This is a genomic window from Calidithermus roseus, from assembly GCF_003574095.1.
Taxonomy (GTDB): Bacteria; Deinococcota; Deinococci; order Deinococcales; family Thermaceae; genus Calidithermus; species Calidithermus roseus.
This window is the reverse complement of record NZ_QWLA01000011.1, coordinates 1-54,795: the sequence shown is the minus strand read 5'-3', so window position 1 is coordinate 54,795 and position 54,795 is coordinate 1. Positions and strand designations below refer to the sequence as shown.

Annotated in this window: 54 protein-coding genes, 2 tRNA genes and 1 pseudogene (1 of these 57 only partly in view); 31 read left to right on the top strand and 26 right to left on the bottom strand. The window is 67.2% G+C overall.

Annotation, left to right across the window (positions count from 1 at the left end; genetic code table 11):
- Positions 1–95, top strand: the 3' end of a protein-coding gene (locus tag Mrose_RS04605; RefSeq protein ID WP_119276249.1) for a 5-(carboxyamino)imidazole ribonucleotide synthase. 991 nt of this gene lie to the left of the window's left edge; 95 of the gene's 1,086 nt are visible here — the last part of the coding sequence; its start codon lies beyond the left edge, outside the window; it ends in the stop codon at positions 93–95.
- A gap of 3 nt (positions 96–98) precedes the next feature.
- Complete coding sequence (locus Mrose_RS04600; protein ID WP_119276248.1) at positions 99–1,265, top strand: trans-sulfuration enzyme family protein; 1,167 nt, start codon at positions 99–101, stop codon at positions 1,263–1,265.
- Positions 1,266–1,378: 113 nt separating this feature from the next.
- Here Mrose_RS04600 and hemL read toward each other — a convergent pair whose 3' ends face one another.
- From hemL to hemA, 6 genes are all read right to left on the bottom strand, one after another.
- On the bottom strand, positions 1,379–2,683 hold the full coding sequence (gene hemL / locus Mrose_RS04595; RefSeq protein ID WP_119276247.1) for a glutamate-1-semialdehyde 2,1-aminomutase: 1,305 nt from the start codon (positions 2,681–2,683) through the stop codon (positions 1,379–1,381).
- 95 nt (positions 2,684–2,778) lie between these two features.
- On the bottom strand, positions 2,779–3,837 hold the full coding sequence (hemE, locus tag Mrose_RS04590) for a uroporphyrinogen decarboxylase (protein WP_119276246.1): 1,059 nt from the start codon (positions 3,835–3,837) through the stop codon (positions 2,779–2,781).
- A 3-nt stretch (positions 3,838–3,840) separates the two neighbouring features.
- Entirely contained in the window at positions 3,841–4,818 is a 978-nt protein-coding gene (hemB, locus tag Mrose_RS04585) for a porphobilinogen synthase (protein WP_119276245.1), read from the bottom strand.
- 1 nt (position 4,819) lies between these two features.
- Positions 4,820–5,563 carry a uroporphyrinogen-III synthase gene (locus Mrose_RS04580; RefSeq protein WP_119276244.1) on the bottom strand — a complete coding sequence of 248 codons (744 nt, stop codon included), beginning with the start codon at positions 5,561–5,563 and terminating at the stop codon, positions 4,820–4,822.
- The gene (gene hemC / locus Mrose_RS04575) at positions 5,554–6,471 is read right to left on the bottom strand and encodes a hydroxymethylbilane synthase (protein WP_119276243.1); all 918 of its coding nucleotides are present in this window, start codon (positions 6,469–6,471) and stop codon (positions 5,554–5,556) included. Before hemC ends, Mrose_RS04580 begins: the two co-directional genes overlap by 10 nt.
- Complete coding sequence (gene hemA / locus Mrose_RS04570; protein WP_119276242.1) at positions 6,468–7,727, bottom strand: glutamyl-tRNA reductase; 1,260 nt, start codon at positions 7,725–7,727, stop codon at positions 6,468–6,470. Before hemA ends, hemC begins: the two co-directional genes overlap by 4 nt.
- Before the next feature lie 256 nt (positions 7,728–7,983).
- Between hemA and Mrose_RS04565 the strand changes: the two genes are divergently transcribed.
- From Mrose_RS04565 to Mrose_RS04555, 3 genes are all read left to right on the top strand, one after another.
- Positions 7,984–8,304: a TFIIB-type zinc ribbon-containing protein gene (locus Mrose_RS04565; RefSeq protein ID WP_119276241.1), complete on the top strand. Its 321-nt coding sequence runs from the start codon at positions 7,984–7,986 to the stop codon at positions 8,302–8,304.
- A gap of 176 nt (positions 8,305–8,480) precedes the next feature.
- Complete coding sequence (locus Mrose_RS04560) at positions 8,481–9,062, top strand: TetR/AcrR family transcriptional regulator (protein ID WP_182482669.1); 582 nt, start codon at positions 8,481–8,483, stop codon at positions 9,060–9,062.
- Positions 9,063–9,163: 101 nt separating this feature from the next.
- Entirely contained in the window at positions 9,164–10,309 is a 1,146-nt protein-coding gene (locus Mrose_RS04555) for a phenylacetate--CoA ligase family protein (protein WP_119276239.1), read from the top strand.
- Position 10,310: 1 nt separating this feature from the next.
- On the opposite strand, the gene Mrose_RS04550 is transcribed toward Mrose_RS04555, so the two are convergent.
- Both Mrose_RS04550 and Mrose_RS04545 read right to left on the bottom strand, forming a co-directional pair.
- A complete protein-coding gene (locus tag Mrose_RS04550; protein ID WP_119276238.1) occupies positions 10,311–10,577 on the bottom strand; it encodes a MoaD/ThiS family protein in 267 nt (88 codons plus the stop codon).
- Positions 10,574–11,701, bottom strand: a complete 1,128-nt coding sequence (locus tag Mrose_RS04545; protein WP_119276237.1) for a beta propeller repeat protein — start codon at positions 11,699–11,701, stop codon at positions 10,574–10,576. The genes Mrose_RS04550 and Mrose_RS04545 overlap by 4 nt, the downstream gene beginning before the upstream one ends.
- Positions 11,702–11,996: 295 nt before the next feature.
- Between Mrose_RS04545 and Mrose_RS04540 the strand changes: the two genes are divergently transcribed.
- The 14 genes from Mrose_RS04540 (at position 11,997) to Mrose_RS04475 (ending at position 26,562) form a co-directional block, all read left to right on the top strand.
- Positions 11,997–12,362, top strand: a complete 366-nt coding sequence (locus tag Mrose_RS04540) for an NADH-quinone oxidoreductase subunit A (RefSeq protein WP_119276236.1) — start codon at positions 11,997–11,999, stop codon at positions 12,360–12,362.
- Between the two features lie 71 nt (positions 12,363–12,433).
- Positions 12,434–12,973, top strand: a complete 540-nt coding sequence (locus Mrose_RS04535) for a NuoB/complex I 20 kDa subunit family protein (RefSeq protein ID WP_119276235.1) — start codon at positions 12,434–12,436, stop codon at positions 12,971–12,973.
- A 9-nt stretch (positions 12,974–12,982) separates the two neighbouring features.
- A complete protein-coding gene (locus Mrose_RS04530) occupies positions 12,983–13,609 on the top strand; it encodes an NADH-quinone oxidoreductase subunit C (RefSeq protein ID WP_119276257.1) in 627 nt (208 codons plus the stop codon).
- A gap of 95 nt (positions 13,610–13,704) precedes the next feature.
- Positions 13,705–14,868 carry an NADH dehydrogenase (quinone) subunit D gene (gene nuoD / locus Mrose_RS04525; RefSeq protein WP_245969558.1) on the top strand — a complete coding sequence of 388 codons (1,164 nt, stop codon included), beginning with the start codon at positions 13,705–13,707 and terminating at the stop codon, positions 14,866–14,868.
- A gap of 60 nt (positions 14,869–14,928) precedes the next feature.
- Positions 14,929–15,480, top strand: coding sequence for an NADH-quinone oxidoreductase subunit NuoE family protein (locus Mrose_RS04520; protein ID WP_119276234.1), 552 nt, complete (start codon positions 14,929–14,931; stop codon positions 15,478–15,480).
- Positions 15,477–16,796, top strand: coding sequence for an NADH-quinone oxidoreductase subunit NuoF (nuoF, locus tag Mrose_RS04515; protein ID WP_119276233.1), 1,320 nt, complete (start codon positions 15,477–15,479; stop codon positions 16,794–16,796). The genes Mrose_RS04520 and nuoF overlap by 4 nt, the downstream gene beginning before the upstream one ends.
- 12 nt (positions 16,797–16,808) lie before the next feature.
- Positions 16,809–19,181, top strand: a complete 2,373-nt coding sequence (locus tag Mrose_RS04510) for an NADH-quinone oxidoreductase subunit G (protein WP_119276232.1) — start codon at positions 16,809–16,811, stop codon at positions 19,179–19,181.
- A complete protein-coding gene (nuoH, locus tag Mrose_RS04505; protein WP_119276255.1) occupies positions 19,174–20,172 on the top strand; it encodes an NADH-quinone oxidoreductase subunit NuoH in 999 nt (332 codons plus the stop codon). The genes Mrose_RS04510 and nuoH overlap by 8 nt, the downstream gene beginning before the upstream one ends.
- On the top strand, positions 20,169–20,768 hold the full coding sequence (gene nuoI, locus Mrose_RS04500) for an NADH-quinone oxidoreductase subunit NuoI (RefSeq protein WP_119276231.1): 600 nt from the start codon (positions 20,169–20,171) through the stop codon (positions 20,766–20,768). Before nuoH ends, nuoI begins: the two co-directional genes overlap by 4 nt.
- Positions 20,765–21,313, top strand: a complete 549-nt coding sequence (locus Mrose_RS04495) for an NADH-quinone oxidoreductase subunit J family protein (protein ID WP_119276230.1) — start codon at positions 20,765–20,767, stop codon at positions 21,311–21,313. Before nuoI ends, Mrose_RS04495 begins: the two co-directional genes overlap by 4 nt.
- A complete protein-coding gene (nuoK, locus tag Mrose_RS04490) occupies positions 21,310–21,600 on the top strand; it encodes an NADH-quinone oxidoreductase subunit NuoK (protein ID WP_119276229.1) in 291 nt (96 codons plus the stop codon). The genes Mrose_RS04495 and nuoK overlap by 4 nt, the downstream gene beginning before the upstream one ends.
- A gap of 2 nt (positions 21,601–21,602) precedes the next feature.
- Positions 21,603–23,462: an NADH-quinone oxidoreductase subunit L gene (gene nuoL, locus Mrose_RS04485; RefSeq protein WP_119276228.1), complete on the top strand. Its 1,860-nt coding sequence runs from the start codon at positions 21,603–21,605 to the stop codon at positions 23,460–23,462.
- Positions 23,462–24,883 (top strand): complex I subunit 4 family protein, encoded by a 1,422-nt coding sequence (locus tag Mrose_RS04480; RefSeq protein WP_119276227.1) that lies wholly within the window; start codon positions 23,462–23,464, stop codon positions 24,881–24,883. The genes nuoL and Mrose_RS04480 overlap by 1 nt, the downstream gene beginning before the upstream one ends.
- Positions 24,880–26,562: an NADH-quinone oxidoreductase subunit N gene (locus Mrose_RS04475; protein WP_119276226.1), complete on the top strand. Its 1,683-nt coding sequence runs from the start codon at positions 24,880–24,882 to the stop codon at positions 26,560–26,562. Before Mrose_RS04480 ends, Mrose_RS04475 begins: the two co-directional genes overlap by 4 nt.
- A gap of 36 nt (positions 26,563–26,598) precedes the next feature.
- Here Mrose_RS04475 and Mrose_RS04470 read toward each other — a convergent pair whose 3' ends face one another.
- The 4 genes from Mrose_RS04470 to Mrose_RS04455 form a co-directional block, all read right to left on the bottom strand.
- A complete protein-coding gene (locus Mrose_RS04470; protein ID WP_119276225.1) occupies positions 26,599–27,843 on the bottom strand; it encodes a CaiB/BaiF CoA transferase family protein in 1,245 nt (414 codons plus the stop codon).
- A 3-nt stretch (positions 27,844–27,846) separates the two neighbouring features.
- Complete coding sequence (locus tag Mrose_RS04465) at positions 27,847–28,056, bottom strand: hypothetical protein (RefSeq protein ID WP_027893875.1); 210 nt, start codon at positions 28,054–28,056, stop codon at positions 27,847–27,849.
- Positions 28,053–28,298 carry a type II toxin-antitoxin system HicA family toxin gene (locus Mrose_RS19765; RefSeq protein WP_119276224.1) on the bottom strand — a complete coding sequence of 82 codons (246 nt, stop codon included), beginning with the start codon at positions 28,296–28,298 and terminating at the stop codon, positions 28,053–28,055. Before Mrose_RS19765 ends, Mrose_RS04465 begins: the two co-directional genes overlap by 4 nt.
- A gap of 81 nt (positions 28,299–28,379) precedes the next feature.
- Positions 28,380–29,540 carry an acyl-CoA dehydrogenase family protein gene (locus Mrose_RS04455; RefSeq protein WP_119276254.1) on the bottom strand — a complete coding sequence of 387 codons (1,161 nt, stop codon included), beginning with the start codon at positions 29,538–29,540 and terminating at the stop codon, positions 28,380–28,382.
- Between the two features lie 107 nt (positions 29,541–29,647).
- On the opposite strand from Mrose_RS04455, the gene ade reads away from it, so the two are divergent.
- Both ade and Mrose_RS04445 read left to right on the top strand, forming a co-directional pair.
- Positions 29,648–31,369 carry an adenine deaminase gene (gene ade / locus Mrose_RS04450; RefSeq protein WP_119276223.1) on the top strand — a complete coding sequence of 574 codons (1,722 nt, stop codon included), beginning with the start codon at positions 29,648–29,650 and terminating at the stop codon, positions 31,367–31,369.
- The gene (locus Mrose_RS04445) at positions 31,369–32,172 is read left to right on the top strand and encodes an APH(3') family aminoglycoside O-phosphotransferase (RefSeq protein WP_119276222.1); all 804 of its coding nucleotides are present in this window, start codon (positions 31,369–31,371) and stop codon (positions 32,170–32,172) included. The genes ade and Mrose_RS04445 overlap by 1 nt, the downstream gene beginning before the upstream one ends.
- On the opposite strand, the gene Mrose_RS04440 is transcribed toward Mrose_RS04445, so the two are convergent.
- The 8 genes and pseudogenes from Mrose_RS04440 to Mrose_RS04405 form a co-directional block, all read right to left on the bottom strand.
- Positions 32,169–33,020, bottom strand: coding sequence for a histone deacetylase family protein (locus tag Mrose_RS04440; RefSeq protein WP_119276253.1), 852 nt, complete (start codon positions 33,018–33,020; stop codon positions 32,169–32,171). The two genes, Mrose_RS04445 and Mrose_RS04440, sit on opposite strands and share 4 nt — an antisense overlap.
- Before the next feature lie 38 nt (positions 33,021–33,058).
- Positions 33,059–34,189, bottom strand: coding sequence for an acetoin utilization protein AcuC (locus tag Mrose_RS04435; protein ID WP_119276221.1), 1,131 nt, complete (start codon positions 34,187–34,189; stop codon positions 33,059–33,061).
- 3 nt (positions 34,190–34,192) lie between these two features.
- Positions 34,193–34,822: a CBS and ACT domain-containing protein gene (locus Mrose_RS04430; protein WP_119276220.1), complete on the bottom strand. Its 630-nt coding sequence runs from the start codon at positions 34,820–34,822 to the stop codon at positions 34,193–34,195.
- 222 nt (positions 34,823–35,044) lie between these two features.
- Entirely contained in the window at positions 35,045–35,281 is a 237-nt protein-coding gene (locus Mrose_RS04425) for a hypothetical protein (RefSeq protein WP_119276219.1), read from the bottom strand.
- Positions 35,282–35,373: 92 nt separating this feature from the next.
- Positions 35,374–36,453: an N-acetyl-alpha-D-glucosaminyl L-malate synthase BshA gene (bshA, locus tag Mrose_RS04420; RefSeq protein WP_119276218.1), complete on the bottom strand. Its 1,080-nt coding sequence runs from the start codon at positions 36,451–36,453 to the stop codon at positions 35,374–35,376.
- Positions 36,454–36,545: 92 nt separating this feature from the next.
- A pseudogene (locus Mrose_RS04415) lies at positions 36,546–37,632 on the bottom strand (MFS transporter).
- 36 nt (positions 37,633–37,668) lie between these two features.
- On the bottom strand, positions 37,669–38,835 hold the full coding sequence (locus Mrose_RS04410) for an aminotransferase class I/II-fold pyridoxal phosphate-dependent enzyme (protein ID WP_119276217.1): 1,167 nt from the start codon (positions 38,833–38,835) through the stop codon (positions 37,669–37,671).
- A 153-nt stretch (positions 38,836–38,988) separates the two neighbouring features.
- Positions 38,989–39,486 carry a MogA/MoaB family molybdenum cofactor biosynthesis protein gene (locus tag Mrose_RS04405; RefSeq protein ID WP_119276216.1) on the bottom strand — a complete coding sequence of 166 codons (498 nt, stop codon included), beginning with the start codon at positions 39,484–39,486 and terminating at the stop codon, positions 38,989–38,991.
- A gap of 103 nt (positions 39,487–39,589) precedes the next feature.
- Here Mrose_RS04405 and Mrose_RS04400 point away from each other — a divergent pair, with 103 nt between their 5' ends.
- Positions 39,590–40,177: a GNAT family N-acetyltransferase gene (locus Mrose_RS04400; protein WP_119276215.1), complete on the top strand. Its 588-nt coding sequence runs from the start codon at positions 39,590–39,592 to the stop codon at positions 40,175–40,177.
- A gap of 75 nt (positions 40,178–40,252) precedes the next feature.
- Here Mrose_RS04400 and Mrose_RS04395 read toward each other — a convergent pair whose 3' ends face one another.
- On the bottom strand, positions 40,253–40,687 hold the full coding sequence (locus Mrose_RS04395; protein WP_119276214.1) for a hypothetical protein: 435 nt from the start codon (positions 40,685–40,687) through the stop codon (positions 40,253–40,255).
- A gap of 132 nt (positions 40,688–40,819) precedes the next feature.
- On the opposite strand from Mrose_RS04395, the gene Mrose_RS04390 reads away from it, so the two are divergent.
- From Mrose_RS04390 to Mrose_RS04365, 6 genes are all read left to right on the top strand, one after another.
- Positions 40,820–42,523, top strand: a complete 1,704-nt coding sequence (locus Mrose_RS04390) for an ABC transporter ATP-binding protein (protein ID WP_119276213.1) — start codon at positions 40,820–40,822, stop codon at positions 42,521–42,523.
- An 18-nt stretch (positions 42,524–42,541) separates the two neighbouring features.
- Complete coding sequence (locus tag Mrose_RS04385; RefSeq protein WP_119276212.1) at positions 42,542–43,204, top strand: S4 domain-containing protein; 663 nt, start codon at positions 42,542–42,544, stop codon at positions 43,202–43,204.
- Positions 43,205–43,292: 88 nt separating this feature from the next.
- On the top strand, positions 43,293–43,709 hold the full coding sequence (gene ndk, locus Mrose_RS04380; protein ID WP_119276211.1) for a nucleoside-diphosphate kinase: 417 nt from the start codon (positions 43,293–43,295) through the stop codon (positions 43,707–43,709).
- A 138-nt stretch (positions 43,710–43,847) separates the two neighbouring features.
- The gene (locus Mrose_RS04375) at positions 43,848–44,411 is read left to right on the top strand and encodes a YeeE/YedE family protein (RefSeq protein ID WP_245969555.1); all 564 of its coding nucleotides are present in this window, start codon (positions 43,848–43,850) and stop codon (positions 44,409–44,411) included.
- A 3-nt stretch (positions 44,412–44,414) separates the two neighbouring features.
- The gene (locus Mrose_RS04370; RefSeq protein WP_119276209.1) at positions 44,415–44,879 is read left to right on the top strand and encodes a YeeE/YedE family protein; all 465 of its coding nucleotides are present in this window, start codon (positions 44,415–44,417) and stop codon (positions 44,877–44,879) included.
- A gap of 82 nt (positions 44,880–44,961) precedes the next feature.
- Positions 44,962–45,717 (top strand): exodeoxyribonuclease III, encoded by a 756-nt coding sequence (locus tag Mrose_RS04365; protein ID WP_119276208.1) that lies wholly within the window; start codon positions 44,962–44,964, stop codon positions 45,715–45,717.
- A gap of 15 nt (positions 45,718–45,732) precedes the next feature.
- Here the strand turns inward: Mrose_RS04365 and Mrose_RS04360 are convergent, their stop codons facing one another.
- The 5 genes from Mrose_RS04360 to Mrose_RS04340 all read right to left on the bottom strand — a co-directional run bounded on the left by Mrose_RS04360 (position 45,733) and on the right by Mrose_RS04340 (position 54,062).
- Complete coding sequence (locus Mrose_RS04360) at positions 45,733–46,377, bottom strand: DUF92 domain-containing protein (RefSeq protein WP_119276207.1); 645 nt, start codon at positions 46,375–46,377, stop codon at positions 45,733–45,735.
- A gap of 125 nt (positions 46,378–46,502) precedes the next feature.
- Positions 46,503–48,725 carry a RelA/SpoT family protein gene (locus tag Mrose_RS04355; RefSeq protein ID WP_119276206.1) on the bottom strand — a complete coding sequence of 741 codons (2,223 nt, stop codon included), beginning with the start codon at positions 48,723–48,725 and terminating at the stop codon, positions 46,503–46,505.
- Between the two features lie 119 nt (positions 48,726–48,844).
- Positions 48,845–51,514, bottom strand: a complete 2,670-nt coding sequence (locus Mrose_RS04350) for a coiled-coil domain-containing protein (protein ID WP_245969553.1) — start codon at positions 51,512–51,514, stop codon at positions 48,845–48,847.
- 71 nt (positions 51,515–51,585) lie between these two features.
- A complete protein-coding gene (locus Mrose_RS04345) occupies positions 51,586–53,394 on the bottom strand; it encodes a hypothetical protein (protein ID WP_119276252.1) in 1,809 nt (602 codons plus the stop codon).
- Between the two features lie 17 nt (positions 53,395–53,411).
- Positions 53,412–54,062 carry a hypothetical protein gene (locus tag Mrose_RS04340; protein WP_119276204.1) on the bottom strand — a complete coding sequence of 217 codons (651 nt, stop codon included), beginning with the start codon at positions 54,060–54,062 and terminating at the stop codon, positions 53,412–53,414.
- Between the two features lie 121 nt (positions 54,063–54,183).
- On the opposite strand from Mrose_RS04340, the gene Mrose_RS04335 reads away from it, so the two are divergent.
- From Mrose_RS04335 to Mrose_RS04325, 3 genes are all read left to right on the top strand, one after another.
- A tRNA-Gln gene (locus Mrose_RS04335) sits at positions 54,184–54,257 on the top strand.
- A 34-nt stretch (positions 54,258–54,291) separates the two neighbouring features.
- Positions 54,292–54,366: transfer RNA gene (locus Mrose_RS04330), tRNA-Glu, on the top strand.
- Positions 54,367–54,635: 269 nt separating this feature from the next.
- Positions 54,636–54,795 (top strand): NAD(P)/FAD-dependent oxidoreductase (locus Mrose_RS04325; RefSeq protein WP_119276203.1); only part of this gene is annotated, 160 nt, incomplete at its 3' end.

Here is a 54,795-nt window from a genome sequence, read left to right as displayed (position 1 = left end):
GTCCGGGGCGCAAGGTGGGCCACGTCAACCTGCGGGCCGATACCTGGGAGGAACTCGGGGCGCGGCTGAGGGCACTGGAGGACGCGATAGCATAGGGCATGGACTTGCTCTCCACCCTGGCCCTGCACGCCGCTGAGGCCGAGAAGCCCCTCAACGACCCGATCTCGCTGCCCATCTACCAGTCGGCCTCCTGGACCTTCCGCGACCTCGACGAGGTGGACGCGGTGTACGAGGGCCGCCAGGCCGGGACCATCTACGGGCGCAACGGCACACCCAACCACCGGGCGCTCGAGGCTCTGTTCGCCGCCTTGCACGCCGCCGAGGCCGCCATCGCCTGCGCTAGCGGGATGAGCGCTCTGAGCGCGGCCTTTCTGGGCCTGCTAGAGGCGGGTCATAAGGTGGTGGCCTCGCAGGACCTCTACGGCAGCACCCTGGGTGTGCTGCGCGACCTGGGACGCTTCGGGGTGCGGGTGACCACGGTGGATATCGGGGACTGGGAGGGAATGGAGCGCGAGCTCGAGGGGGCGCGGCTGCTGGTGCTCGAGACCTCCTCCAACCCCCGCTTGCGCGTCCCCGACCTGGCCCGCCTGTCCGAGCTGGCCCACCAGGCCGGGGCGCTGGTGCTGGTGGACAACACCTTCGCCTCGCCCTACCACTGCCGCCCCCTCGAGCACGGCGTGGACGTGGTGATGGAGAGCCTGACCAAGTTCATCGGCGGCCACTCCGACGTAATGCTGGGGGGGCTGGCGGGCCGCAGGGAGGTGCTCGACCCCGTCCGGGCGGTGGCGGTGCGGATGGGCTTCGTCTCCAACCCCCACGAGTGCTGGCTGGGGGTGCGTGGCGCCCACACCCTCGAGCTGCGCATGCAGCGGGCCTCGGCCAATGCGCTCGAGCTCGCCCGCTTCCTCGAGGCCCACCCCAAGGTGCGCCGCGTCCACTACCCCGGCCTGCCTTCCCACCCCGACCACGAGACCGCGAAGAGGGTGCTGCGGAACGGATTCGGGGCGATGCTCTCCTTCGAACTCGAGCCCTCCCGCTCTGCCGTGAACGCCCTGCTGCACCACCTCGAGCACGTCCGCATGGCCTTGAGCCTGGGCGGGGCCCACACCACCCTCTCCCACCCCGCCACCAGCTCCCACCGCTTCCTCACCCCCGCCGAACGCGAAGCCCTCGGCCTGCACGACGGCTTCCTGCGGATGTCGGTGGGGATCGAGAACCTGGAGGACTTGCGGGCGGACCTGGAGCGGGGGCTGGGGGCGGTGTGAGGCGGGAGGCAGGAAGCTATCCTTTCCCAGCCCCCCCTTGCTCAAGGCGTCTTGCGTTTTGCGTTTGGCGTACGGCGTAGGACGTACGACGTACGACCGCGCCCGGCGTCCGGCTATCCGCTATCGGCCACCGACCTGAACGCCCCCTCGAGCCCCTCCAGCGCCTGCGCCACCACCTCGGGCGTGTGGGCCGCCGAGGTGAAGCCGGCCTCGAACTGGGAGGGGGCGAGGTAGACGCCGTGCTCGAGGGCGGCGTGGAAGAACTTGGCGTAGCGCTGCACGTCGCTGGTCTTGGCCGAGGCGTAGTCGCTCACGGGCTCTTCGGTGAAGAAGAAGCCAAACATGGTGCCGGCCTGGTCGGTCTGGAGGGGAATCCCGGCCTGCCGGGCCAGCTTGGCGATGCCCTCGACGAGGGTGCGGGCGGCCTCGGCGGCGGCTTCGAAGACGCCGGGGCGGGACCACTCCTCCAGCGTCGCCAGCCCGGCGGCCATCGCCAGGGGGTTGCCGGAGAGGGTTCCGGCTTGGTACATGGGGCCCGCCGGAGCCACCCACTGCATAATTTCTCGCCGACCGCCATAGGCCCCCACCGGCAGACCGCCGCCGATCACCTTGCCCAGCGTGGTGAGGTCGGGCTCGACGGCGTAGTGGCCCTGGGCCCCGCCCAGCGCCACGCGGAAGCCGGTCATCACCTCGTCGAAGATCAGCAGGGTGCCGTGCTCTCGGGTCAGGCGGCGCAGGCCCTCGAGGTAGCCCGCCTTGGGGCGCACCAGGCCCATGTTGCCCGCCACGGGCTCGAGGATCACCGCCGCGATCTGCTCGGGGAAGCGGGCAAAGAGTTCCTCCAGGGCGCCCAGGTCGTTGAAGGGGAGGGTCAGGGTGTCCTGGGCCGCGCCCCTGGGGACGCCGGGGCTGTCGGGCAGGCCCAGCGTGGCCACGCCGGAGCCGGCCTGCACCAGCAGCATGTCGCCGTGGCCGTGGTAGTGGCCGGAGAACTTCACGATCTTGTCGCGCTTGGTGAAAGCCCGCGCCAGCCGCAGGGCGCTCATGGTGGCCTCGGTGCCGCTATTGACGAAGCGCAGCATCTCGACGCCCGGCATCAGCTCGGTGACTTTGCGGGCCAGGCGGGTCTCGAGCTCGGTGGGCGCGCCGTAGCTGGTGCCGAGCTCGGCTTGGGCCTGCACGGCCCTGACCACGGCCTCGGGGGCATGGCCCAGCACCAGCGGGCCCCAGCTCATCACGAAGTCGGTGTAGCGGTTGCCGTCCACGTCCCACAGGTAGGGACCTTTGGCTTTTGCGATGAACACCGGGGTTCCACCCACCCCGCGAAAGGCCCGCACGGGGGAGTTGACCCCGCCGGGGATAAACTGCTGGGCTTCTTCGAACAGCGCCTTGGAACGTTCGTGGCTGAGTTTGGTCATAGTTGAAAGTCAAGGGTCAAGGGTCAGGGCGTATTGTGTTTCGCGTTCGGCCATCGGCGTTCGGCGTTTGACGTAAGACGTACGACGTACCACCCTCACCGCACGACCCCCTTCGCGCTGAACTCGTGCACGAAGTCGGCCAGGCGGGCCACGTTGTCGGGCGGGGTCTGGGGCAGGATGCCGTGGCCGAGGTTGAAGATGTGGCCACGGCGGCCTCCGGCCTCCTCCAGCACGGCCTTCGCCTGGCGCTCGAGTTCCTCCCAGGGAGCCTGGAGGAGGAGGGGCTCGAGGTTGCCCTGAATGGCCCGGTCGTAGCCGATCTGGGCCCAGGCCTCGTCAAGGCCGATGCGCCAGTCTACGCCCACCACGTCACTGCCCAGGGCGCTGATGGCGCGCAGCAAGGTTCCGGTTCCGGTGCTGAAGTAGATCACCGGCACGCCGCTTTCCCTGGCCGCAGCGATGAGGCGCGCGTTGTAGGGGGCTACGAAGCGGGCGTAGTCGCGGGGAGAGAGCGTCCCGGCCCAGGAATCGAAGATCTGCAGCGCGGCGCACCCGGATTGGACCTGGAAGAGCAAATAGTCGCCCAGCACGTGCACCAGTTTGTCCATCAGGCTGGCCCAGGCTTCGGGCTGGTGGTACATCAGGCGCTTGGTCTTCTCGTAGTTGCGGCTGCCGCCACCCTCCACGGCGTAGCTGGCGAGGGTGAAGGGTGCGCCCACGAAGCCGATCAGCGGCAGGCCGCGCCCGTCGAGCTCGGCGGTGACGAGCCGGATGGCCTGGGCGGTGTAGGGCATGGCCTCGGCGGCGGGGGGAGTCATGAGCCCTTCGATGTCGGCCAGGCTGGTGATGGGGTTGCCGATCACCGGTCCCCTGCCCTCGACGAAGTCGAGCTCGAGCCCCATCCCCATCAGCGGTGTCAGGATGTCGTTGAAGAGGATGGCCGCGTCGAGGTCGAAGGCCTTGATGGGTTGCAGGGTGATCTCGGCGGCCAGCTCGGGGTCCTGGATGGCTCCCAGCATGGTGGTCTTGGAGCGCAGGGCGCGGTACTCGGGCATGTAACGCCCGGCCTGGCGCATGAACCACACCGGCGTGGCGTCGGTGGGCTCGAGGCGCACCGCCTTGAGGAAGCGGGAGTTGCGTACGGACTCGTTCATGGTTCAGCCCTCGCGCAGCCAGCAGGCGGCGTCTTTGGCGTGGTAAGTCAGGATCAGGTCAGCCCCGGCGCGCTTGAAGGCGGTGAGGGTCTCGAGCACCACCCGCCGCTCGTCGAGCCAGCCGTTGAGGGCAGCGGCCTTGACCATGCTGTACTCGCCCGAGACGTTGTAGGCGGCCAGGGGCAGGTCGAAGGCTTCGCGCACCCGGCGCAGCACGTCGAGGTAGGGCAGGCCCGGCTTGACCATCAGCACATCGGCTCCCTCCTCCACGTCGAGGCGGGCCTCACGCAGGGCTTCGCGGGCGTTGGCGGGGTCCATCTGGTAGGAGTGGCGGTCGCCGAAGGCGGGGGCGCTGTCGGCGGCCTCGCGGAAGGGGCCGTAGAAGCCGCTGGCGTACTTCACCGCGTAGGACATCACCCCGGTCATGCTAAAGCCCTCCCGGTCGAGCGCGGAGCGGATGGTGGCGATCATCCCGTCCACCATCCCGCTGGGGGCCACGATATCGGCCCCGGCCTGGGCGTGGGAGACCACCACCTTGCCCAAAATCTCGAGCGTGGCGTCGTTGTCGAAGCGGCCCTCGCGGATGACGAAGCAGTGGCCGTGGTCGGTGTACTCGCACAGGCACACGTCGGTGATCACCACGAGTTCGGGCACCGCCTTCTTGATGGCCCGGATGGCCTGCTGCACAATGCCCTCGGGAGCAAAGTTCTCCAGGCCGATGGGGTCTTTGTGCTGGGGCAGCCCGAAGAGGATCACCGCGGGGATGCCCAGGCCGTAGACCTCCTGGGCCTCGGCCACGGCCTCGTCGACCGAGAGGTTAAACACCCCCGGCATCGAGCCGATCTCGCGGCGCACACCCTGCCCGTGGACCACGAACAGGGGATAGATGAAGTCGTCGGGGGCGAGCTGGGTCTCGCGCACCATCCGGCGCAGGGTCGCACCGGCCCGCAGGCGGCGCATGCGTTGAGCAGGAAAGGGCATCCTAAGCGACCTCCGTGAACACTTTCTCCAGCGCCTCGAGCAATCCCGCAGCGCTTTGGGCATCAGCTACGCAGTCTACCCCCAGCCCGCATTCCCGCGCAGCCTGGGCCGTGGTGGGGCCGATGCAGACCACTTTGGGCGGGACGATGCCGGGAGCCAGGGCCACCCAGCCCCGCACGCTCGAGGGGCTGGCAAAGACGGCGGCGTCGAAGCCTTCGCGCAGCGCGGCCAGGGCCTCGGGGTTGGGATGGCCCAGGACGGTCCGGTAGACCGGGATCCGCTCGACGAAGGCCCGCTCGGCCTTGAGGCCCTCGAAGAGTTCGCCACGGGCCTCCTCGGCCACCAGCAGCAGGAAACGCTGCCCGGCCAGGGGGCCACGCGCCCGCAGGGCCTCGAGCAGGCCCTCGGCGCTGGACTTCTGGGCGATCAGGTCGGCCTTGAGGCCGTAGGGCTCGAGGGCCGCAGCCGTGGCCGCCCCCACCACCCCGATGCGGGTGCTCGGAGCCAGCGCCAGCCCGCTGGCGGCCAGGTACTCCAGGCCATAGCGCACCCCGTTGGCGCTGGTGAACAGCAGCCAGTCATAGGTATGGTGCCGGAAGTGCTGGGAAGTGCTGAGTGGAATGGCCTCGGTGGCGAGGGTGGGAAAGAGGATGGGGATGCCTCCGGCCCCCTCGAGCAGCGCCCGCAATTCCCCGCTTTGCTCGAGGGGACGGGTGATCACCACCCGCTTGCCCTTCAGACCCACGTGCCCTCCAGCAACTCCGCTGCCCCCTGGGCCAGCACGGCCTCGGCTAGGGCGGCTCCCAGGCGCTCGGGGTCGTCGCCCTGCAGGGTGTGGGTGATGGCCTGGCTCCCGTCGGGCCGCAGCACGCGCCCGGTCAGGCGCAGCAGGCCGTTCTCCTCGACCGCCAGCGCCCCCACCGGCAGGCTGCAGCCCGAGCCCAGGGTGCGCAGGAAGGCCCGCTCGGCCTCCACGGCCCGGCGGGTGGGCCGGTGGTCCAGAGGCCGCAAAAGCTCGAGCACCGCTTCGTCCCCGGCACGGGCCTGCACTGCCAGCGCCCCCTGTGCGGGCGCGGGGAGCACCACCTCGGGCGGGAGGATTTCGGTGACCTGCTGCTGCAAACCCAGGCGCTCGAGCCCGGCCAGCGCCAGCAGGATGGCGTCGTAGGGACCGTGGGGGTCGAGGGCCTTCTGGATGCGGGTGGGCACGTTGCCCCGCAAGCTCTCCACGCGCAAGTCCGGGCGGGCCGCCCGCAGCTGGGCGGCCCGGCGGGGGCTGCTGGTGCCCACGGTGGCGTTCGGGGGTAGCTCGCTCAGCCTGGCCCCGCTGCGGCTGATGAGGGCCTCTAGAGGCGAAGCCCGCTCGGGGACGGCTCCCAGGGTGAAGCGGGGGTCGAATTCGGTGGGCAGGTCCTTGAGGCTGTGCACCGCCAGATCGGCCTCGCCGCGCTCGAGGGCGGCCTCGAGTTCGGCGGTGAAGAGCCCCTTCCCCCCGATCTCGGGCAGGGCCTTCTCCAACTCGCGGTCGCCGCGGGTGCTCAGGGTGAGCAGCTCGACCTCGAGGCCGGGGTGCAGCTCGCGCAGCCGCCGGGCGACGTGCTCCGACTGCCACAGGGCCAGCCGGCTGCCGCGGGTGCCGATGACCAGCTTCATTCTTGCTCCAGCCCGAAGAGGGCGTGCAGGGCTTGCCGGTAGGGCTCGGCCTCCCCCTCTTCGGCCAGCTCGCGCAGGCGGGTCAGGGGGGAGTGCAGCAGCTTCTGCACCAGGCGGTGGGTCACGCGCTCGGCCAAGGCCCGCTCGGCGGGGGAGAGGGCCTCGAGCTCGGCCTGCCGCAGGGCCTCGAAGCGCTGCCGCAGGGCCTTGACGGTGGGCACCACCGCGCGGGCCTCGAGCCAGCCCGCAAAAGCGTTCAACTCTTCTCGAACGATCCGTTCAGCCTGGGGGATGGCGGCCTGGCGCTCGCTTCGGTGAACGCTGAGGATGGTCTCGAGGTCGTCGAGGGTGTGCAGCCGCAGGCCCAGTTTGGCCACCGAGGGGTGGATGCTGCGGGGCAGGGATAGGTCGAAGAGGGCCATGGGGTTCTTGGTGCCGCCCAGGTGCTCAGGCCACAGCAGCGGCTTTTGCACGCTCACCGCCGAGATCACGAAGTCGGCGTGGGGCAGGACCTGACCGATGGCCTCGAGCCCGATGGCTTCGGCGTCGGCCTGCTCGGCCAGCAAGCCGGCTCGCTCGGGCGTGCGGTTGGCGACCCAGATCGCGCCGAAGCGGGCGCGGTCCAGGCTCAGCAGGGCCGAACGGGCCATGCTGCCCGCCCCGATGATCAGCACCGTGGGTGAGGTCAGGGTGGCGGCTTCGTGGTTGAGCATGCGAGCCACCAGGCTGCTGTGGGAGAGGATGCCATCGCCCAGCGTGGTTTCGTGCCGCACCCGCTTGCCGGTGTGCAGGGCCTGTTGCAGCAGCTTAGAGAGCACCGGCCCTAAGCTGCCGATCTCCCGGGCGAGTTCGAACATCTGTCGCACCTGCCCTAAGATCTCGCTCTCGCCCAGCACCTGCGAGTCCAGCCCGGCAGCCACGCGCAACAGGTGTTCCTGGGCGTCGCGGTCCTCGAGCGCGTAACCGTGGTGGCTGAAGTCGCGCCGGCTCACCTGGACGTGACCCAGCAGCCCCAGCAGGGTGTTGAGGTCCATCTGCGGCCCGCCCACGCCGTAGAGTTCGGTGCGGTTGCAGGTGGAGAGCACGGCGACTTCTTGCAGGCCAGCGGGGGGTTTTTCCCTGGCCCTGATCAGGATTTGAGCCTGCGCGGGCTTGGAGAGCACGTAGCGTTCACGCACCTCCAGCCGGGCCGAAGCGTGATTGATCCCCACGCACAGCAGGCGCGGGCGGTCGGGTGAGGAGTGGGACAGGCTCATGGGCGAGGAGTTCGGGGCAAGGGCAAAACGCTAACGGATTTAGTAACGCCAGCTACCCCAGCACAGACTATGAAACCATAAATCCGGGGCAAAGGACATTAGTCCCGCCACAAGACCCCAGGAGCATGTTGGGCTTGGCAAGCCCTGCACGGCAAAAATTTATTCACCAGGGTAGCTTAAAACCCCCCTATGAACCAGGGGCGGCTCCCTAGTCGGGCTCGAGCCATTGCTTCAGTATTGAGGGCGGAGGTAAGCGATGCCCCTACTCACCTGTCCCGTTCCAGGATGCGAATCAGGCATGAACGAGGTCGTACGCAACGGAGTCCACATCGACGTGTGCCCCAAGTGCCGGGGTGTCTGGCTCGATCCGGGCGAGATGGAGCGCCTACTGGGTCAGGTGCGCGAGTACGAGCGGGAGTACGAGGCCGAGCTCGAGGCCTACCGCCAGCAGGACCCCCGCTACCGGCAAAGCCCCGAATACCGCCGCACCCACGACACCGACCACGGCTACGACTATGACCACAAGCGGCGGCGTAAGAAGAGCAAGCTCGAGCAACTCTTTGACCTTTTCGACTAAGTACCCCACGAGAAGCTTTGCGTCATCTTCCCGTCAGGGCGCCAAAAAGCGCTTCCCGTGAGGGCCCCCAGGATGGGGGTAAATTGGGTTGGAGGGCACTTCGCCTCGCAGGGACGATGAGCCCCTCGTCCTCGTGGCCTTGCCTCCCTCCTTGCATCCCTACGCTAGAGAACGATGTGACGGATGTTACGCTGGTGGGCATGGGCCGTCAGCCCGAACCCCACAAGCGATCCGAGTTGCTGGAGAAGGCGGTGGACTACGTGCTGGAAAACGGCTTGCAGGGGCTGAGCCTGCGCCCTCTGGCTCGGAGGCTGGGCACCAACGCCCGCATGCTGATCTACCACTTCGAGAGCAAGGAAAAGCTCATCACCGAGGTTCTTCAAGCCGCCCAGGCGCGCCAGCGCGCCCTCTTGCAGGGGCTGAGTGGCGGTGCTGCCGATCCATACGCGGCCCTCGAGGCCTTCTGGCGCTGGTTCACCTCGCCGCGCATGGCTCCTTTTGCCCGGCTGCTCTACGAAGTCGAGGTGGGGGCCATGCAGGGGCAGCACGAGTACCGGAGCTTCGCTCGGCAGGCCATCCACGGCTGGATCGGCTTCGTCCTGCAAGGCTTGCCGGGCTCCACCCCGGCTCAGGCTAGCCTGATCGTCGGGACCATAGCGGGCTTGCTGCTCGACTGGCTGATCACGGGGGAAGAGGAGCGGGTGAACGCGGCTTTTGGCGCGTTCCTCGAGGTGCTGCGAAAAGGGGGGCTCGCATGACTGGGAGAGGGGCTTCCGGAGTGAGGCAACTGTAGCGTTGCCCCCAGACCATAAAGCCACGGCTATTCCTGCGTATAATCGGCCCACAAGAGGAGCCAAGCATGAACCGTCTCGAGCGACTGCGCCAAGTCATCGCCGCTGCCCAGCGGCATCCTGTGTACGCTGAGCGCCTGAAGGGGCTGGACGCTCAGGGTTTCACCCCCCAGCACCTCGCCCAGATTCCCCCGATGACCCGCCAGGAGTGGATCGTCTACATCCAGGCCAACCCCCGCCCACCCCAGGGCGCGGCCCTGATGCACCTCACCCCCAGCCCGGCCCTGGGCTGGATGCCCGAGTACCTCTCCGCCGAGGACGTGGAGTACCAGGCCCAGGCCCTCGCGGGCCAGATGCGACGGTTGGGCGTGGCGGGCAAGAGGGCTTTGGTGACCTTCGGTTACCACATCTTCGCTGGCGGCTGGCTCTTCCACGAGGCCTTGCAGCGCGCTGGGGCCATGGTGTTGCCGCACGGGCCCGGCGACGCCGAGCGCATCGCCCAGCTTCAGCAGCAGTACGGCTTCGAAATCCTGGTCTGCAACCCTTCCTTCGCCATGAAGATCGCCCGGGCCGGGGGGCGCTTCGAGCTGCTGCTGGCCGGGGGTGAGCCCTTCACCAGCGTGCCGGGCTACCGCGAGCAGCTCGAGGCGGCAATCGGTGGCGTGGCCGTGGACGCCTACGGAACCTCCGAACTCGGCGTGGTGGCCGGGGAAGGCTTGGAGAAAAAGGGCCTGGTGGAGATTCCCGAGATGGCGATTATCGAGGTGCTCGACCCCGAGACCCTGGAGCCCACCCCCGACGGCGAGAAGGGCGAACTGGTGGTCACGGCGCTCTCGCGCACCCTCATGCCCATGATTCGCTTCCGCACGGGCGACTTGGCCATAGCCCAGCGGGTCGATGGGCAGACCGTGCTGCCCAGGGGCGTGATTGGCCGCACCGACCTGATGGTCAAGGTCAAGGGGGTCAAGCTCTACCCCACCGAACTCGCCCCGCTGCTGATGGCCTTCGGCCTCGACCCCCGCAGCGGTGGGGCCCAGGTGGTGGTCGACCGGGGCGAGGGTGGCACCGACCGGCTCTACCTGCGGCTCAAGGCGGCAGCGGTTCCACCCGGCCTCGAGGACGCCCTGCGCCGGGCCACCGGCCTGAAGTTCGACGGGCTCGAGGCAGACCCGGCGCTGGAGGGGCCGCCGCTGGTGGATAAGCGCTTTGGTTGAGCTAACCCCCGCTGAGCGCAGCCACCACTCCCACCCGGCTGCTGGCCTCGAGCGCCCGCGACAGGTCCCGCTCGAAGGCGTCGTCTACCACCAGGTTGACGTGGGGCCGCAGGCGGCCCTGCTCATCGACGATGCGGAAGGCGAGGCCGGGGTAGTGCTGGTCGAGGGTGGCGATCAGGTGGGCCAGGGTGGGGGTGGGGGCCTCGAGCGTGACCTCGGCCTGGCCGCCGGTGTACTCGCGGAAGTGCGAGGAAAACCAGACCTTCATTGATAAGCCCCCACCGGGCGGACCGAGAGCACGCGCGGCAGGTGGGCGGCCAGGCTGCTCCAGCGTTCCCCACCGTCCAGGCTGCCCCAGACCTCGCCCGAGGTAGTCCCGAAGAAGAGGCTGGGGGGATCGGAGGGATAGATGCTCAAGGCTTGGCGGAACACCGTCCACCAAGCCCGCTCTGGCAGGCCCTCACGACAGGCTTCCCAACTACAGCCCGCGTCGCGGGTACGGTAGACCGCGGGGCGGCCCTCGGGGCAGGTGCGCGGCCAGACGCTGGTGCCGTCCATGGGGAAGACGTAGGCCGTGTCGGGGTCGGTAGGGTGGACCGCCACGCCAAAGCCGATGTCCCCTACCTCCGGGGGCAGGTTGCGGCCCACGCGGTGCCACAGGCCCTCGCGGCGGTCGAGGCGGTAGACCCCGCAGTGGTTCTGCTGGTAGAGGCGGTCGGGCTCGAGGGGGTGCATCACGATGCGGTGGGGATCCTGACCGTAGAGGTGATAGGGACCGTTGCTGGGGGGCGGCAGGAAGTCGGCCTCGAGGCCCTGGTTGAGCGGGGCCCAGCTATTCCCTCCGTCCTGACTTTCGAAAACCCCCCCCGTGGAGAGCCCCACGTAGAGGTGCTCGGGGTCTCTAGGATCGACCAGGATGGAATGGGTGAGGGCCCCGCCGGGGGTTTCCCCCAAAAAACCCGCGTACCCCTCGCGCTGGTTGAGTTCGGCGATGTACTCGGTGAACGCAGCAACTTCTTCCCAGGTTTCGCCGCCATCCTGCGATTTGAACAGGCCGTGAGGCGCGGTACCGGCCCACCACACGCCGGGCTGGTGGGGATGGCCGGGCGTCAGCCAGAACACCGTGTCCACCGAGCGCGCGCTGCCTGCTCGAAAGGCTGGTGGCTTGCGGCTTTCCTGCCAGGTCGCGCCTTCGTCGTTCGACCACACCACCGTAGGGCCCAGGTGCCCGGTGCGCGTCGCCACCACCATCCGGGATCCGGGGCGCGGGTCCATCACCGCGTCGCTGATGATCTCGCCGAAGCGCAGCGGCTGGCTCAGCGCCCAGCCCTCCCCCTGTTGCCCCAGAACGTATAGCCCCTTCTGTGTCGATACCAGCAGCCTGATCCTCATGAACCACCCTCCCCGCGAAGAATTGATTTCAGTATTAACATAACGTGGTTCATGAAATAAGTCAAAAGTAAAATAGCCGTTCCCGATTCGGTACTGTGCCGTGGGGTGGTGAGGCCGCTCGAGATCGAGGCATTGCCGCAGACCGAGCAGGGCACTGCGCTGTCCGGGTATTGCAACCCTCCACGGCTTGTGAGGTGCATGTGAAGGTGTAAACTAGGCCAGATAAAAACGCGTAGTGTTCTCGGTTTGCGTTTGGTCATGTGAACTGAGGCACGAGCGAGGAGGCAAGAAGCGGATGACAGCGTCACCTGGCAGTGAATACCTGGCGGTCCTGGTCTATATCGCCGTCGCGCTGGCTATCGGCATCCTGGCGGTGGTGGTAGGAGCGGCGCTGGGCCCGAAGAAACCGGGCCGCGCTAAACTGATGCCCTATGAGTCGGGCAACGATCCAGCCGGGGAAGTCAAGCGTTTCCCCGTGCATTTCTATGCCGTGGCCATGCTCTTCATCATCTTCGACGTGGAAGTGGCCTTCCTGTGGCCCTATGCCGTGAGCGCCGGGTCTTTGGGGATCGCGGGCTTCGTGGGCCTGTTGATCTTCACCGTGCTGCTGTTCGTGGGCTTCGTCTACGAGTGGTGGAAGGGTGTGATGAGGTGGCGCTAGGAGGGTCGAGCGTTGAGGGTCGGGGGCCCCTGCCTCGGCCCTCGACTCTGGACGTTCCCGGAGGAAACTGAATGCCGACGATTGCAGATTTGTTCACCAAAGACGTGCAGGAGCTCGAGAACGAGGGCATCCTGTTCACCACGCTGGAGAAGCTGGTGGCCTGGGGGCGCTCCAACAGCCTGTGGCCCGCGACCTTCGGGCTGGCCTGCTGCGCCATCGAGATGATGGCCTCTACCGATGCCCGCAACGACCTCAGCCGCTTCGGCTCCGAGGTCTTCCGGGCCTCGCCCCGCCAGGCCGACGTGATGATCGTGGCCGGGCGGCTGTCGAAGAAGATGGCCCCGGTGATGCGGCGGGTCTACGACCAGATGCCCGACCCCAAGTGGGTCATTAGCATGGGGGCCTGTGCGAGCTCGGGGGGCATGTTCAACAACTACGCCATCGTGCAGAACGTCGATAGCGTGGTTCCGGTGGACGTGTACGTGCCCGGCTGCCCGCCCCGCCCCGAGGCCCTGATTTACGCGGTGATGCAGCTTCAGAAGAAGATCCGGGGCCAAGCCCGCGACGACCTGGGGCGCAGGCTGCCTCCGGTCGAGGCCTGGAAGCGCTAAGGAGGAGTGATGCAACGATTGCAGCAGGTGCTCGAGCAGGCCAAGAACCACGGCTGGCCGGTGGAGCAGGCTCATGGCAACACCTGGGTCACCCTGCCCCGCACCCTCTTCAAGGCCCAGATGGAGGCCTGGAAGACCCAGGGCTTCAACTACCTCGCCGACATCGTCGGCATCGATTACCTGAAGTACCCCGAGAAGAAGGCGGAGCGTTTTTGCGTGGTCTATGAGCTGGTGTCGCTGCCGGGCTACAGGAGCGGCGACGGCAGCCGCTTCTTCGTGAGGGTGTTCGTCCCCGAGAGCAACCCGGTGCTGCCCACGCTCACCGACCTCTGGATGGGGGCCGACTTCCTCGAGCGCGAGGTCTACGACATGTTCGGCATCAAGTTCGAGGGTCACCCGGATCTGCGCAAGATCCTCACCCCCGAAGACCTCGAGGGCTTCCCTCTGCGCAAGGACTTCCCGCTGGGCGAGACCCCCACCCTCTTCAAGGAAGGCCGCTTCATCGACCCCGACGCCTTCCGGGCCGGGCTTTCCGGTGACAAGGCCGGCATGACCGGCTGGCGTGGAGGCAGCCGCAAGGGCTACCGGGACGTCTTCGAGGAGATCCAGAAGGTAGCGAAGGAAGGGGGTAACTGATGCTCAAAGAGCCCATCCGCCCCGACGACGAGCTGCACTCCAAGACCAGCTTCGGCACCGACATCCAGGGCGCGCCCGAGCTAAAGTCGGAGATCATGACCCTCAACGTCGGGCCGCAGCACCCCTCCACCCACGGCGTACTGCGCGTGGTCGTCGATCTGTCGGGTGAGCAGATCCTGCGCCTGACCCCCCACATCGGCTACCTGCACACCGGCTTCGAGAAGAACATGGAGAACCGCACCTATACGCAGTGCATCACCTACACCCCGCGTATGGACTACCTCCATTCCTTCGCCCACGACCTGGCCTATGCCCTGGCCGTGGAGAAGCTGGTAGGGGCCGAGGTGCCCCCCAGGGCACAGGTCATCCGGGTGATGCTCAACGAGCTCTCCCGCATCGCTTCCCACCTGGTGTTCTTGGGCACGGGCCTGCTGGACTTCGGCGCGCTCACCCCCTTCTTCTACGCCTTCCGCGAGCGCGAGGCGCTGCTCGACCTCTTCGAGTGGGTCTCGGGCCAGCGTTTCCACCACAACTACATCCGCGTCGGCGGCCTCAAGGAGGACCTGCCGGAGGAGTTCCTCAGCGAGGTCAAGAAGTTCCTCGCTGTCATGCCCCACCGTATCGACGAGTACGAGAAGCTCTTCCGCGAGAGCCCCATCTTCTACGAGCGGGCCAAGGGGGTGGCGGTGATCCCCGCCGAGGACGCCATCAACCTCTCGCTCACCGGCGGCAGTCTGCGGGCCAGCGGCGTGAACTACGACGTGCGCAAGGCCTACCCCTACGCCGGTTACGAGAGCTACAGCTTCGACGTGCCCGTGCTCCAGGGCGGCGACGTCTACGACCGCATGGTCATCCGCATCCTCGAGATGCGCGAGTCGGTCAAGATCATCCGCCAGGCCGTGGAGCGGCTCGAGGGCCTCGGCCCCGGCCCCATCCGCGACCCCAACCCCCAGGTCTCCCTGCCGCCCAGAGAACTGCTGGAGACCTCGATGGAAGCGGTCATCTATCACTTCAAGCTGGTGACCGAGGGCTTCCACCCCGCTTTGGGCGAGGTCTACGTGCCCACCGAGAGTGCGCGGGGTGAGCTGGGCTACTACATCGTCTCCGACGGCGGCTCGATGCCCTACCGCGTCAAGGTGCGCGCCCCCAGTTTCGTCAACCTGCAGTCGCTCTCCTACGCCTGCAAGGGCGTGCAGGTGGCCGACATGGTGGCGGTGATCGCTTCTCTCGACCCGGTGATGGGGGACGTGGATCGATGACAAACGCCCAGCGCCCGACGCCTTTCGCGGCGTGCGGCGCTGGGCGCAACCGGAGGTTGCATGGGATTCTTCGACGACAAACAGGATTGGCTGGCTGAGGTCTTCAGCCAGTACCCCGAGCGCCGCGCGGCCTTGATGCCCCTGCTGCGCCGGGTTCAGCAGGACGAGGGCTGGATCAGTCCCGAGCGCCAGGAGGAGATCGCGCGGCTGGTGGGCACCACCGCCACCGAGGTGGCCGGGGTGATGAGCTTTTACAGCTACTACCAGGCCCTGCCCACTGGCAAGTACCACATCCAGGTGTGCGCCACGCTCTCCTGCGCCATCGGCGGGGCCGACGAGCTGTGGGACGAGTTGGTCAACGAGCTGCAAATCCTGCGCGGCGACGTGACCGACGACGGGCTCTTCAGCATCCAGAAGGTGGAGTGCCTGGGTTCGTGCCACACCGCGCCGGTGATCCAGATCAACGACGAGCCCTACGTGGAGTGCGTGACCAAGGCTCGCCTGCGCGCCCTGCTCGAGGGGCTGCGCCAGGGCAAGCGCCTGGAGGAGATCCAGCTTCCCGGCAAGATCGGGCACGTGGTGCACAACCGTGGTGACGAGGTGGGCGCATGAGCGACGGACCCATTGTCTCGGGCAAGGACCCCCGCTTCGAAGTGACGCTGTACAAGCACGTGGGTAAGGACAAATCCTGGACGCTGGACTACTACCTCGAGCACGGCGGCTACCAGGCCATCCAGAAGGCCATCGCCATGGGCCAGGACGCGGTGATCGAGGAGGTCAAGCGCTCTGGGCTGCGTGGGCGTGGGGGGGCGGGCTTCCCCACCGGCCTCAAGTGGAGCTTCATGCCCAAGAACACCGGCAAGCAGCACTACATCGTCTGCAATGCCGACGAGAGTGAGCCGGGCAGCTTCAAAGACCGCTACCTCCTCGAGGACGACCCCCACCAGCTCATCGAGGGCATGATGATCGCGGGGCTGGCCATCCAGGCTACCAAGGGCTACATCTACATCCGCGGGGAGTACCGCCGGGCCTACGACCGCGTGACGGCGGCCATCAAGGAGGCCCGCGAGCGCGGCTACCTGGGCAAGAACCTCTTCGGCAGTGACTTCGAGTTCGACCTCTACGTGCACCGGGGGGCCGGGGCCTACATCTGCGGTGAGGAGACGGCGCTGATGAACTCCCTGGAGGGCCTGCGGGCCAACCCGCGCATGAAGCCGCCCTTCCCGGCCCAGGCCGGACTGTGGGGCAAGCCCACGACCATCAACAACGTCGAGTCGCTGTGCAGCGCGGTCCACATCATCCAGCGCGGGGCCGACTGGTTCGCCAGCATGGGCACCGAGAAGTCGAAGGGCCACAAGCTCTTCCAGGTGTCGGGGCCCTTCAAACGCCCCGGCGTGTACGAGCTGCCGCTGGGCACCACCTTCCGCGAGCTGCTCTACGACTGGGCCGGGGGCCCCACTGAGCCTATCCAGGCCATCATCCCCGGCGGCTCCTCCTGCCCGCCGCTGCCCTGGACTGACGAGATCCTCGACACCCCCATGGACTACGAATCCATCGCGGCCAAGGGCTCGCTGCTGGGCACGGGCGGGGTCATTGGCATCCCCGCCAGCATGAGCATGGTGGACGCCATGTGGAACGTGACCCGCTTCTACGGTCACGAGTCGTGTGGCAAGTGTACCCCCTGCCGCGAGGGCGTCTCGGGCTGGATGGTGCGCCTGTTCGAGAAAATGGGCACGGGGCAGGGGGAGAAAGGTGACGTGGAACTGCTCGAAGACCTCTTGAACCAGATCGAAGGCCGCTCCTTCTGCGCCCTGGCCGACGCGGCCTGCTGGCCGGTGCGCGGCAGCTTAAAGCACTTCCGTGACCAGTTCGTGGACGTGGTGGAGAACAAGAAGGTGCTCGAGCGGGTGGGAAGCCGCTGGGCCTGATTGGGGTGACGGATGGCTAAAGTGACTGTAAACGATCGCGTGGTCGAGGTCCCCAACGGAACCTCCGCCATGGACGCGATATTCCACGCGGGCTACGACGTGCCACTGTTCTGCGCCGAGAAGCACCTCTCGCCCATAGGCGCCTGCCGCATGTGCCTGGTGCGCACCGGCAGCCCGCGCAAGGGACCCGATGGCAACTGGATCCTCGACGAAAAGGGCAACCCCAAGATCTTCTGGATGCCCAAGCTGGTCGCTTCGTGCATCACGGCGGTGACCGATGGCATGGTGATCGACACCCTCTCCGACGAGGTCAAGCACGCCCAGTCGGGGATGGTCGAGCTCACCCTCTTCAACCATCCCCTCGACTGCCCCACCTGCGATAAAGGCGGGGCCTGCGAGCTGCAAGACCGCACGGTGGAGTACGGGCTGGTGGAGAAGTTCTATCACCCCAACCCCATGGAACTTCCCATGTACACCCGCTACGAGATGACCCGCAGGCACGTGGACAAGCACCACTCGCTCTCGGAGTTCATCGTGCTCGACCGCGAGCGCTGCATCCACTGCAAGCGCTGCGTGCGCTACTTCGAGGAGGTCCCCGGTGACGAGGTGCTCGACTTCATCGAGCGCGGCGTGCACACTTTCATCAACACCGAAGACGACGGGCTGCCCTCCAACTTCACCGGCAACATCGTGGACATCTGCCCGGTAGGCGCGCTGCTGGACCAAACCGCCCGCTTCCGCGCGCGCAACTGGGAGTACGACTCCACCGAGACCACCTCCTTAGACGACGCCTCGGGGGCGGGGATCATCGTCGATACCCGCAGCGGGGTGCTCGAGCGCATCCGCGCTGCCGAGCGCCGCGAGGTCAACGAGACCTGGATCTCCGACGCGGCCCGCTTCGGCCACGAGTGGGTGGGCCAGGACCGCCTCACCCGCCCGCTGGTGCGCCGCGAGGGCAGGCTGGTCGAGAGCACCTGGGAGGAGGCCCTCGCCGCCATCAAGGCTGGGCTGGCCGGGGTTGCCAAGCACGAGATCGGCCTTTACCTCGGTGGCAACGCCACCCTCGAGGAGGGCCTGGCCGCCGTGGAGCTGGCCGGGGCGCTAGGCACCCCTCACCGCGACTTCCAGGGCCGCACCAACAGCCCCGCCACCGCCTTCCCCGCCACCACCTTCGCCGAGTTGCTCGATGCCAGCTTTGTGCTGGTGCTGGGCGACCCCAGCGAGGAAGCCCCCACCGTCCACCTGCGTCTGTCGGAGTTCAGCCGGGGGCTCAAGCCCGCCGCTGTGCTCAACCACGGCACGCCCTTCGCCGACCTCAACATCAAGGAGCGCATGGAGCGCCGCCTGGAGAAGATGGCCCTCTTCAGCGCCTATCCCGCCCGGCTGGCCAAGTGGGCCTTCGTCTCGGGTGTGCACGCGCCGGGGGCCGAGGCCGCGCTGCTGTCCGCCCTGCTGGGCCAGAGCCAGGCCGTGCCCGATGGCGTCAGCTCTGAAGCCGTCGCCTGGACTCGGAGCAGGCTCGAGGCCGGCAAGGCTGTGATCGTGCTGGGCGCCGCCGTGCTCAACGACCCCCTGGCCGCGGCCAAAGCCAGAGCCCTGGCCGAAAAGTACGGGGCCAAGGTGATGTGCATGACCCCGGCGGCCAACGCGCGGGGCCTGGAGTCGCTGGGCCTCTACCCCGGCAAGGGCGGCCTGGGCTGGACCCAGAGCGGCCTCAAGGCTGCCTACTACGGCTTCCTTCCTACCGAGGAGCAGCTCAAGGCCACCGGCTTCCGGGTGCTGCACCTGACCCACCGCAGCCCCCTGGCCGAGCGCTACGCCGACGTGGTGCTGCCCAATCAGACTGCCTACGAGAAGCGCGGCCAGACCGTCAACCTCGAGGGCCGGGTGTTGCCCGTAGAGCCCGCGGCCATCAACAACGGCGAAGCCGACGGGGCGGTGGCCGCGCTGGCCCTGCTGGCCGAAGCGGCGGGCCTCAAGCCCCCGGTGCGGCTGGTGCGCCAGGCCGCCAAGACCCTGCACGACCAGTACAAGCTTCCCCCTGTGGGCAGCCTGTGGGCGGGCAAGGCCGCCAGCTTCAGCAGCCCGGCCTCCACGGGTTCGCTCTACCTGCGCCCCAGCATGTGGCGGCGCGAGCAGTTGGTGGGGGCGGTGGCCAGGGTGGTGCAGGTCTGCCTGGAAGCCAGCCCCGAGACCGCGCGGGAAAACGGCCTCATCGACGGCGCGGTGGTCGAAGTCGAGAGTCCGGCGGGGCTCGAGCGGGCCACGGTGAGGGTTGTGGCCGGCCTGCCCGCAGGGGTAATGTATCTGCCTGCCTTGGGGGCCTGGTCGGGCCGCAGCCTGGCGGCCCGGGTGCTGGCTCCGGTGGAGGGTGCCCATGACTGATCCATTGTGGATGGTCGGCATCAAGGCTTTTCTGGTGGTGTTCGGCCTGCTGACCGCATTCGCCTACATGACCCTGATCGAGCGCCGCCTGCTGGCGCGCTTCCAGGTGCGCTGGGGGCCCAACCGGGTGGGGCCGATGGGCCTGCTGCAGCCCCTGGCCGACGCCATCAAGTCGATCCTCAAGGAAGACATCGTGCCCACCAAGGCCGACAAGGTGGTCTTCGTGCTGGCCCCCGTCATCGCCATCACTTTCGCGCTGGTGGGCTTCGGGCTGATCCCCTTTGGTCCCAAGGGGGCCTTCTTCGGCTTCGACCCCTGGGTGATTAACCTCGACGTGGGCATCCTCTACCTCTTCGCCGTGAGCGAGATGGCGGTCTACGGCATCTTCCTGGCCGGGTGGGCTTCGAACTCCAAGTACTCGCTGCTGGGCTCGCTGCGCTCCTCGGCGGCCCTGATCTCCTACGAGCTGGCCCTGGGCATGAGCCTCTTGGCCCCGGTGATGCTGGTGGGCTCCTTGAACCTGCAGGACATCGTGGAGTGGCAGGACAAGCACGTCTGGCTGATCTTGCCGATGTTCCCGGCCTTCGTGCTCTTCACCATCGCCTCGATGGCCGAGGCTGCCCGCACCCCCTTCGACCTGCCCGAAGCCGAGCAGGAGCTGGTGGGCGGCTACAGCACCGAGTACGCCTCGATCAAGTGGGCGCTGTTCCAGATGGCCGAGTACGTGCACCTCATCACCGCCTCGGCGCTGATCCCCACCATCTACCTCGGCGGCTGGAAGATGCCGGGCTTCATCCCCGACATCCCCTACTTGTGGATGTTCCTCAAGATCGCGCTGTTTTTGTTCTTCTTCATCTGGATCCGCGCCACCTGGTTCCGCTTGCGCTACGACCAGCTCATGCGCTTTGGCTGGGGCCGGCTGTTCCCGGCAGCGCTGGTGTGGTTCTTGGTGGTGGCCTTCTACGTGGCGCTCAACGGAGGTAAAGCATGAGCCTGACTGCATTGGCCCAGAGCCTGGGGATCACCCTCAAGGCGCTGTTCTCCAGGCCGGTGACGGTCTCTTATCCCGAGGCCCCGGTGGCCCTCAAGCCACGCTTCCACGGGCGGCACGTCCTCACCCGCCACCCCAACGGCCTCGAGAAGTGCATTGGCTGTAGCCTGTGCGCGGCGGCCTGCCCGGCCTATGCCATCTACGTCGAGGCCGCCGAGAACGACCCTGAAAATCCCGTCAGCGCGGGCGAGCGCTACGCCAGGGTCTACGAGATCAACATGCTGCGCTGCATCTTCTGCGGCCTTTGTGAGGAAGCCTGCCCCACCGGCGCGGTGGTGATGGGCTACGACTTCGAGATGGCCGACTACCGCTACTCCGACTTCGTCTACTCCAAGGAGGACATGCTCGTCGAGGTACAGGGCACCAAGCCCCAGCGCCGCGAGGCCTCCTACACCGGCAAGCCGATCAGGCGGGGCTACGCGGTGCCCTACGTGCGGCCCGAACTCGAGGGCCTCGACGCGCCGAAGGCCAAAGACCCCAGCTACGCCTCCATCGCGCGGCAGCTAGGGATAGACAAAGCAGGAGGGGAGAGATGAGCTTGGTCGAGCTGCTCGCGGCGGCTTTGCTGCTGCTCAGCGCGCTGGTGGTGGTGCGCGCCTCCAACGCCGTGCACGCCGCGCTGGCCCTCATCGCCAACTTCCTGGTGATCGCCGCGGTCTACGTGGGGCTCGAGGCCCGCTTCGTGGCCATGACCCAGGTCATCGTCTACGCCGGGGCCATCGTGGTGCTGTTCCTCTTCGTGATCATGCTGCTCTCGGCGGCGCAGGCCAACGTGGGCAAAGACCTCCTGCCGGGGTTGCAGGTCCCGGCCATTCTGGGTTCCGCCGCGCTGGCAGGGGTGCTGATCTACGCCCTCAGCCGCTTCAGCGCCCCCGCCAACCCCGGCGTCCTGAACGGGGGTCTGCCCCAGGCCCTGGGGCCCCTGCTGTACGGCCCCGAAAAATGGCTCTACGCCCTGCTGCTGGTGGGTTTCTTGTTGCTGGTGGCCACCATCGCCGCGGTGGTGCTGGTGGAGCCCGAGCGCATCGTGCCGGAGGCCAGGAAGCCCGCCGCCGAGGAGAAGGAGTTGGTCGAACGATGAGCTGGCTGGTGGTTTCTGCCCTCCTCTTCACCATCGGGGCCTATGGGGTGCTCTCGAGGCGCACCGCGATTTTGGTGTTTCTCTCCATCGAGCTCATGCTCAACGCCGCCAACCTGGCCCTCATCGCCTTCGCTAGGCAGTGGGGCAGCCTGGATGCCCAGGTGGTGACGCTCTTCGTCATCGCCATTGCCGCCGCCGAGGTGGCGGTGGGGCTGGGGCTGATTGTGGCCATCTTCCGCCGCCGGGAGACCACCGGCGTCGATGAGCTGAGGGGGCTGAGGGGCTAAGTATGCAAGAGACCGTACTGCTACCGCTGATCATCCTGCTGCCCCTGCTGGGCTTTGCCGTCTTGGGCCTGTGGGGCAGGCGCCTGCCGGAGCCCGTGCCGGGTGTCGTGGCCAGCGCTTTAGTGCTGGGCAGCCTCCTGCTGGGCCTGGTGTTGCTGGGTCAGGGCGGGGCTAGGTGGGCCGTGGAGGACTGGATCCCCGGCGTTCCTCTGTCCTTCGTCCTGGACAACCTCTCGGGCCTGATGGTCATGGTCGTGGCGGGGGTGGGTTTCCTGATCCACGTCTACGCCATCGGCTACATGCACTCAGACCCCGGCTTCAGCCGCTTCTTCAGCTACTTCAACCTCTTCATCGCGGCCATGCTGGTGCTGGTGCTGGGCGACAGCCTCCCGGTGGTCTTCATCGGCTGGGAGGGGGTGGGTCTGGCGAGCTACCTCCTCATCGGCTTCTGGTACACCGAGCGGGTCAACGCCGACTCGGCCCGCAAAGCCTTCATCGTCAACCGCATCGGCGACCTGGGCTTCCTGCTGGGCATGGGGGTGCTGTGGGCGCACTTCGGCACCCTCTCCATCTCCGAGCTGCGCGAGCTGATCGCCCCGGAGGGTGAGTTCGCCGTCGGGATCAACGTCGCAGCGGTGTCCCTGGCCGCTTTCCTGCTGTTCATCGGGGCTATCGGCAAGAGCGCCCAGGTACCTCTGATGGTGTGGCTCCCCGACGCGATGGCGGGCCCAACCCCGGTCTCGGCCCTGATCCACGCGGCGACCATGGTCACGGCGGGGGTCTACCTGCTGTGCCGCAACAGCTTCCTCTACTTCGACCTGCCCGACGTGTCCTTCTGGGTCGTGCTCATCGGCATGCTCACCGCCCTCTACGGCGCGCTGTGCGCCTTCGGCCAGACCGACATCAAGCGCATCGTGGCCTACTCGACGCTCTCCCAGCTCGGCTACATGTTCGTGGCCGCGGGGGTGGGGGCTTACTGGGTGGCGATGTTCCACGTCCTGACCCATGCCTTCTTCAAGGCCCTCTTGTTCATGTCCTCGGGCGCGGTGATCCACGCCCTGGGCGGCGAGCAGGACGTGCGCAAGATGGGGGGGATGTGGAACTACCTCCCCCAGACCCGCATTCACGGCCTGGTGGGGGCGCTGGCGCTGGGCGGCCTGCCGCTGCTGTCGGGCTTCTGGTCCAAGGATGCCATCCTCGCTGCCTCCTACGAGTACTCGGCGCTGCTGTGGTTCGTGATGCTGATCACCGCCGCCCTGACGGCGCTGTACTCCATGCGCTGGTTCGTGCTGGTGTTTATGGGCAAGTACCGCGGACATGAACACCCCCACGAGAGCCCCGCGGTGATGACCTGGCCCAACCACGTCCTCACCCTGGGCTCGCTCTTCGCCGGCTTCGTGGGCCTGCCCTACGTGGTGCAGTCCGAGAACCTGCTCGAGCCCTGGCTCAACAAAGCGATCGTGCACCACGAGCACGAGAAGCTGCCCGTGCTTGACGAGTGGGCGCTGATCCTCGTCTCGGCAGTGGTGGCCCTGGGAGCCCTCTACTACGGCTACCGCTTCTTCCAGGCCGAGGCGGCGGGCAGGCTGCCGGCCTGGTTCACCCGCTTCCAGGAAGCCTCGCTGAGGAGCTTCTACGCCGACGACGTCTACAACGCCCTCCTCGTCAGGCCGCTCAAGAGCCTGGCCAAGATCCTCTTCGACGCCGATGGCGGCCTGCTGGGCGGCTTCTGGTGGCTGGGCAGCGCTACCGGCAACCTCGGCGCCCTGCTGGCGCGGCTCGAGACCGGCTACCTGCGCTTCTACGCCGCGGGCCTGTTGATTGCCGCCGTGCTCCTGGTCCTCGTAGGGGTGATTCGCTGATGGACGCGCTACTGCATGTTGGACTGTTCCTCCCCCTGCTGGCGGGGATCGCCCTGCTGATCTGGCCCAGCCTGGGCCGCAGGCTGGCCGTGGCCGCCTCGGGGGTCACTTTCCTGATCGCGGCCTGGCTTTTCGCTCGAGCCTCAGGCGAGGCCTACACCTTTCAGGCCCTGCTCCTGGAGCCCATCCAGATGTACTACGCGCTGCGCTTGGACGGCGTGGGTCTGGTGCTGTGGCTGGCCGTGGCCCTCACCACCTTGCTGGCGGTTTTCATCGCCAAGGTGCCCACCCGCATGCTGGGTTGGGCGCTGCTGATGGAAAGTGGCTTGCTGGGCATCTTCGCCGCCGACGACCTGATATTGTTCTACGTCTTCTTCGAGGCCACCCTGATCCCCTCGCTGCTGATGCTGGGGCTCTACGGCGGGCGCGAGCGGCTCAAGGCGGCTTACACCTTCGCCCTGTTCACCCTCGCGGGCTCGCTGCCCATGCTGGCGGCGCTCTTCGCGGTGCGTTACCTGGGCGGCGCGCCCAGCTTCCTCTACAGCGACCTGGCCGCCCACCCCGTGAGCGGCAGCGTGGCGGACTGGGTTTTCCTGGGCTTCCTCGTCGCCTTCGCGGTCAAGACCCCCCTCTTCCCGCTGCACGCGTGGCTACCCTCCTTTCACGCCGAGAACCACCCCTCGGGGCTGGCCGACGCCATGGGCACCCTGTACAAGGTAGGCCTCTTCGCCTTCTTCAAGTGGGCCATTCCTCTGGCCCCCGAGGGCTTCGCGCAGTTCCAGGGGCTGCTGCTGGTGGTGGCGGCTTTTAGCGCGATCTATGCGGCCTGGCTGGCCTTTGCTGCCAAAGACTGGAAGCGCCTGCTGGCCTACGGCGGCGTGAGCCACATGGGGTTGGGTGCGCTGGGCCTCTTCAGCGGCAACGCCGAGGGGGTCACGGGGGCTTTGTTCCTGCTGGCGGCCTCGATGGTCTATACCGGTGGGCTGTTCTTGGTGGTGGGCCGCATCGCCGAGCGCACCGAGACCCTCGAGATCGGCCCGGTGCGGGGCATCGCTAAAAGCGCTCCCGCTCTGAGCGTGCTGACGATGTTTTTGGTCATGGCCATGATCGGCCTGCCCGGCCTGTCGGGCTTCCCCGGCGAGTTCATGGCGCTGTTGGGGGCCTGGAAGATCAGCCCCTGGCTCACCTTCATCGCCTTCACCGCGGTGATCGCGGCGGCGGCCTACGCCCTCACGGCCTACCAGGCCCTCTTTCAGGAGGAGCAGAACCGGGTGGTGAGCGACCTCACCCCCCGCGAGTGGGCCTTCGCCGTGGCCATCGTGGCCGGGGTCGTGCTGGCGGGCGTGTATCCCAAGATGTTCACCCAGATGATCCACCCTCTGTCTGAAGCGCTGGCCAAGCTGCTGGGAGGTGGAGCGTGATCACCCTCTACATCCTGGGGGCTGCCAGCACGGTGCTGACCCTGCTGGGTTTCTTCGTCCCCGCCCGTGTCACCCGCTGGCTGGCGACGGGCAGCGTGGCGGCCTCCATCGTTTACTTGTTCTTCACCTGGGGTCAGCGCCAGACGGCCTTTGGCGGGCTTTATGTCGTCGATCCCATCTCCCAGGGCTTCACCCTCGTGGCCCTGCTGGGCGTGCTGTGGGCGCTGCTCGTTGGCAGGAGCGAGAAGTGGGAGTTCTCGCTTTTGCTGCTGTACGCGGCTACGGGGATGCACTTCATGGCCTCCTCGCCCAACCTGCCGGTGCTGCTGATCGCCCTCGAGGTCTTCTCCTTGCCCCTGTACGTGCTGGCTACCTGGCGGCGCGACGAGCCCGGCTTCGAGGCTGGCCTGAAGTACTTTCTGCTGGGAGCGCTCTCGGCGGCCATCTTCCTCTACGGCATCGCGCTACACTTCGGAGCCACCGGCTCCTTCAACGCCGGGGTCCAGGGCTCGGGGCCGCTGTACGCCGCCGCGCTGCTGCTGATCCTGGGGGCTCTGGCCTTCAAGGTCAGCCTGGTGCCCTTCCACTGGTGGACCCCTGACGTCTACCAGGGCAGCCCCACCACCGTCTCGCTGATGATGGCCACGGCGGTCAAGGCCGCGGGCTTCGCCGCGCTGGTGCGGGTGCTGAACGTGCAGGACCAGGGCCTTTGGGGCCTGGGCCTGGGGGCCCTGATCGCCCTGACCGTGATCTTCGGCAACCTGGGCGCGCTGGCCCAGCGGGAGAGCAAGCGCCTCTTGGCCTACTCCTCCATCGCCCACGCCGGTTACGTGGGCCTGGGCCTCTATAGCGGCACCGGAACGGCGGCCATAGGCTTCTACCTGCTGGCTTACCTGCTCTCAACCGGGCTGGCCTTTGCCGTGCTGGCCGCCATTTCGCAGGGAGACGTGCCCTACGAGCGTCTGCGTGGGCTGCTCTACCGCAAGCCGCTGCTGGGTGTGGCTATGGGCGTGGGCCTGCTCTCGCTGGCCGGCCTGCCGCCCTTCGCGGGTTTCTGGGGCAAGCTGCTGGTCTTCCTCGAGGCCGCCAAAGCCCAGCAGTGGGGCCTGTTGGTGCTGGCCCTTCTCACCTCAGCCGTGGCCGCTTACTACTACCTGCGCCTGTTCAACCTGGTCGTCGCCCGTGGCGAGGCCACCGAAGCCGCCATCCCCGCCCCTGGGGCCGGAACCCCGGTCCTGGCGGGCCAGAGCGCGGGCGGCCTGAGCCTGGCCACCGGACGCCTGGCGGCGTGGCCGCTGGTGATCGCCAGCGCTTTGGTGGTGCTGCTGGGCATCCTGCCCGGCCTGGGCTATCGCCTCTTCAGCCCCACGCCCTTCGCCGCGCTTTCGCGCCCTGCCTCCACCGCGCCCGCGACCCTGCCCGCCACCTTCGCCATCACCTCCCCCTCCGACGGGGCCGAGCTGCGGGCGGGCGAGTTCAGCCTGCAAGGCACCGGCAGGGCGGGGGAGACCCTCGAGGTCTGGGACAGCGGCAGCCGCATCGCCGAGGTGCGGGTGGATGAGCGTGGTGGTTGGTCGCTGGTGCTGCCCAGCCTGCCCGGCGTGGGCGAGCACACCTACCAGGTGCGCCGCCCTGGCGAGGGCGAGGGCCCGTCGGTGCGGGTCAGGATCGTGGAATAAAGCTTCTGGGGATCGGGGGCGCACTGCGGTGCGCCCCTAATGCTTTTGCTGGTTTTGCCGGACGACCCCCGCAGCCTCGAGCCCTTCCACCTCCTCCTGGCTCAGGCCCAGCACGCGCGTGAGCACCTCGAGGGTGTGCTCGCCCAGCAGGGGAGGCGCGCTTTGGATTCGCGCGGGGGTGCGCGAGAAGTGGGAGAGGGGAGAGCCGATGAGGGGAATGGGGCCCAGGGTGGGGTGCTCGGTTTCCACGCGCATCCCCCTGGCCTGGGCCTGGGGTTCGGCGAAGGCTTCGGCCAGGCTGTTGACCGGGGTGGCGGGGACTCCGGCCCGCTGGAGCGCACTCAGCCAGTGGGCGCGGGGTCGGGTCTTGAAGATGGCCTCGAGCCGCGGCAGCAGGATTGCGCGGTGACACACGCGACCCTGGTTGCTCCGGAAGCGCTCGTCTTCCCACAGCTCGAGGTGGCCGATGGCCTCACAGGTGCGGCGGTACTGCTCGTCGTTGCCCACGGTGAGCATGAACCAGCCGTCGCTGGCCTCGAAGGCCCCGTAGGGCACGATCTGGGGGTGGGCGTTGCCCAGCCGCGCCGGGTTGGCGCCGCTGACCAGGTAGCTCTGGGCCAGGTTGGCCATGGCCGAGAGCCCGGTATCGAAGAGGGACAGGTCGATGTGCTGGCCCTGGCCGCTCTTCTCGCGCTCGAGCAGCGCCGCCAGCACTGCCGTTGCCCCGGTCATCCCGGTCATGAGGTCCACCCAGGCCACCGGGACCCGCACCGGCGGTCCCTCCGGCTCGCCCGTCACCGACATGATGCCGATGAGCCCCTGGATCGCCACGTCGTAGCCGGGCTCCTGGGCGCGGGGACCGGTGTGGCCGTAGCCGGTGATGGAGAGGTAGACCAGCCGGGGGTTGAGCCGGGCCAGGGAGGGGTAGTCCAGGCCGTAGCGGGCTAGGTCGCCGGTCTTGTAGTTCTCCACCAGCACGTCGGCCCTGGTGGCCAGCGCCCGCACCAGCGCTTGCCCGCGGGGGTCCTTGAGGTTGACCACCACGCTCTTCTTGCCCCGGTTGGCCGAGAGGTAGTAAGCGCTCTCGCCCGCCGCCCCCAGCTTCCAGTCGGCGTGTTCGTCGGGCTCGAGGAAGGGTGGCCCCCAGGTGCGGGTATCGTCGCCCTTGGGGGGTTCGATCTTCCAGACCTCCGCCCCCAGGTCGGCGAGCATCTGCGTGCAGAAGGGGCCCGCCAGGATGCGGGAGAGGTCGAGGACTTTGAGGCCGGTGAGCGCGCCCACGGTCTAGCTGGCCAGCTCGAGGGCCACTTCTTCCCTCACGACCTTCAGCCGCTTGCCCAGGTGCTCCTCGAGGAAGCCGAGCGCGTCCTGAATCGCCTCTTCCGCAGTGCTGCCGTAACCCTGAAGCTCGGGGTACTCGAGAATTTTCGCCACGTACGGCTCGAACTCCCCTTCGTATTCGGGGTGGTATTCGACGTTAATCCGCACTTTCATCGTACCTCCAGTTGATCTATTGCACGTAGGAGCGCTTTCACGGCCTCCGGGTGGACGGGACGTTTGGCAGGATGTGGCTCGTGGACGCTTACCACGAACCCAGACTCGTGCACAAAGCGCCTGCGGCTTCCCTTTCCAATGAGCAGTGTAAACCCATACGCTTCAGCCAACTCGCGGAAGTCTTGCCAGTCGCACCGCGTGACCCGCTCCGCAACGCGCGCCCGGAGTTCGGCTCTGTCCATCGGCGGCTAGAATACCAGGTCATAGCGGTAGAACTGCTCGTCCCGCACCATGCCAAAGCGCTCATGGAGGGCCTAATGTCTCTACTCGAGGGCGTTGAGGCCGGTGATGTCGCGCCCCAGGATCAGGGTGTGGATGTCGTGGGTGCCCTCGTAGGTGTCCACGGTCTCGAGGTTGAGCATGTGGCGGATGCTGTGGTACTCGAGGGTGATGCCGCTGCCGCCCAGGATTTCCCGCGCCGAGCGGGCGGCGTTCAGGGCGGCGCGCACGTTGTCGCGCTTGCCGAGGCTCACCTGCTGGGGGCGCAGCTTGCCCGCGTCCTTGAGCTGGGCTAAGCGCCAGGCCACCAGCAGGCCCTTGGTGTGGTCACTGAGCATGCGCACCAGCTTCTCCTGCACCAGTTGGCGGCTGCCAATGGGCTTGCCGAAGGTGGTGCGGGTCTGGGAGAAGGCCAGGGCTTCGGTGTAGACGGCCTCGAGCGCCCCCAGCGCCCCCCAGGCGATGCCGAAGCGGGCCTGGGTCAGGCAGGAGAGCGGCCCCTTGAGCCCCTTGACGCCGGGCAACACGGCGCTGGCGGGGACGCGCACGTCCTCGAGCACCAGCTCGCTCGTCACCGAGGCCCGCAGCGAGGCCTTGTGCCTCACCTCGTTGGCTTTGAAGCCGGGGGTGTCGGTGGGCACGATGAAGCCGCGCACCACACCCCCGTCGTCCTTGGCCCAGACGATGGCGATGTGGGCCAGGTTGCCGTTGGTGATCCACATCTTGGTGCCCGTGAGCACGTAGCCGTCGCCGTCCTTACGGGCGCGGGTCTTCATGTTGCCGTCGGGGTCGCTGCCGCCGTCGGGCTCGGTGAGGCCGAAGCAACCCACCAGCTCGCCCGTGGCCAGCTTAGGCAGGTACTCGCGCTTTTGCTCCTCGGAGCCGAAGGCGTAGATGGGGTACATCACCAACGAGCTTTGCACGCTGCAGAAGCTACGCAGGCCGGAATCGACGCGCTCGAGTTCATAGGCGATGAGGCCGTAGGCTGCGCTGGAAACCCCGGCCCCGCCGTACTCGGCGGGGATGGTGGGGCCTAAGAAGCCCATCTCCCCGAAGCGCCGGATCAGGTGGGTGGGGAAACTGCCCTCCTCCCACCACTGTCCGATGTAGGGCAGGGCCACGTCGTCGAGGAAGCGCCTGGAGGAGCGCTGGATTTCCCGCTCCTCGGGGGTGAACAGCTCGGAAAGGCCCAGGTAGTCGAGCATCTGGGTGCCGCTGGAAGTGGTGACCATGCCCCGATTTTAGCCCTTTAACCAGGGGCATACGCCCGGCCCAGCTACTTCCCGCCTACGGACTCCCGTTAGAATGCGCTATGCAGCGCGAAACGCTGATTCACCTTCTCGAGGTCGCCCGGGGCGATGCTCCCGCCGACCTGGTGCTCGAGGGCACGCAGGTGCTCAACGTCTTCACCGGGGAGGTCTACCCGGCTTCGGTGGCCATCGCCGGTGGGTTCATCGCCGGGGTGGGCGAGGGCTACGAGGGGCGCGAGACCCACGACCTGGGGGGGCGCTTCGTGGTGCCCGGCCTCATCGATACCCACATCCACATCGAGTCCACACTTTCGCTGCCCTACGAACTCGCGCGGGTCATCGTGCCCAAGGGGACCACCACGCTCGTCGCCGACCCCCACGAGATCGCCAACGTGTGCGGCCTCGAGGGCATCCGCTTCATGCTCGAGGCCTCCGAGGGGCTCCCGCTGGACTGCTTGTTCATGCTGCCCTCCTGTGTGCCGGCCAGCCCGCTCTCCAGCGGCGGGGCGGCGCTCGAGGCGGCAGATTTGCAGAAGCTGTGGGGGACACACCCGCGCATCCTGGGCCTGGCCGAGTTCATGAACGTGCCCGGCGCGGTGCTGGGCGACCCGCAGTGCCTCGACAAGCTCATGGCCTTCCAGGGGGAGCGCATCGACGGGCACGCGCCCGGCCTGGACGGAAAGTGGCTCCAGGCCTACGCCGTCGCCGGGCCGGCCACCGACCACGAGTCCACCACCGCCGAAGAGGCCCTGGAGAAGCTGCGGGCCGGGCTTCACGTGCTGGTGCGCGAGGGCACCGTGACCCGCGACCTCGAGGCCCTCCTACCGGTCATCAACGAGAAGACCGCGCCGCGCATGGCCTTCTGCACCGACGACCGCCACCCGGAGGATCTGCTCGACGAGGGCCACCTCGACTTCGTGGTGCGGCGGGCGATCGAACTCGGGCTGGACCCGGTCGCCGCCATTCAGATGGCGACGCTGGGGGCCGCCAACGCCCACCGCCTGCGCGACCGGGGGGCCATCGCGCCGGGGCGGCGGGCCGACCTGGTGGTGACCAGCCGCCTCGAGGACTTCCGCGCCGAGCGGGTCTACGCCCTGGGGCGCTGGGTGGCCGAAAACGGCGAGCCCGTGGGCCACTGGCCCCACCCCCAGGCCGACCAGCGCCGGGTGCGCAACAGCGTGCGGGTCGATCTCAGCCGGGTCTCGCTGGACATCCCGGCCCAGGGGAGCCGGGTGCGGGCCATCGGGGTCGTTCCCAGGAAGGTGGTCACCGAGGAGCGCATTCGCCCGGCTCGAGTGGTCAACGGCTTAGCCCAGGCCGACCCCGAGAACGACCTGCTCAAGCTGGCGGTGGTCAACCGCTATGGCGCTCGGAGCGTGGGGCTGGGCTTCGTGCACGGGCTGGGCCTGCGGCGCGGGGCCATCGCGGGAACCGTGGGCCACGACAGTCACAACCTCACCTGCGCCGGAGCCGACGACGAATCCATGCTCACCGCCATGCGGGCCTTGGCCGAGGTGGGCGGGGGCTACGCGGTGGCGCTGGGCAAGGAAGTGCTGGCCCTCACCCCCCTGCCTATCGCCGGGCTGATGAGCGACAAGCCCATGCCCGAAATCCGCGCCGAGATGGACCGGCTGCTGGCCGCCACCAAGCAACTAGGCGCCACCCTGCACGACCCCATGATGCACGTGGCCTTTTTGCCGCTGGAGGTCATCCCCAAGCTCAAGCTCACCGATAAGGGACTGGTGGACGTGGAGAAGTTCGGCTTCGTAAGCTTGTGGGTGTGATGCTCGAGCAACTTCCTGAGGCGATAGCGCGACGGCTCGAGGGATACCAAGCCGAGCCGATCTCGATGGGAATGTCCGGCGCAGGCGTTTACCGGCTGCGTCAACCGGGTGCGACCGGCTTGATCCTCAAGGTGCAACCCCAATCGGACGACCCCGATCCGGGGTTCCGACTGGCTTCAGAAGCAGAGAAAATGCGCTGGCTTTCGGCCTGGGTTCCGGTGCCACAGGTGCTCGAGTTCTGCCAGCAGGACGGCTCGGAATACATGCTGATGAGCGAAGTCGCGGGGCGTAGCGGGGCCGAAGACTGGCCGTCGGAGGAGCGGGCTCGAGTGGTCGTGGCAATTGCCGAGGCGCTCAAGCGGCTTCACTCGATCCCCGTCGAGCAGTGTCCCTTCGATCAGCGGCTCGAGACCAAGATCGCCCAGGCCCGGCGGCGCACCGAACTCGGGCTGGTGAACCTCGAGGATTTCGACGAAAGGTGGCAGGGCAAGTCAGCGGAGGAGTTGCTCGAGGTGCTGCTCGAGACGCGGCCCGCCGACGAGGATTGGGTGGTCTGCCACGGGGATTACTGCCTGCCCAACGTCTTACTCGAGCAGGGCAAGCTCAGCGGGTTGGTTGACCTGGGACGGGCTGGGATTGCTGACCGCTACCAAGACCTCGCCCTGATGACCCGCAGCCTCACCTCTGACCTCAACCCGCAGTTTGGCGAAGGCTGGGACCGGGTGTTTCTCGAGGCCTACGGCATCCCCCAGCCCGACTGGGAGAGGATCGAGTTTTACCGTCTGCTGGACGAGTTTTTCTAGAGCTTCCCGGCCTGCTCGCGCAGCTCGGCCACGGCCAGGCGGTAGGTTTGGACCCTGGCTGCGGCCAGTAGCCGCAGGTCGCGGTGGTAGCCCCCGCCGCCCACCACGACCAGCGCGGCGCCGCTCTCCCGTACCCTGCGGTATACCCGGCGGTCGCGCTCGGCCAGGCCCTCCAGGCTCAGGGCCAGGCGGCCCAGGCGGTCGCCGGCCAGCACGTCCACCCCGGCGTTGAAGAAGACCAGCTCGGGGCGGGAGGCGAAGGCGTGCTCGAGGGCGGGCTCGAGCGCCGCCAGGTACTCCGCGTCGCCGGTAGCGTCGGGCAGGGCCACGTCGAGGTCGCTGCGCTCCTTGAGCTGGGGGTAGTTGTGCTGAGCGTGGACCGAGAGGGTAAACACCGAGGGGTCACTCTGGAAGAACACGGCGGTGCCGTTGCCCTGGTGCACGTCGAGGTCTACGACGAGCACTCGCCCGCTGAAGCCCTCGGCGCGGGCCTTGGCGACGGCTACGGCCACGTCGTTGAAGAGGCTGTAGCCTTCGGCGTGGGCGGGGTAGGCGTGGTGAGTGCCGCCGCCCAGGTTCAGGCCCAGGCCCCCTCGCAGGGCGTCCTCGAGCGCCGCCAGCGTGCCGCCTGCGGAGTGCAGGGCGCGCTGGAGCAGTTCGGGGCTGAAGTGGCGGCCCAGCCTGAGTGACTCGGCGCGGGAGAGCCCGTCGTTGAAGACGTGGTGCAGATAGGCCTCGTCGTGGGCCAGGGCCAACTCCTCGAGCCGCGCCGCGGGGGCGGGCTGGAGGTCCAGCACCCCCTCCAGCCCCTCGCGGATAGCACCCCAGAACTGGGCGAACCCCGCCATGGGGGGCAGGCTGAGCGCGGCGCTGTAGGCTCTGGCCTTCACTTCCAATACGGATGCACCGTCTCCAACAGCCGCCGGGCGATCTGGCGGTTGTGCTGCTCGATCTGGGGCTTGCGGGGGATTTCGGGGTAGCAGCGCTCGGGGTCGTGCAGGGTGGGGCTCAGGGGTTCGCGCAGGTGGGAGGCCCAGCGCTCCTGCCAGTCCTGGGGCAATCGCTCGGGCAGGGGGAGGTCCTGCAGGACGTGATAGAGCAGGGCCCACACCCGCACCGCCGCGTCGAAGCTGTAGCCGCCGCCCAGGGTGAAGATGGCCTTGCCTGCGGCGAACTCGTGGGCGTACTGCCGCAGCAGCGGGAAGATTTTGCCGTAGCTGCGGGTGGTGAGCAACAACTCGGCCAGGGGGTCCTGGAAGTGGGCATCGGCTCCGCACTGGATGACCAGCGCATCGGGACGGAACCAGCGCAGGGCGGCCTCGCTGACCTGCTCGAAGACCTCGAGGTAGCTCTCGTCCTCGCTGAAGGGTTCCAGCGGCACGTTGAGCTTGCGCCCCACACCTGCCCCCCGCCCGATCTCGTGGATGGCCCCGGTGCCGGGAAAGAGGTAACGCCCGGATTCGTGAAAGGAGAGGGTGAGCACCTCGGCCTCGTCGTAGTGGATCCACTGCACCCCGTCGCCGTGGTGCACGTCGATATCGATGTAAGCCACCCGCATCCCCGCCTTCGTCAGGTGGCGGATCGCCACCGCGAGGTCGTTGTAAACGCAGAACCCCGAAGCCTGGTCGCGCTGGGCGTGGTGCAGCCCGCCGCCCAGGTGGAGCACTTCCCCGGCTCCGCCCAGGACCAAGCGGGCGGCCTCGAGCGCTCCGCCCACCAGCCAGCGGGCCGCCTCGTCCATGCCGGGGAAGACCGGGGTATCGCCGGTGCCCAGGCCGTAGTGCACCAGCTCAGGGGACTCCTCGCCCTGGCTCGCCGCCTCCACCCGCCGCACGAAGCGCTCGGAATGCACGCTCAGGACGTCCTCGCGGGAAGCCTGAGGTGGGGCGTGGAAAGCCGGAAGGTGCCCCAGGCTCTTGAGCAGGTCCAGCAGCATCTCCAGCCGCAGCGGGCTGAAGGGGTGCTGCGGGCCGAAGGAGTACTTCAGATAACCGGGGTGGTAGACGACCGGCACCATGCCTTACATCCAGGGTTTTTCCGGCGGCCACAGCACCTCGAGCCCCTGCCGGCGCAGTTCTTCGGCCAGGGCGCGGGTGTTTTGGGTGTTGACCCGCAGCACGCTGCGCACCGTGAGGGCGTCCTCGGGGTAGGTCAGCAGCGAGTGCACGTTGACGCCCTGATCGGCCAGGTAGCCCGTGAGCAGAGCCAGTTGGCCGGGCTCGTCGGGCAGGCGCAGCTCGAGACGCCCGCTGGGCTTTTCCACCCCGGTGAGTTTGAGCAGTGCGTCCAGCAGGTCGATGCCGGTTACGATCCCCACCAGCTGGTTGTTCTCGAGCACCGGCAGGCAGCCGATCTTGCGTGTGCGCATGGTGCGGGCCGCTTCTTCTACGGGGTCGAGCGGGTCGGCGGTGATCACGGGGTGGCTCATCACCTTGCTCACCGGGGTGCTGGGGGAGGCTACCGTGCCCTTCGCCAGCGGGCTACAGGCCAGCCGCACGTCGCGGTCGGTGATCACCCCCACCACCCGTCCCTCGCGCACTACCGGCAGGTGGCGCACCTTGTTGGCATACATGAGGTCGTGCGCCTCCTGCAGGCTCAGCCCCTCCGGAACGCTCAGCACCGGGCTGTTCATGACGTCTTTTACGAGCATCGTTTCTACACTGTACTCCTAAAGGGTCGTACGTCGTACGTCGTACGCAAGACACAAAACGCAAGACGCAAGACGCTAAAGGCTGAAGGCTGAACGCCCCTTGAGGGCAAGGGGGATATCCACGAGCCCAGGCTACAAGCCTTGGGGCTTCGGCAATGGCCACCGACGTTGGCCGCGACAAAAACCCCCGCGCTGCTGCGGGGGTCTCGAGGCCAGGGTGGCTCAGGCTGGAGGGCGACTGCCGCCGCGCAGGCTGAGGCCGAGCAGGAAGCCTGCTCCCAAGGCGAGCAGAGCGGTGAGCAGCACCCGTCCGATGGGGTTGTGGTAGGGGCGGTTGAGCACCGAAGCCGCCGTGGCCAGGTTGTTGAGGTCAATGGCGTTCCAAATCAGGAAGATTACCGCCAGCAGCAGCAGCAGCAGGCCAAGGTACAGGGCAACTTTGCTCAATACGTTTCCCATGTGAACAGTCTAGCGCAATCGGGGTGGGAATATCGCCCTGGTCCAAATCGATTGAAGCGTGGAGTCTAGGGCGGGATGGCGCTGTTTTGTGCTCATCGTGCCACCAGCGCTTCTTCGTACAGCGCTTCGTACTGGTTGGTGATGTGGTCGGGATGGAAGTGTTCGGCGGCGTATCGACGGGCAACCTGCCGCATTTGGGGAAGCTCGTCGGAAGTGAGCAACTCGACGGCGGCGCTGGCGTAGGCCTCGAGGTCGCCCAGCTCGACCAGCCGCCCCACCGCCGGGTTGATCAGCTCGGGGATGCCGCCCACGCGGGTGCTGACCACGGGAACCCCACAGGCCAGGGCCTCGAGGGCGGCCTGACCGAAAGATTCCTCCTCCGACATCAACAAGAACAAGTCGGCGGCTCCGATCACGTACTCGGGGTGGGGGTTGGGGGGCAGGAAGCTCACGTAGCGGCCCAGGTTCAGCTCCTCCACCACCCGCCTGGCCTCGGCCTCCTCGGGGCCTTTGCCCAGCAGCACCAGGCGGGCTTTGACCCGCTGGCGGATCTTGAAGAAAGCCCGCACGATGTCGGGTACGCGCTTGATCGAGCGAAAGTTGGAGGCGTGGACGAGGAGGTATTCGTCCTCGGCGGCGTATTCGCCCCGGCGTTCGGGAAAAGGGCGAAAGCGCTCGACGTCTACGGCGTTGTAGATCACCCTGGGCTTGATGCCGAAGGCCCACCTGGCCCTCAGCGCCAGGTTCCAGGAGACGGCGGTGACGGCGCAGGCGCGGCGCAAAAACTTGGCGGTGACGTTGCGGTAAACGCTGTCTTGGCCCAGGATGCTCACGTCGGAGCCGTGCAGGGTGTGGATGGTGGGGATATGGCCCTCGCTGGCCAGCCAGGCGGCGGCGGCGTGAGGGATGGCGTAGTGGGTGTGGATGGCCTCGAGCCTCACCTCCCGCATGGCCCGCTCGAGGGCCCCCGCCAGGGCCAGCTCGTACAGCGGCCCCGGAAAGACCGGGTAGTAGGGCATGTCCACCTTCCAGAACCGCACCCCGCTCTTCTCGTCGAAGCGGAAGGGGCGCTCGGTGGCGAAGAGCCAGACTTCGTGCCCGCGCCGGGCCAGACGTTGGGCCAGCTCGGTAGCCACGATCCCGCTACCTCCCAGGCTGGCGTAGGCCACCATTCCTAAACGCACCCTCACAGTCTAGCCAGCCTGCGCCCCCAGACCGTGAGGGGAAGCACGGCGGAGGTCTTGAGTCAGCCTTGCTCCGGCTCTCATGTCTGCCGGTGGCCGGGCTCTTCTCGCACGAGCGCCAGCAGGCTCAGGCCCAGGGCAAAGACCCCTGCGAGCAGGAGCCAGCCTGTGGTATAGCTGCCGCTGCGCTCGACCACCAGGCCGAAGATGGGGGGAGCCGTGGCGATGCCGATGGAGGTGAACACCAGCCCCAACCCCACCACCCGCCCCTCGAGGCCTGGGGGCGAAAGCTCGGTGAGGAGGGAGAAGTGCAGCCCCTGCCAGCCCAGCGCCGTTGCCCCGTACAGCACCACCACGCCAGCCTTCAGCCACAGGGGGGTACTCACGGGCAGCCAGCTCAGCGCCAGCGCGCACAGGGCCGCCAGCCCCACGATGCCCAGCAGCAGGGGTTTGCGCCGCCCTCCCAAGCGGTCGGAGAGCCCCGCCCAGAAGACCCGGCTCAGCGCCCCGGCCAAGTTGGCTGCCGTCAGCAGGGCCGCCCCCTGCAATTCGGGGATGCCGAAACGCTCCCGCAGGAAGAGGATGAGGTAGGTGATCATGATGAACTGCCCCGTGGGCAGCGTGACCCCGGCCACCGCCGCCAGGACGATGTTGCGTTCGGCCAGGATGCGCCGCAGTCCCGACCGGCCCGTGCGGGCTCGAGGCCCCCGGCGGACGTTCTCGCGGTAGAGCCTCGAGGTGACCCAACCCGCCAGCACCGCCACCAGCCCCGCCCAGCGGCACGGCCATCTGCCGCAGCCCGATCACCAGCCCGCGCTGTTGGGGAGGAAAAGCTTGGGCCACCGCCTGCGACCCCGCCGGCGTGGAGCAGGCCACCACCAGGCCCACCAGCACCAAGAGCGCCAAAAACAGCGCTTGCTCACGCGCTACCAGCGGGATCAGCAGGGTCAGGACGGCTGCCGCCAGCGAGGCCAGGATCAACACCTGGCGGCTGCCGAAGCGGTCGGTCAGCCAGCCTGCCGGCAGCGCGCCCAGCATGGTCCCCAGGTAGATGAAGGTATTGAGCAGGCCTACTGCGGTGAGCGATAGCCCCAAGTCGTCGCGCAGGTAGGGCGTGAGGGTAGGGTAAACAAAGCCGATGGCCGAAATGGCCGACCCGGCGGTCATGGCGGCGGCGAGCACGGCCCAGGGCGACATGGATGTTCAATCTCGCGTGTGCTGGCGGATAAACTCCCCAATATGCCGGGCGGCTTCGCGCAACACGGGCTCGGGCTGCACCAGTGCGAAGCGCACGTGCCCCACCCCGCCGGGGCCGAAGCTGCGGCCAGGGTTGAGGGCCACGCCGGTCTCGGCGACCAGCTTCAAGCAGAACTCGAGATCATCCAGGCCCAGCCCTGCGGGCAGGCGGTTCCACAAGTACATGCAGGCCTGGGGCTGCTCGAAGTGCCAGCCGATCTCGCCCAGTGCCTGGACCATCACCTCGGCGCGGGCTTTCCAGATGAGCGCTTCCTGCTTTAAGCGCTCCTCGGGTAACTCGAGGCAGGCCATGCCCATGCGCTGGATGCCGAGGTACTGATTGAAGTCGATGGGGCCTTTGAGGGCTTCCAGTGAGGCCAGGGCCTCGGCGCTGCCCAGCGCGAAGCCCAGGCGGAACCCGGCCAGGTGAAAGCTCTTGGAGAAGCTGAAAAGCTCTACCACCCGCTGCCTTCCCCCCGGCAGGGCCAGCGGCGAGACGGCTTTGCCCTCGTAGAGCTGGTCGAGGTAGGGGTTGTCGTGGACGAGGAGCAGGTCGTGTTTTTGGGCAAAGGCCAGGGCCTCGAGCCAGAACTCCTCCTTGGCGACGGCGGCGGTGGGGTTGTTGGGGTAGTTCAGCAGCAGCACCCTCGCGCGCGCGGCGACCTCGTGCGGGATGGCCCGTAACAGCGGCAGGAGGTCGGGGCCCAGAGGAATGGGGAAGATCTCGAGGCCAGCCACCCTGGCTGCTCCGAAATAGGGCGGGTAGGCCACCTCGGGCATCAGCAGCACCGTGCCGGGGTCGGCCACGGCCATCAACAGGTGGGCCAGCCCCTCTTGCGAGCCGATCAGGCTCAGCGCCTCGCGCTTGGGGTCGAGCTCGAGCCCGTAGCGCCGGGCGTACCAGCGGGTGGCGCTTTGGAGGAAGGGCAGGGTGCCGCTCTTGAGACAGTAGCCATAGGTGCTGGGGTCGTCGATGCTTTCACGCAGGGCTTGCAAGGCTTCGGGGGGCGGCGGCAGGTCGGAAGCGCCAATCGAGAGGTCGATCACCCGCAGGCCGGAGGCCCTGGCAGCGGCCTTGGCCGCGTCCATCTGCAGGAAAACGCCGGGTTGAGGGGTGCGGCTGGAGCGAAACATGCCCTAAATTACCGCAGGGTCGAGGGGCGAGGGGCGGGTAGCCCTACGCTGAGCGCTGATCGTGCGCCTAATGCCAAAACGTCAGGCGCAGCCAGACGCAAAACGCAAGACGCAAGACGCCTTTGACCATCTATGGTGATTGTGTTGCTTGCTCTAGAACTCAGCCTCCTGCACCTCGATCTCCCGCCCGGTGGCCTGCTCCACGGCGGCGGGCAGCAGGGGCAAGAGCGCGTTTAGCGCCTGCCGAACTCCCTGCGGGCCGCCCGGCAGGTTGACGATGAGGCTCTGGCCGCGCAGACCGGCGACGCCCCGCGAGAGGGCCGCCAGCGGGTTGTGTTGGAAGCTTTCGCGGCGGATCAGTTCGGCGAGGCCGGGGGCTTCTTTCTCCAGCAGTTCGCGGGTGGCCTCGGGGGTGTGATCGCGGGGGGTGAGGCGGATGCTGCCGGTGGTGAAGATCACCTCGAGACGGTCGCGGTCGGTCCACAGCCGCAGGATTCGCTTGATCTGGGCCGGCTCGTCGGGGACGAGTTCGAAGGCCACCACCGAGTAAGGGGGCTGGCCCAGCAATTCGTCCATGACACGGCGCACCTGCTCGAGGCGCCCGTTCATGTTGCCCCGTTCGGTCACTGCCAGGATGCCGATTCGGATCATTTGCTCCCAGTTTAGGGCATTTCCAGTCGGTGGGCGGTGATTTGCCAGGCTGGGGGTTTAGCTCTCCTTCATGCCGGGGGCTGGATGGTAGCTTGGAGGGCGTATGTGGGTCAAGCCCGTCGTGCTGCAAGGACGTTACGTCCGCCTCGAGCCCCTGACCGCCGCCCACGCGCCGCTGTGGGCCAAGCACCACGAACCCGAGCTGTTCGCTTACATGTCGCGTGGGGCTCCGCAGGCGGGGGATGTGGCGGGCTACGAGGAGTACATCGAGTACCTCAACGATGAGCCGGGGCGCATGAATTGGGCCATCCGGGTAGGGGAGGACTTCGCCGGGCGCATCTCCTACGTGGGCATCACCGAGGCCCATCGCAAGCTCGAGATCGGCACCTTCATCGTCAGGCCCTACCAGGGCACCTTCGTCAACCCCGAGAGCAAGTACCTCATGTTGCGCCACGCCATCGAGGATCTGGGCGCCATCCGCGTGCAGTTCACGGTGGACGTGCGCAATGAGCGCTCCCAGCGGGCCATGGAAAAGCTCGGCGCGGTACGCGAGGGCGTACTGCGCAAAGCGGCGATCACCCCCGACGGGCACATCCGCGATTCGGTGGTCTACTCCATTACCGATGACGACTGGCCCAGGGTCAAGGCCGGGCTCGAGGCGAGGCTGGGCTATGAGCTTGAGAGCCGATAGCTAAGTACCCCAGATGAGGGAAAATCAAGCGGAGAGCACTTAGTCAGCACCGTCTCGGAATGAACTACCGAACCCTCAGCGTGGGAAAACCCTCAGGAAGGCATCTTCCACGCTGATCAGCACCGTGGTTTCGATGCTGGTGGGGCCTTGTGGGGTGAGGGCCTCGACGACGAACTCGAGGATGGCCACCTTGTTGTTGCCCTTGGGTTCGGCCATCACCAGCGTGGTCTCGAAGTCGGCGCGCTCGGCTGGCCGCAACTCGCTGATCCACTGCTGGTAGATCTCCCGGTCCAGCACCACCACCTCCTCTCCCGGTGCCACCGGCTTGAACACGTCTTGCAGTTGCCTTCTTCGCTGGCTCATCTTGTCCGGGGCGAAGCCGATGCGGGTGATGATCACGTGGCCCGGTCCCAGGTTGTAGGTCGAGATGGGATCGATCACGTCGGTGGAGCGGCTGTGGGGTTGACCCAATATGAGGATCTGCCCGTGTGAGGTCAATACGCGCTTCATTACGGCTATCCTCCAAAAAACAGCCCAGGTCAAAGAGAGGTGGTGGGGTGGACTCGAGCCTTGGCGGGACAGGCTGAGCCTCAAAGGGTTCAGCCTGCATCAGCAGTGCGATGTAGATTTTACTAGAGTCGCATGAGAGTTCCCTTCCTGTTCCGGCTGTTGCGCCCGTACTGGCCCTACCTCCTGCTCACGACGGCCTTTGCCCTGCTCCCGGCGCTGGCCCAGGCCCTGCTCCCGGTCTGGCTGGTCAAACCCCTCTTCGACGAGGTGCTGGCCCAGGGGCGCTTTGGCGAACTGCCCCGCCTGCTGGGATTGGGCCTGGGGCTGTTCGGGGTGCTGGCGGTGGGGGGGTATTTGCAGGAAGCCTGCGTGGGCTATCTCTCGGTGCGACTGCCCAAGGACTTGCGCGAGCGGCTGCTCGAGCACCTCCTCCGGGTTGACCTGGCCCAGCTCAGAGCCTCGCCCGCCGCCCTCTCCGGGCGCATCCTGGCCGACCTGCGCGAACTCGAGAGCTTCATCTTCTTCGGCCTGGGCACGGTTTTGATTCAGGGCCTCACCCTGCTGGCCCTGCTGGGGCAGATGCTCTGGCGCTACGGTGAGCTGACGCTCTACCTGCTGCTGTGCCTGCCCGTTTTGGGGCTGCTGTTGGGCTGGGTGGGTCGCCGGGTCACCCTTCAGAGCGAGCGCACCCAGCAGGCCGCCGAGCGACTGGCCGGGGGCATGGCCGAGGGCTTTGGGCGGCTCGAGCTCATTCGGGCGCTGGGGCTGGAAGACTTCGCCCGTTCCCGCTTCGCCCGGCACAGCCAGCGCCATTTCGGTCTGGGGTTACGGCGGGTGCTCACCGGCTCGCTCTACCTGCCGCTCTCACAGCTCGCGACAGGCGCGATCCTGGTGCTGCTGCTCTTCCTGGGGGTGGGGCAGGTCAGGGGAGGGCAGCTCAGCCTGGGCGACCTCACGGCCTATCTGGCCTTGCTGGCCCTGGCCATCACCCCGCTCCAGACCCTCTCACGCGGCTGGATGCTGCTGTCACAGGCCGAGGGGGCGGCGGGCCGGGTGATGGAGTTGCTGCGGCTGAGGGGGGCCATTCCTGCGGGCTCCTTGCGACCGGAGGGCCTCGAGGGGCGGCTCGAGCTGCGGCAGGTGTGCTTTGCCTACGGCAATGAAGCCGTACTCAGCGGCCTGGATCTCAGCCTCGAGCCCGGCACCCTGACCGCGCTCGTAGGGCCATCCGGGGCGGGGAAAAGCACGGTGCTGCGGCTGCTGCTGGGCCTATACCGCCCGGACTCGGGCCAGGTGCTGTTGGACGGCAGGCCGTTGCAGGCCTACGCCCCCGAGTTCCTGCGGGCCCAGGTGGCCTGGGTTCCCCAGGAACCGCTGCTGTTCGGCGGTACCGTGCGGGAGAACCTCGAGGCCCTGGCTCCGGGAGCATCTCCCCAGGCCATGGAGGCGGTTGTGCGCCAGGTGCACCTGCTGGACGAATTGCCCCGAGGCTTGGCCAGCGAACTGAGCGAGGAGGGGGGCGGCCTTTCGGTGGGCCAGCGCCAGCGGCTGGCCCTGGCCGCGGCCCTGCTGCGCGGCGCTCGCATCCTGTTGCTCGACGAGCCCACCAGCGCCCTCGACCCCAGGGGCGAGGCGCGGGTGCTGGAGGCGCTCGAGGCCGTTCGTCCGGGGCGCACGCTGCTGGTGGTGGCCCACCGGCTCTCCACGGTGCAGGCTGCCGATAAGATCGTGGTGCTGCAAGGGGGGCGGGTGGTCGAGCAGGGCCGTCACGCCGAACTGCTTTCGCGTCGGGGGCTCTACGCCCAGCTCTGGCAGCAGGGCGGGGGACAGGTATAACTTGCTATCATCGAGCCTATGCAGAGCTACGTGAGCAAGGCCCGCGGCGGGCGGGTCGTGCAGACCCCCTTCCTCGAGCCCGACCAGCAGGACGAACTGCGCCGCTTGGCTAAGGCCGAGGGTCTGCAACTGGAGTTTTTCGGTGGCCTGCCCATGGCCGAGCGCCAGGTGGCGGTGCTGTTCCCCCCCGAGGTGCCCAGAGTCTCCGACCCCACTAAGGTCGCCGTGCTGCGCTTCGAGGGCGACGTCGAGGCCCTGGAGGACCGACTGCGCGGCGTGCTCGAGCCCGGCTTGCTGGGCAACCTCGAGGAGGCCCAGGAGGCTTTCCTGCTGGTTACACTGCCCAGGGGGCTCAAAGCCCTGCAAGAGGCGGGGTTCGCCGTACGGGAGGCGGCCCCCGAGGAAGTGCCCAAGTCTCGCGAGCGCACCCGCAGCGTGGTGGTGCCCAGCCTGCGCGTGGACGCGGTGGGCTCGAAGGGCTTCGGCGTCTCGCGCAACTACTTCGCCCAGGGGGTCAGGGCCGGGAAGGTCAGGATCGCGGGCAGGACGGTGAGCGCCAAAGACGAGGTGAAGGAGGGCGACACCCTGGTGGCTGAAGGCTTAGGGGTGCTGCGGGTGAAGAAGATGCTGGGCCAGACCAAGCGGGGGAACGTCAAGCTCGAGGTCGAGGTCCAGCGCTAGCCAGCCCTTCTTCCCGAAACCCGCCACCGGCACCCCCCGCTGCCGCCCCTTCCCACGACCCGCCTGGGCCGGTAGACTCTTGGGCGGTATGGAACGCACCTATATCATGGTCAAACCCGATGGCGTGCGCCGGGGGCTCACCGGCGAGATCATCAGCCGCATCGAGCGCAAGGGCTTCAAGATCGTCGCCATGAAGAAAATGGTGATCTCGCGCGAGATCGCCGAGACCCACTACGGCGAACACAAGGGCAAACCCTTCTTCGAGGGCCTGGTCAACTTCATCACCAGTGGGCCCGTGGTGGCCATGGTGGTCGAAGGCCCCCAGGCCATCAGTGAGATGCGCCGCCTGATGGGCGCGACCCGTCCTTGGGAGGCTGCCCCCGGCACCATCCGCGCCGACTTCGCCACTACCGTTGACGAGAACATCATCCACGGTTCCGACGGCCCCGAAAGCGCCGCCCGCGAAATCGGCATCTTCTTCAAGCCCGAAGAGATCATAGGCTGATAGGCTTCTTTTTACCCATAGTCAACGGCCAATAGCTACCGCGTTTATAGGGACGACCAGCCGGTCGTCCCTATAACCCTGCACCCCTACGGGGAATTCATACTAGTTTACAATCTTTGTCTACTTTTAGGTCAATATATGGCTATGAGCTGGCTCGAGCAACCCTGGCCCTGGTACGTGGCGGGCCCTCTGATCGGCCTTACGGTTCCCCTGCTGCTGCTCCTTGGTAACCGGCGCTTCGGAATCTCCTCCAGCCTGCGGCACCTGTGTGCCATCGCCGTGCGGGGCCGGGTGCCTTTTTTCAACTACAACTGGCGTGCTGAAGCCTGGAGCTTGGCTTTCGTGCTGGGCATCGTGATCGGGGGCTTCCTGGCAGGGGTGGTGTGGCCCAACAGCCATCCTCCCCAGATCAACCCCCAGGTGGCCGCCGACCTGCAGAGGATGGGCCTCGAGGCCCCAAAGACCTACATGCCGCCCGAGCTTTTCAGTCTGGCTTCCTTGCTGAACCCCAAGACCCTCCTGCTCCTGCTGGGCGGGGGTTTCCTGATCGGCTTTGGTTCGAGGTGGGCCAATGGCTGTACCTCGGGTCACGCCATCACTGGGCTCTCGGCGTTGCAACTGCCCTCGCTGATCGCGGTGATCGGGTTTTTTATCGGTGGGTTGGTCTCGGCCCACTGGCTCCTGCCTTTGATTCTGAGGTAACCCATGCAGCAGACGCTCAAACCCACTTACCCCTCGAGGCGCTTTAGCCAGGTTCTGGCCTACGCTCCCTACCTCCTGGCCGGGGTGGCCTTCGGGATCATTGCCATCCGCTCGGAGATTTCCTCCTGGTATCGCATCCAGGAGATGTTCCGCTTTGGCTCGTTCCACATGTACGGAGTAATCGGCAGCGCGGTGCTCACCGGGATGATTTCCTTGTGGATCATCCGCCGACTGGGCCTGAAGGACAAACAGGGGAGGGCCCTGGGGGTCGAGGAGCGCGAGCCGGGCTGGCGGCGTTACATCTACGGTGGAACCATCTTTGGCCTGGGCTGGGGGCTGGTGGGAGCCTGCCCCGGTCCCATCTACGCCCTCATCGGCAGCGGCTTCCTAAGCGTGGCGGTGGTGCTGCTGGGGGCGCTGCTGGGGACTTTCACCTACGGCTTGTTGCAGAGGCGGCTGCCTCACTAGACATATAGGCCATAGCCGCCTCGAGTAGGGCAGTTCAAGGTGGCTTGCGAGCACTTTCGCAAGAGCTAGTAATCTGTCCTCCATGCGAGTCGTCACCCTCAACGTCAACGGAATTCGAGCAGCAGCGGCCAAGGGGCTGGCAGACTGGCTCAAAGACCAGAAACCCGACGTGATCTGCTTGCAGGAGGTGCGCTGCCTGCCGGAGCAGTTGCCGCGGGAGTTGGGGAAACTCGAGGGCTACCATGCCTACTGGCATCCCGCCGAGAAAGCGGGCTACAGCGGGGTGGGCCTGCTGTGCCGGGAGAAGCCCAAAGACCTCCAGGTGGGCATGGGCTCCGACTTCGACCGCGAGGGGCGCTTCCTGCGAGCCGTCTTCGATGGCTACAGCGTGGCCTCGGTCTACGTGCCCTCGGGCTCGTCGGGGCCGGTGCGCCAGGCCGAGAAGATGCGCTTCCTGGGGGAGTTCCTGCCCTTTTTGGAGGGGCTCGAGGGCGAGAACATCCTCTGCGGCGACTTCAACATCGCCCACAAGCCCATCGACCTCAAGAACTGGAAGGCCAACCAGCAGAACTCCGGCTTTCTGCCCGAGGAGCGGGCCTGGATCGACGACCTGCTGAACGCGGGCTACATAGACGTTTTTCGTGAGCTGGTGGGCCCTGAGGCCGTGCATTACTCCTGGTGGTCGCAACGCGGGCAGGCCAGGGCCAAGAACGTGGGCTGGCGGCTGGACTACCACTTCAGCACGCCGGGCCTCGCCGGGGTTGCCCACAGCCCGCGCATCCACCCCGAGCCCCTGCTCTCCGACCACGCTCCGGTGGTCATCGACTATGCGCTTTGATGCGATACGGGCGTATTAGCTCGTGAGCCTCGAGACCGTCCAGGCCACGCACCCGCCCAGGCTGGTTGCCAGCAGGTTGGTGAGGTCGTTGCTCCACCAGGGGTAGCGGTCCTCCAAAAGGCCCAGCACCGTGTCCCATACCGCCCCGGCGATGCCGCCCAGCACCACCGGCCCCGCTGGGAGGCCTAGCGCGAAGGCCCAGGGGGCCATCCAGAACGCCCCCAGCACCAGTGCCAGGCTCCCCGGCCCGCTCACCGCCGCGTTGGTGCCGCTCTCCACTCGGCCTCTCAGGGGATGCCAGGCCCAGCGCGAGCGGCTGCCGACCTCGGTCGCCAGCGTGTCGGCCAGTGCCGCAGCGTAGGCCCCCAGAAAAAAAGCGGGAGAACCCAGGGCCAGGCCAATGGCTGCGGGCAGGCCGTTGGCCAGCACTTGAAAAGCCGTGCGACCCGCGCGGTCGCGGCTGCGAGGGTTGAGCCTCGAGGCCGCCGTTCCTACGGCCACGAAGAAGATGACCACCAACGCCGCCTCGAGGCCCCCCAAAGCCAGTGGGATCCCTCCTACCACAGCCGCCGCCCAGGCTGCTTTGGGCCTGAGCCACCCGGTCAATTCCGCGAGATACCCGATGACGAAGGCGATCAGGAGGGAGAGGGCGACAGACATTGCACCAGGGTACAGCAATGTGTCTTGCGCCAAACGCAAGACACAAAACGCAGAACGAAAGACCAAGATGCAAGACGCCTCGGCCCTCGACGAACTGCGGACCACGAGCTGAGCGCTGCCCGCTGCTAACGCACCGGAGACCAGTTCACCTCGCGCACGTTGCTCACTTGGCGCAGGCGCTCGTCGAGGGTGGCTTGCTCGCCGACGTTGACCTCGATGCGGGTTTTGATGCTGAAGACCTTGCTCAAAGGGCTCACGGGGTGAGAGTTGACCCCCATGGCGCTCTTGCCCATCGAGGCGATGGCGTCCATGATGTCGCGCAGCAGCCCGGCGCGGTCGTCAGCGAGCACCTCGAGCTGCATCACCCGGCCCAATCCCTCCCAGTACGCCGGAACGATGCGGCCCGCTTCGCCTTCCATCAGGCGGCGCAGGTTGGGGCAGTCGGCTTTGTGGATGCTCACGCCCCGGCCCCTGGTCACGTAGCCCAGGATGGGGTCGCCCTTGTTGGGCATGCAGCAGCTCGCCAGCTTCAAGGGCGCTACCAGGCCGTTTTCCAGCCGGATCCCGAGCTGGTTGGGCGTTGGCTTGGGTTTGGCGATTTCCACCATCTGGGGCTTGGGCAGCAGGATGCGGGCCACCTGCGGCACGGTGACGCGGTTCGTGGCCAGGGCCAGGTAGAGGTCGTCGGGGGAGGAGGAGCGCACGATCTTGCGGGCGGCCTCCTCGAGCTGGCTCTCCAGCGGCCTGGGGATGCCCCGACGCTTGAAGTACTTCTCCAGCATCCTCGCCCCCTTCTCCAGCAACTCCTGCCGCTCCGAGGCGCGGAAGTAAGCCCGGAGCTTGCTCTTGGCGCTGCGGGTCTTGGCGTATTCGATCCAGTCCTTGGAGGGGTGGGCGGTCTTGGCGGTGAGAATCTCGACGATGTCGCCGTTTTGCAGCTCGTGGCTCAGGGGCACGATCCGCCCGTTGACCTTGGCCCCCACCATGTGGTGGCCCACCTCGGTGTGGATGTGGTAGGCGAAGTCCACCGGCCCTGAGCCTGAGGGCAGGTTGATGACCTTGCCCTTGGGCGTGAACACGAAGACCCGTCCGCCCAGCAGGTCGCGCGTCACCACCTCCACGAACTCGCGCGAGCTGGAGAACTCCTGCTGCCACTCCTGGATCGAGTGCAGCCAGCTCACCCGGCGCCTGACCTCCTCGGGATCGGTGAGGCCCTCCTTGTAAAGCCAGTGGGCGGCGATGCCGAACTCGGCTACGCGGTGCATCTCGCGAGTGCGGATCTGCACCTCCAGCGGCAGACCGTTGACCGCGATCACCGTGGTGTGCAGCGACTGGTAGCCGTTGGGCTTGGGCACAGCGATGTAGTCCTTGACCCGGCCTGGAATGGGTTGCCACAGCGCGTGCACCAGGCCCAGCACGTGGTAGCAGACCTGTTTCTCGCGCATGGCTTTTTCTTCGGGGTCTTCGGTGGGGCGGGGCTCGAGGATCACCCGCAGGGCCAGGAGGTCGTAGATCTGCGCCAGCTCCTTGCCCTCGCGCTCCATCTTTTTCCAGATGCTGTAGAGGTGCTTGGTGCGCCCGGTGACCTCGCAGCTTTTGACCAGGCTGCGCAGGATGGAATCGCGCTGCAAGACCGCCTGTAAGCTCTCCCTGGCCTTCTCCACCGCGCTCTCGCGCTCGTCGCGGTGGCTCTTGAGCCGCTGGGTGAGCTGGGTATAGGCCTCGGGGTTGAGGTAGCGGAAGGAGAGGTCCTCGAGTTCCCACTTGAGCTGCCCGATACCCAATCGGTGCGCCAGCGGCGCGTAGATCTCCAGGGTCTCGCGGGCGATGCGGGCCTGCTTGTCGGGGGGCATGAACTCGAGGGTGCGCATGTTGTGCAGCCGGTCGGCCAGCTTGACGATGATGATGCGCACGTCCTCGGCCATGGCGATGAACATCTGGCGCAGGTCCTCGGCGTGCTTTTCCTCGGCGTGCTTGTCTTCGCTGGCGGCGTGGGCGAGCTTGTAGAGCTTGGAGACTTTGGTCTCCCCCTCCACAATCCTGCGCACCACCGCGCCGAAGCGGGCCTCGATCTGCTCGGGGCGGGCTTCGGTGTCCTCGACCGTGTCGTGCAGCAACCCGGCCATCAGCGTGTCGGCATCGAGCTTGAGCTCGGCCAGGATTTCCGCCACCGCCACCGGATGGATGATGAAGGGCTCGCCGCTCCTGCGGCGCTGCTCTTTGTGTGCTTCAAAGGCGAAATCCAGCGCCTCCCGCACTTTGGCTCGTGAGGCCTCGGGCAGGTAGCGGATTTTGGGCTCGAGCTGGCCCCAAAGTTGGACTGGACTGACTTCGACCGCCTGCGACACTTCTCCCAGTGTAGCATTGGGCCCTGAAAAGATGGTTCAGTGGAAGCCAGTCAATGCTCGGTAGTCGAAGGCTCATGACCAGAGGCCACGAGCGGCCTTTCGGCGTTTGGTGTTGAGCGCTACAGCCGCGCCAGCTCAGCCCGGTGGCGCTCGACCTGCGTGAGCAGGCGCGAGAGCAGGGGCTTCTCGGCCAGGATGAACAGGCCCTTCTCGCCCAGGGGGACCATGATCACGACGTTGTGGGGCAGCGAGACCACCGCCAGGCGGGTGGTGGCTCCGGCCAGCTCTCCCGCCAGCGAGCTCAGGTCGCTGAAGGCCGTTCGCACGCTCTGGAAGGTCGTGGGAAGCTTGCCCATCAGCAGGCCATCCTCACTCACCAAGGCCACGGCTTCGACACCCCTGAGCCTGAACGGCGCCAGGGCATCGCCTGGGTCTTCGGCCACGACCTCCTCGGCGGGTTCGACCTCGGGGGCTGGGGTAGGGGGGACCGGGTTGGAGGCCGGGGTGCTGGCGGGAGGCCTGGGGACGGCCTGCGGCTGGGCGTCGAAGATCCCCAGCAGGGCATCGAGTTCGCCGCCTTTGAGGTCTTGCATCAGCGCCATGGCGGCCTTGTGCTCTTCTTCGAGTTGCTTGACCAGAGGCATGGCTTCGGCGATGGCCTGACGCACCTCGAGGATGCCCGAAGGCCCCACCCGGGCCAAGCGTTCGACTGCCGAGGTGAGGAATTCGATCATCGGCTTGAGCCGGATCACCGTCTCCCCGCCCATCGCCCGGTGGGCGTTGAAGCGCTCGAGCAGATCGGCCAGGCTCACCGCCACCTCGGCGCGCAGGTTGTCCTGTAGCTGCACTAGCCGGGTCAGCTCGGCCTTGATGGGGGCGGTGTCGGGGATCTCGCCCAGAGCTAGGCGGTTGCGGGCCTCGGTGATCAGGCCCAGCAGCTTTTCCTCGCCTAGGCCGCGTAGGCCCTGGGCCGCGGCCTCGTAGCGGCTGAGCTCGCCGGCGAGTTGGCGGCGGCGCTGGTTGGCCTGCTCGTTCACCCGCTCCTCTAAGAGCCGCTCGAGCGCGGCAGGATCGGGGATGCGCTCCTCGGCCAGGGCGGCCTGGGCTTCGGCCAGGCCCTCGAGTTCGATCCCCATTTGCTGCGCCTTCTGGGCCAGGGCTTCCAGCCGCTGGGCCACGAGGTCGCGGGTGCGCTGGGTGAGCTGCTGCAGGTAGTTCTCCAGGGCCACCAAGTCGCTGCCGGGGGTTTCGATCTGCTGGAGCAGCTGGGCGTGGTGGATCTCCAGGCCCGGCATCACCGGCAGGGCCTGGGCCGCGGCCTTGAGGCTGGAGCGCTTGAGGCGTTCGTCGCGCTCCTTCTGCTCCTTGGTGAGGGCCACCATCAGCGCCGAGAAGTCCTGGCGCAGGGCCTGCAGGCTGGCTTCGTCGGGTTTGGCCTGGGCCAGCCGCGCCAAGTAGGCTTGGACCTGCGGGTGGTTGCGGTAGGTAGCCAGCGCCGACTCGGCCTCGGCGCGCAGGGCTTCGAGGACTTGGGATAGCCGGGCCAGGCGCTCGCGATTCTCGCGGCGGCTGCGGGTCTCGGCCTCGAGGGCCTGCACGTCCTCGGCGAGCTCGAGCAAATCCTGCGGCACCGCGCCCCCTTGCAGCGTCTCCCAGGCCACCGTCAGCCGCGCAGCCAACGCGGCCAGTCTGGCGGTGTCCACGTCGTCGCGGTGGGCGGGGGAGGAGAGCTGGCGCATGCGGTCGGTGAGCCATTCGTAGCGGGCACGGGCCTCGGAGATGGCCTCGGTCTGGGCCGACTTGAGCTGCTGCTCGAGGGCACTCAGGGCCTCACCCAGCAGATTGCCCTGGGCCAGCTCCGCTTCCAGCCGGGCCAGCTCCTCGGCCACTGCGGCGCGGGAGAGCACCGCCGCGTAGCGCTCCTTGAGGGTCTCGAGCCGTCGGCGCTCCTCGGCTAAGTCGATCTCGCGGATGCGGCTTTGCTGCTCCTGGGAGAGACTGTCGAGGTCGATGACGATATCCCAAGCCCCACCCGCCTCCCCGACAGCCTCGGGGGCATCGGTCTCCACCACCGGCTCGACGGCCACCACCGGCTCCTCCTCGTCTTCGACCACCAGAGCGGGCTCGGTGGCGTTGCGCGGGGCGCTGATGGCGCTCGACTCCACCAGCTTGCGCAGTTCGGCGGCCAGGGTGCGGGCCCGCTCGACCTCGGCCTGGGCCAACGTCTCGCTGGAGTGGGCCTCCTGGATCTGGCGAATCAGCGACTCGAGGCGGCGAATCTTGGGCCCGCCGATCATCTTGACCCGCTCGAACACCGCCTGCAAATCGGCGATGTCGCGGGTCTGGCGCAGCAGTGCGCTCTGCAGGCGCTCCTCGAGTTGCCGCAACAACTCCTGGCCCTCCTTGAGCATGCGGCTGGCCTCCGAGCCCTCGGGCTCCTTGCGCAGCACGCTCAGGATGCCGCGCAGCCGGGCCACCTCGGGCCAGTCGAGGTACAGGCTGAAGCGTTTGAAACCGGCTTCCAGCGCGGCCAGCCCGCCGCCCTCCTTTCCTCCCGACTGCTCCCGCAACTCCTTGAGCAGGCCGTCCACCAGGCTGCGGGCCTCGGCGGGGGTGCGGTTGGACTGCAACTCGCGGTACACCAGGCGCTTGAGGATGCTCTCGGCCTGGGTGACGTCCAGGCGGTCGGGGTCTACCCCCAAGCGCCGCACGCCCTCTTCCAGGATGGACTGGGTCTTGGCGCCCAGGAAGGGCTCGAGCGACTGAAACAGGTTCTGGTACAAAGACACTTGCGATGCCTCCACCTCTAAGTTACCTCAGCCCGCCGTTCCCTCGAGTCCAGCCGTCCAGGGCCAGACCCTCAAAACTCCTCGTCCCACTCTACGATGGTCTCGCTGGTGAGCTTGGGGTCGGCAGCAGCACGCATAGGCGCGGTCGCGGCGAGGCCGGGGTTGGTCTGTGCGACGGTGGTGGTGTTGGCGCGGGCGCGGCGGTCTTGGATGAGGCCGAACTGCACGGCGATTCCCCGCAGGCCGGCTGCCGAGAGGCCGATGACTAGAAACAGCGTCAGGCCCCACAGAAGCTGGGCCATCAGGCTGCTCTGGATCGAAAAGGTCGACAGCGGGGCCAAAAAGCCCAGCTTGCCAAAACGAGGGTCGGCCAGGATGGAGGCCACGTAGGACAGCCCCTCGATCATGGCCGGCAGGAAGAGGAAGAAGAAGGCCAGTCCCAGCAGCCGCCAGTAGGTGTTGCGCCCGCCGAAGGTCAGGTTCACCAGGTAGAGCGGGAAGACCGCCAGGAGGGCCGCCAGGATGAACACGAAGGCCCGGGGAATACCCAGCAGAAGCAGCTCGAGCTGGACCTGGAGGGCATGGCCCAGACCCAGGCTGCGCCCCTCCAGCCGCTCCTCGATTTCCTGCACCTCGGCCAGGGCCACGGCCAGGTCGGTAGCCCGCAGGCCGACGGCCTCCTGCATGCGCCCCAGCAGGCGGTCGAAGCGGTCGGCGAGGGCTGGGTCGAGGAGGCGCACCACCGGGTAGTAGCGCTCCTTGTAGGCGTTGTGGGAGAGCTCGAGGTATTCGCGCACCCCCTCGAAGTTCCCGCTCTTGACGTGGGCGGTGGCCTCACCCAGGCGCGCCCGCAGCTCGAGGTTCATGCCCCTGACCCACTCACCCAGGTCGGCGAAGCCCAGCCGGGCCAGCACCACCTCCACACGGGCTTGGGTGGAGGCGTCCAGTTTGCCCTCGTAGCGTTCTTCATGACCATCGCTCTTCACCGGTGCGGCCTGGGCCACCACCTGCTGGGGGGCCTGAGCTGGCTTGGAAGCGGATTGGGCGGCGGGCGTCGCTTGAGCCTGGGTCACCTGGGAACCCGCCCCCCCTTTGGCGGGGGGGGCGGTGACGGTGCGGGCTGGGGCGGAACTCCGGACCGCACCTGGCGAACTCGAGTTCACCCGTCCTAAAAAGCCCTCGGCCTGCTGGCGTAGCGCTTCGATATCCTTGCGGAAGCCCGCCAGGTCGTTGTTGGAGAGCTTGCTCAGGGCGTTGACGAAGGCCCTGGCGCTCAGGCCGGTAGCCCGTGGGGATTCCTGCACCACCAGGTAGAGGGTGTAGGCCCGGGTGGCCTCGAGAAAAGCCTGGGTGGCGTTAGTCTGGCTGCGGGCGCGCGAGAGGGCGTTGACGATCCCCTGCGCGTAGGTGCGCTCGAGGGTCTGGCGCACTTTGTCGATGTCGTTGCCCAGTCCCTCGATTTGTGCGGTGAGGGTCTTGGGCAGGGCGCTGGCGGCGATCAGCCGGGGCAACAGGGCCCTGGCGGCGTCGGCCTGGGCGTTCCCCAGAGCGTCGAAATAGCTGTCGTAGAGGGCTTTGCCCAATAGGCTCCGCACCATCTGCAAGCGGGCTTCGAGGTCGGCCCTGCTCTTGCGGGCCAGGGCGGTCTGGGCGTCGCGCAGGGCGGTGGATATGCCCTCGCGCAGCTTCATCGAAAGCTCGCTGCCCTCCTTGCTCAGGTACTCGTCGGCCTGCCGCAGGAGGTCGCTAGCCTGCTTGGGGTTGCTGCTCTGTACGCTCTGGACCTGGTTCATCAGTGAAGCAACCCTGTCGTAGACGGTGGTCAGCGGGGCGGCCCAGGCCCAGGCCCCGAGAACGATCACTGCAATCCATCGTTTCATCATCGAGATCAAGCCTCCTAGCGTGGTCTGGCCTCTTGGGGTGCCGTCTGTAGCTGGCGCAGCCGGTAGAGCAGATGACCGGGGTTGGCATCGTGATCAGCGAGGACTGCCACCCAACTCTGGCCCATCCCACGCACCATGAGCTGGGCATTTCCCAGGACAGTGTAAAACATGGTGTAAGGCTGCCGTAGGGAAAGTAACCGGTGGGCCATGTTCACCAGCAGCGGCAGCTCCCCCGAGTCCTCGGGCAGGCGAATTTCCTGTCCCCAGGGGGTTTGGATCGCCACCCCCAGCACCCCTTCGACGCGGGCGAGTTCCTGCAAAAGGCTCAGGCGCACCTCTGCTTCGCTGAGGTCGAGCCAGTCGAGGGGCAGCTCGAGGGTGGGCTCGAGGGGCGCTTCGGCCTGCACCACCGGTGAGGAGGCCGAAGCGCGCACCTGGCGCAGGCCCTTGACCAGCCCCTTGAGCGGGGGGATTTGCCCGGTGATGGGCAGCACCTGCCGCAACTCTGCCAGCAGCGGACCTTCAATCAGCTCGATCCACTCCTGCGGTCCCATCACCAGAGGGTTTTTGCGGGCCCTATGCAGCACCCGGCGCAGCAGACTCTCGGCGGCTCCCCGCGAGACATACCCCATCAGCGCTTCGATAATTTTGGCTTCGACATCCACCTATGGACACCTTCCCAGGTGATTATAGGCGGGAGGGCTTGCCAAGCGCGTGACGATTGTGTACCATCTCTGATGCCCGTTTGCGGGTGCGTTCTCTAAGAACGTCAGGCCAGGGCCTCGCTGGGGCGTCGTCTAACGGCAGGACTACGGATTCTGGCTCCGTCAATCGTGGTTCGAATCCACGCGCCCCAGCCAAAATTCTCGCGCCCAACGGGAAAAGCGGCCACTCGGCCCCATCGACTAGCGGTTAGGTCACCGCCCTTTCAAGGCGGCGGCAGGGGTTCGAATCCCCTTGGGGTCACCAGAAACACCCTCGGAAATTCCGGGGGTTTAGCTTTTCTTTAAAGATCGTGTCCTACGCCATACGCTGAAAACGCCAACAGTCGATAGCTGATGGTCCATAGCCAAAAGCCCAACGCCTAAGGCTAGGTGTAGGGCTTTCTGTCCTAGTCCCAAGCTGGGCCATCGCCTACGATCTATCTGGAGTTGGTAGCATCTCCCTTACCGTCACTCTGCCTACCGACTCGAGCCGATGGCAGGGTGTAACTTGATACGGGTGATTGGAGCGTTGCCATGAGTGATCTTTACGACGTGGTGATCATCGGGGGGGGTCCGGCGGGGCTCACGGCGGGCATCTACACCGGGCGGGGCGGCCTGAGGAGCGTGATTTTGGAGAAGGGGTTGCCCGGGGGGCAGATCGCCCAGACCGAGGAGGTGGAGAACTACCCCGGCT

Bases quoted from the DNA above. Each gene is read 5' to 3' on its own strand.
- Mrose_RS04365 (WP_119276208.1), top strand. From the start codon at position 44,962: ATGCGAGTCGTCACCCTCAACGTCAACGGAATTCGAGCAGCAGCGGCC.
- Mrose_RS04540 (WP_119276236.1), top strand. From the start codon at position 11,997: ATGACAGCGTCACCTGGCAGTGAATACCTGGCGGTCCTGGTCTATATC.
- nuoI (WP_119276231.1), top strand. From the start codon at position 20,169: ATGAGCCTGACTGCATTGGCCCAGAGCCTGGGGATCACCCTCAAGGCG.
- nuoD (WP_245969558.1), top strand. From the start codon at position 13,705: ATGACCCTCAACGTCGGGCCGCAGCACCCCTCCACCCACGGCGTACTG.
- Mrose_RS04345 (WP_119276252.1), bottom strand. From the start codon at position 53,394: ATGAAACGATGGATTGCAGTGATCGTTCTCGGGGCCTGGGCCTGGGCC.
- Mrose_RS04565 (WP_119276241.1), top strand. From the start codon at position 7,984: ATGCCCCTACTCACCTGTCCCGTTCCAGGATGCGAATCAGGCATGAAC.
- Mrose_RS04510 (WP_119276232.1), top strand. From the start codon at position 16,809: ATGGCTAAAGTGACTGTAAACGATCGCGTGGTCGAGGTCCCCAACGGA.
- Mrose_RS04550 (WP_119276238.1), bottom strand. From the start codon at position 10,577: ATGAAGGTCTGGTTTTCCTCGCACTTCCGCGAGTACACCGGCGGCCAG.
- nuoF (WP_119276233.1), top strand. From the start codon at position 15,477: ATGAGCGACGGACCCATTGTCTCGGGCAAGGACCCCCGCTTCGAAGTG.
- ndk (WP_119276211.1), top strand. From the start codon at position 43,293: ATGGAACGCACCTATATCATGGTCAAACCCGATGGCGTGCGCCGGGGG.
- Mrose_RS04445 (WP_119276222.1), top strand. From the start codon at position 31,369: ATGCTCGAGCAACTTCCTGAGGCGATAGCGCGACGGCTCGAGGGATAC.
- Mrose_RS04375 (WP_245969555.1), top strand. From the start codon at position 43,848: ATGGCTATGAGCTGGCTCGAGCAACCCTGGCCCTGGTACGTGGCGGGC.
- nuoK (WP_119276229.1), top strand. From the start codon at position 21,310: ATGAGCTGGCTGGTGGTTTCTGCCCTCCTCTTCACCATCGGGGCCTAT.
- ade (WP_119276223.1), top strand. From the start codon at position 29,648: ATGCAGCGCGAAACGCTGATTCACCTTCTCGAGGTCGCCCGGGGCGAT.
- Mrose_RS04390 (WP_119276213.1), top strand. From the start codon at position 40,820: ATGAGAGTTCCCTTCCTGTTCCGGCTGTTGCGCCCGTACTGGCCCTAC.
- Mrose_RS04440 (WP_119276253.1), bottom strand. From the start codon at position 33,020: ATGGCGGGGTTCGCCCAGTTCTGGGGTGCTATCCGCGAGGGGCTGGAG.
- hemA (WP_119276242.1), bottom strand. From the start codon at position 7,727: ATGAGCCTGTCCCACTCCTCACCCGACCGCCCGCGCCTGCTGTGCGTG.
- Mrose_RS04435 (WP_119276221.1), bottom strand. From the start codon at position 34,189: ATGGTGCCGGTCGTCTACCACCCCGGTTATCTGAAGTACTCCTTCGGC.
- Mrose_RS04425 (WP_119276219.1), bottom strand. From the start codon at position 35,281: ATGGGAAACGTATTGAGCAAAGTTGCCCTGTACCTTGGCCTGCTGCTG.
- hemE (WP_119276246.1), bottom strand. From the start codon at position 3,837: ATGAACGAGTCCGTACGCAACTCCCGCTTCCTCAAGGCGGTGCGCCTC.
- nuoH (WP_119276255.1), top strand. From the start codon at position 19,174: ATGACTGATCCATTGTGGATGGTCGGCATCAAGGCTTTTCTGGTGGTG.
- hemC (WP_119276243.1), bottom strand. From the start codon at position 6,471: ATGAAGCTGGTCATCGGCACCCGCGGCAGCCGGCTGGCCCTGTGGCAG.
- Mrose_RS04410 (WP_119276217.1), bottom strand. From the start codon at position 38,835: ATGTTTCGCTCCAGCCGCACCCCTCAACCCGGCGTTTTCCTGCAGATG.
- hemL (WP_119276247.1), bottom strand. From the start codon at position 2,683: ATGACCAAACTCAGCCACGAACGTTCCAAGGCGCTGTTCGAAGAAGCC.
- nuoL (WP_119276228.1), top strand. From the start codon at position 21,603: ATGCAAGAGACCGTACTGCTACCGCTGATCATCCTGCTGCCCCTGCTG.
- Mrose_RS04495 (WP_119276230.1), top strand. From the start codon at position 20,765: ATGAGCTTGGTCGAGCTGCTCGCGGCGGCTTTGCTGCTGCTCAGCGCG.
- Mrose_RS04520 (WP_119276234.1), top strand. From the start codon at position 14,929: ATGGGATTCTTCGACGACAAACAGGATTGGCTGGCTGAGGTCTTCAGC.
- Mrose_RS04555 (WP_119276239.1), top strand. From the start codon at position 9,164: ATGAACCGTCTCGAGCGACTGCGCCAAGTCATCGCCGCTGCCCAGCGG.
- Mrose_RS04405 (WP_119276216.1), bottom strand. From the start codon at position 39,486: ATGATCCGAATCGGCATCCTGGCAGTGACCGAACGGGGCAACATGAAC.
- Mrose_RS04385 (WP_119276212.1), top strand. From the start codon at position 42,542: ATGCAGAGCTACGTGAGCAAGGCCCGCGGCGGGCGGGTCGTGCAGACC.
- Mrose_RS04370 (WP_119276209.1), top strand. From the start codon at position 44,415: ATGCAGCAGACGCTCAAACCCACTTACCCCTCGAGGCGCTTTAGCCAG.
- Mrose_RS04600 (WP_119276248.1), top strand. From the start codon at position 99: ATGGACTTGCTCTCCACCCTGGCCCTGCACGCCGCTGAGGCCGAGAAG.
- Mrose_RS04530 (WP_119276257.1), top strand. From the start codon at position 12,983: ATGCAACGATTGCAGCAGGTGCTCGAGCAGGCCAAGAACCACGGCTGG.
- Mrose_RS04395 (WP_119276214.1), bottom strand. From the start codon at position 40,687: ATGAAGCGCGTATTGACCTCACACGGGCAGATCCTCATATTGGGTCAA.
- Mrose_RS19765 (WP_119276224.1), bottom strand. From the start codon at position 28,298: ATGGACAGAGCCGAACTCCGGGCGCGCGTTGCGGAGCGGGTCACGCGG.
- Mrose_RS04455 (WP_119276254.1), bottom strand. From the start codon at position 29,540: ATGCTCGACTACCTGGGCCTTTCCGAGCTGTTCACCCCCGAGGAGCGG.
- hemB (WP_119276245.1), bottom strand. From the start codon at position 4,818: ATGCCCTTTCCTGCTCAACGCATGCGCCGCCTGCGGGCCGGTGCGACC.
- Mrose_RS04545 (WP_119276237.1), bottom strand. From the start codon at position 11,701: ATGAGGATCAGGCTGCTGGTATCGACACAGAAGGGGCTATACGTTCTG.
- Mrose_RS04480 (WP_119276227.1), top strand. From the start codon at position 23,462: ATGGACGCGCTACTGCATGTTGGACTGTTCCTCCCCCTGCTGGCGGGG.
- Mrose_RS04465 (WP_027893875.1), bottom strand. From the start codon at position 28,056: ATGAAAGTGCGGATTAACGTCGAATACCACCCCGAATACGAAGGGGAG.
- Mrose_RS04535 (WP_119276235.1), top strand. From the start codon at position 12,434: ATGCCGACGATTGCAGATTTGTTCACCAAAGACGTGCAGGAGCTCGAG.
- Mrose_RS04400 (WP_119276215.1), top strand. From the start codon at position 39,590: ATGTGGGTCAAGCCCGTCGTGCTGCAAGGACGTTACGTCCGCCTCGAG.
- bshA (WP_119276218.1), bottom strand. From the start codon at position 36,453: ATGGTGGCCTACGCCAGCCTGGGAGGTAGCGGGATCGTGGCTACCGAG.
- Mrose_RS04360 (WP_119276207.1), bottom strand. From the start codon at position 46,377: ATGTCTGTCGCCCTCTCCCTCCTGATCGCCTTCGTCATCGGGTATCTC.
- Mrose_RS04430 (WP_119276220.1), bottom strand. From the start codon at position 34,822: ATGCTCGTAAAAGACGTCATGAACAGCCCGGTGCTGAGCGTTCCGGAG.